This window comes from Rhizobium lentis (genome assembly GCF_014200175.1).
GTDB classification, from domain to species: Bacteria; Pseudomonadota; Alphaproteobacteria; order Rhizobiales; family Rhizobiaceae; genus Rhizobium; species Rhizobium mulingense.
In genome coordinates this window covers 1-56559 of the sequence record NZ_JACHBD010000017.1, presented here as the reverse complement: position 1 = coordinate 56559, position 56559 = coordinate 1, and the positions used below count along the sequence as shown (strand labels likewise).

52 protein-coding genes and 1 pseudogene (1 of these 53 only partly in view) are annotated in these 56559 nt (G+C 61.8%); 25 read left to right on the top strand and 28 right to left on the bottom strand.

Translation table 11 applies throughout. The features are described from left to right. The 5 genes from GGI60_RS28450 to gyrB all read left to right on the top strand — a co-directional run. A protein-coding gene (locus GGI60_RS28450; protein WP_183919541.1) for a Tim44/TimA family putative adaptor protein crosses the window boundary here: on the top strand, positions 1 to 644 show its 3' portion. 61 nt of this gene lie to the left of the window's left edge; the window shows 644 of its 705 coding nt (coding positions 62-705); its start codon lies beyond the left edge, outside the window; the stop codon is at positions 642 to 644. Then, positions 637 to 1779, top strand: a complete 1143-nt coding sequence (locus GGI60_RS28445) for a murein transglycosylase A (RefSeq protein WP_183919543.1) — start codon at positions 637 to 639, stop codon at positions 1777 to 1779. Before GGI60_RS28450 ends, GGI60_RS28445 begins: the two co-directional genes overlap by 8 nt. Then, a complete protein-coding gene (locus GGI60_RS28440) occupies positions 1779 to 2348 on the top strand; it encodes a Smr/MutS family protein (protein WP_183919545.1) in 570 nt (189 codons plus the stop codon). Before GGI60_RS28445 ends, GGI60_RS28440 begins: the two co-directional genes overlap by 1 nt. Further along, entirely contained in the window at positions 2345 to 2722 is a 378-nt protein-coding gene (locus GGI60_RS28435) for a helix-turn-helix domain-containing protein (RefSeq protein ID WP_010030279.1), read from the top strand. The genes GGI60_RS28440 and GGI60_RS28435 overlap by 4 nt, the downstream gene beginning before the upstream one ends. Positions 2723 to 2857: 135 nt before the next feature. Then, the gene (gyrB, locus tag GGI60_RS28430) at positions 2858 to 5293 is read left to right on the top strand and encodes a DNA topoisomerase (ATP-hydrolyzing) subunit B (protein ID WP_183919547.1); all 2436 of its coding nucleotides are present in this window, start codon (positions 2858 to 2860) and stop codon (positions 5291 to 5293) included. A gap of 68 nt (positions 5294 to 5361) precedes the next feature. Here gyrB and GGI60_RS28425 read toward each other — a convergent pair whose 3' ends face one another. Then, entirely contained in the window at positions 5362 to 5961 is a 600-nt protein-coding gene (locus GGI60_RS28425) for a nitroreductase family protein (RefSeq protein ID WP_183919550.1), read from the bottom strand. A gap of 33 nt (positions 5962 to 5994) precedes the next feature. Further along, positions 5995 to 6279 carry a DUF2218 domain-containing protein gene (locus tag GGI60_RS28420; RefSeq protein ID WP_183919552.1) on the bottom strand — a complete coding sequence of 95 codons (285 nt, stop codon included), beginning with the start codon at positions 6277 to 6279 and terminating at the stop codon, positions 5995 to 5997. 124 nt (positions 6280 to 6403) lie between these two features. On the opposite strand from GGI60_RS28420, the pseudogene GGI60_RS28415 reads away from it, so the two are divergent. The 10 genes and pseudogenes from GGI60_RS28415 to GGI60_RS28370 form a co-directional block, all read left to right on the top strand. Further along, positions 6404 to 6623, top strand: a pseudogene (locus tag GGI60_RS28415) (glutathione S-transferase family protein); the annotation flags it as partial. Between the two features lie 132 nt (positions 6624 to 6755). Next, positions 6756 to 7598 carry a fumarylacetoacetate hydrolase family protein gene (locus GGI60_RS28410; protein WP_183919554.1) on the top strand — a complete coding sequence of 281 codons (843 nt, stop codon included), beginning with the start codon at positions 6756 to 6758 and terminating at the stop codon, positions 7596 to 7598. Positions 7599 to 7801: 203 nt separating this feature from the next. Next, complete coding sequence (locus tag GGI60_RS28405) at positions 7802 to 9082, top strand: polyhydroxyalkanoate depolymerase (protein WP_183919556.1); 1281 nt, start codon at positions 7802 to 7804, stop codon at positions 9080 to 9082. A gap of 143 nt (positions 9083 to 9225) precedes the next feature. Then, complete coding sequence (locus GGI60_RS28400) at positions 9226 to 9663, top strand: DUF2852 domain-containing protein (protein WP_183919631.1); 438 nt, start codon at positions 9226 to 9228, stop codon at positions 9661 to 9663. A gap of 109 nt (positions 9664 to 9772) precedes the next feature. Beyond that, complete coding sequence (locus GGI60_RS28395) at positions 9773 to 10534, top strand: M48 family metallopeptidase (RefSeq protein WP_183919558.1); 762 nt, start codon at positions 9773 to 9775, stop codon at positions 10532 to 10534. 75 nt (positions 10535 to 10609) lie between these two features. After that, positions 10610 to 11278 (top strand): phosphoribosylanthranilate isomerase, encoded by a 669-nt coding sequence (locus GGI60_RS28390; RefSeq protein WP_183919560.1) that lies wholly within the window; start codon positions 10610 to 10612, stop codon positions 11276 to 11278. A 2-nt stretch (positions 11279 to 11280) separates the two neighbouring features. Continuing rightward, a complete protein-coding gene (trpB, locus tag GGI60_RS28385; protein ID WP_183919562.1) occupies positions 11281 to 12501 on the top strand; it encodes a tryptophan synthase subunit beta in 1221 nt (406 codons plus the stop codon). Between the two features lie 3 nt (positions 12502 to 12504). Next, positions 12505 to 13344: a tryptophan synthase subunit alpha gene (trpA, locus tag GGI60_RS28380; RefSeq protein ID WP_183919564.1), complete on the top strand. Its 840-nt coding sequence runs from the start codon at positions 12505 to 12507 to the stop codon at positions 13342 to 13344. 39 nt (positions 13345 to 13383) lie between these two features. Beyond that, a complete protein-coding gene (accD, locus tag GGI60_RS28375) occupies positions 13384 to 14289 on the top strand; it encodes an acetyl-CoA carboxylase, carboxyltransferase subunit beta (RefSeq protein ID WP_183919566.1) in 906 nt (301 codons plus the stop codon). A gap of 26 nt (positions 14290 to 14315) precedes the next feature. Beyond that, positions 14316 to 15668, top strand: a complete 1353-nt coding sequence (locus GGI60_RS28370; RefSeq protein WP_183919568.1) for a folylpolyglutamate synthase/dihydrofolate synthase family protein — start codon at positions 14316 to 14318, stop codon at positions 15666 to 15668. Positions 15669 to 15736: 68 nt separating this feature from the next. On the opposite strand, the gene trxA is transcribed toward GGI60_RS28370, so the two are convergent. The 12 genes from trxA to GGI60_RS28310 form a co-directional block, all read right to left on the bottom strand. Then, positions 15737 to 16057, bottom strand: coding sequence for a thioredoxin (trxA, locus tag GGI60_RS28365; RefSeq protein WP_008528748.1), 321 nt, complete (start codon positions 16055 to 16057; stop codon positions 15737 to 15739). Positions 16058 to 16132: 75 nt separating this feature from the next. Beyond that, positions 16133 to 19684, bottom strand: a complete 3552-nt coding sequence (addA, locus tag GGI60_RS28360) for a double-strand break repair helicase AddA (protein WP_183919570.1) — start codon at positions 19682 to 19684, stop codon at positions 16133 to 16135. Continuing rightward, positions 19677 to 22871 carry a double-strand break repair protein AddB gene (gene addB, locus GGI60_RS28355; RefSeq protein ID WP_183919573.1) on the bottom strand — a complete coding sequence of 1065 codons (3195 nt, stop codon included), beginning with the start codon at positions 22869 to 22871 and terminating at the stop codon, positions 19677 to 19679. The genes addA and addB overlap by 8 nt, the downstream gene beginning before the upstream one ends. Positions 22872 to 22874: 3 nt before the next feature. After that, positions 22875 to 23606, bottom strand: coding sequence for a nucleotidyltransferase family protein (locus GGI60_RS28350; protein WP_183919575.1), 732 nt, complete (start codon positions 23604 to 23606; stop codon positions 22875 to 22877). Positions 23607 to 23619: 13 nt separating this feature from the next. Beyond that, a complete protein-coding gene (tsaE, locus tag GGI60_RS28345; RefSeq protein ID WP_183919583.1) occupies positions 23620 to 25131 on the bottom strand; it encodes a tRNA (adenosine(37)-N6)-threonylcarbamoyltransferase complex ATPase subunit type 1 TsaE in 1512 nt (503 codons plus the stop codon). Then, positions 25128 to 27704: a PAS domain-containing sensor histidine kinase gene (locus GGI60_RS28340; RefSeq protein ID WP_183919585.1), complete on the bottom strand. Its 2577-nt coding sequence runs from the start codon at positions 27702 to 27704 to the stop codon at positions 25128 to 25130. The genes tsaE and GGI60_RS28340 overlap by 4 nt, the downstream gene beginning before the upstream one ends. 203 nt (positions 27705 to 27907) lie before the next feature. Beyond that, positions 27908 to 29308 (bottom strand): adenosylhomocysteinase, encoded by a 1401-nt coding sequence (gene ahcY / locus GGI60_RS28335; RefSeq protein WP_012482107.1) that lies wholly within the window; start codon positions 29306 to 29308, stop codon positions 27908 to 27910. Positions 29309 to 29586: 278 nt separating this feature from the next. Continuing rightward, entirely contained in the window at positions 29587 to 29862 is a 276-nt protein-coding gene (locus GGI60_RS28330) for an HPr family phosphocarrier protein (RefSeq protein WP_003544133.1), read from the bottom strand. Between the two features lie 9 nt (positions 29863 to 29871). Then, entirely contained in the window at positions 29872 to 30273 is a 402-nt protein-coding gene (locus tag GGI60_RS28325) for a PTS sugar transporter subunit IIA (protein WP_004672623.1), read from the bottom strand. A 150-nt stretch (positions 30274 to 30423) separates the two neighbouring features. Beyond that, complete coding sequence (locus GGI60_RS28320) at positions 30424 to 30873, bottom strand: HPr kinase/phosphorylase (RefSeq protein WP_183919587.1); 450 nt, start codon at positions 30871 to 30873, stop codon at positions 30424 to 30426. Further along, positions 30870 to 32660, bottom strand: a complete 1791-nt coding sequence (locus GGI60_RS28315; RefSeq protein WP_183919589.1) for a sensor histidine kinase — start codon at positions 32658 to 32660, stop codon at positions 30870 to 30872. The genes GGI60_RS28320 and GGI60_RS28315 overlap by 4 nt, the downstream gene beginning before the upstream one ends. A gap of 78 nt (positions 32661 to 32738) precedes the next feature. Then, on the bottom strand, positions 32739 to 33476 hold the full coding sequence (locus tag GGI60_RS28310) for a response regulator transcription factor (RefSeq protein WP_190233656.1): 738 nt from the start codon (positions 33474 to 33476) through the stop codon (positions 32739 to 32741). A 338-nt stretch (positions 33477 to 33814) separates the two neighbouring features. Here GGI60_RS28310 and GGI60_RS28305 point away from each other — a divergent pair, with 338 nt between their 5' ends. The 3 genes from GGI60_RS28305 to GGI60_RS28295 all read left to right on the top strand — a co-directional run bounded on the left by GGI60_RS28305 (position 33815) and on the right by GGI60_RS28295 (position 36597). Beyond that, positions 33815 to 35425, top strand: a complete 1611-nt coding sequence (locus GGI60_RS28305; RefSeq protein ID WP_097605766.1) for a phosphoenolpyruvate carboxykinase — start codon at positions 33815 to 33817, stop codon at positions 35423 to 35425. A 121-nt stretch (positions 35426 to 35546) separates the two neighbouring features. Beyond that, positions 35547 to 35984 (top strand): alternative ribosome rescue aminoacyl-tRNA hydrolase ArfB, encoded by a 438-nt coding sequence (gene arfB / locus GGI60_RS28300; protein ID WP_037142462.1) that lies wholly within the window; start codon positions 35547 to 35549, stop codon positions 35982 to 35984. 1 nt (position 35985) lies between these two features. Next, entirely contained in the window at positions 35986 to 36597 is a 612-nt protein-coding gene (locus tag GGI60_RS28295; protein WP_183919592.1) for an alpha-ketoglutarate-dependent dioxygenase AlkB, read from the top strand. A 17-nt stretch (positions 36598 to 36614) separates the two neighbouring features. Here the strand turns inward: GGI60_RS28295 and coaA are convergent, their stop codons facing one another. Genes coaA through hisB form a run of 9 tightly spaced genes read right to left on the bottom strand, consistent with a single transcriptional unit; the run spans position 36615 to position 42044 of the window. Further along, positions 36615 to 37610, bottom strand: coding sequence for a type I pantothenate kinase (gene coaA / locus GGI60_RS28290; RefSeq protein WP_183919594.1), 996 nt, complete (start codon positions 37608 to 37610; stop codon positions 36615 to 36617). Beyond that, positions 37607 to 37930, bottom strand: coding sequence for a phosphoribosyl-ATP diphosphatase (locus GGI60_RS28285; RefSeq protein ID WP_064686306.1), 324 nt, complete (start codon positions 37928 to 37930; stop codon positions 37607 to 37609). The genes coaA and GGI60_RS28285 overlap by 4 nt, the downstream gene beginning before the upstream one ends. A 17-nt stretch (positions 37931 to 37947) precedes the next feature. Beyond that, a complete protein-coding gene (gene hisF, locus GGI60_RS28280; protein WP_183919596.1) occupies positions 37948 to 38736 on the bottom strand; it encodes an imidazole glycerol phosphate synthase subunit HisF in 789 nt (262 codons plus the stop codon). After that, positions 38737 to 39483, bottom strand: a complete 747-nt coding sequence (gene hisA, locus GGI60_RS28275) for a 1-(5-phosphoribosyl)-5-[(5-phosphoribosylamino)methylideneamino]imidazole-4-carboxamide isomerase (protein WP_183919597.1) — start codon at positions 39481 to 39483, stop codon at positions 38737 to 38739. Positions 39484 to 39489: 6 nt separating this feature from the next. Continuing rightward, positions 39490 to 40047, bottom strand: a complete 558-nt coding sequence (locus GGI60_RS28270; RefSeq protein WP_097584068.1) for a hypothetical protein — start codon at positions 40045 to 40047, stop codon at positions 39490 to 39492. Further along, on the bottom strand, positions 40044 to 40226 hold the full coding sequence (locus GGI60_RS28265) for a hypothetical protein (protein ID WP_183919599.1): 183 nt from the start codon (positions 40224 to 40226) through the stop codon (positions 40044 to 40046). The genes GGI60_RS28270 and GGI60_RS28265 overlap by 4 nt, the downstream gene beginning before the upstream one ends. A gap of 51 nt (positions 40227 to 40277) precedes the next feature. Next, complete coding sequence (gene hisH / locus GGI60_RS28260) at positions 40278 to 40928, bottom strand: imidazole glycerol phosphate synthase subunit HisH (protein WP_183919602.1); 651 nt, start codon at positions 40926 to 40928, stop codon at positions 40278 to 40280. Between the two features lie 2 nt (positions 40929 to 40930). Further along, complete coding sequence (locus tag GGI60_RS28255; RefSeq protein ID WP_183919604.1) at positions 40931 to 41413, bottom strand: DUF2628 domain-containing protein; 483 nt, start codon at positions 41411 to 41413, stop codon at positions 40931 to 40933. A gap of 22 nt (positions 41414 to 41435) precedes the next feature. After that, a complete protein-coding gene (hisB, locus tag GGI60_RS28250; RefSeq protein ID WP_183919606.1) occupies positions 41436 to 42044 on the bottom strand; it encodes an imidazoleglycerol-phosphate dehydratase HisB in 609 nt (202 codons plus the stop codon). Positions 42045 to 42219: 175 nt separating this feature from the next. On the opposite strand from hisB, the gene hslV reads away from it, so the two are divergent. The 6 genes from hslV (at position 42220) to GGI60_RS28220 (ending at position 49404) form a co-directional block, all read left to right on the top strand. Next, entirely contained in the window at positions 42220 to 42747 is a 528-nt protein-coding gene (hslV, locus tag GGI60_RS28245; RefSeq protein WP_097605760.1) for an ATP-dependent protease subunit HslV, read from the top strand. Further along, on the top strand, positions 42734 to 43246 hold the full coding sequence (locus GGI60_RS28240) for a GNAT family N-acetyltransferase (protein ID WP_183919608.1): 513 nt from the start codon (positions 42734 to 42736) through the stop codon (positions 43244 to 43246). Before hslV ends, GGI60_RS28240 begins: the two co-directional genes overlap by 14 nt. Continuing rightward, positions 43243 to 44550 carry an ATP-dependent protease ATPase subunit HslU gene (gene hslU, locus GGI60_RS28235; protein WP_183919610.1) on the top strand — a complete coding sequence of 436 codons (1308 nt, stop codon included), beginning with the start codon at positions 43243 to 43245 and terminating at the stop codon, positions 44548 to 44550. Before GGI60_RS28240 ends, hslU begins: the two co-directional genes overlap by 4 nt. Before the next feature lie 188 nt (positions 44551 to 44738). Further along, positions 44739 to 45686, top strand: coding sequence for a DUF1402 family protein (locus tag GGI60_RS28230; RefSeq protein WP_183919611.1), 948 nt, complete (start codon positions 44739 to 44741; stop codon positions 45684 to 45686). A gap of 48 nt (positions 45687 to 45734) precedes the next feature. After that, positions 45735 to 47147 (top strand): cytochrome P450, encoded by a 1413-nt coding sequence (locus GGI60_RS28225; RefSeq protein ID WP_183919613.1) that lies wholly within the window; start codon positions 45735 to 45737, stop codon positions 47145 to 47147. Between the two features lie 85 nt (positions 47148 to 47232). Continuing rightward, a complete protein-coding gene (locus tag GGI60_RS28220) occupies positions 47233 to 49404 on the top strand; it encodes a malate synthase G (RefSeq protein ID WP_183919615.1) in 2172 nt (723 codons plus the stop codon). Between the two features lie 76 nt (positions 49405 to 49480). Here GGI60_RS28220 and GGI60_RS28215 read toward each other — a convergent pair whose 3' ends face one another. Next, a complete protein-coding gene (locus GGI60_RS28215) occupies positions 49481 to 50164 on the bottom strand; it encodes a L,D-transpeptidase (RefSeq protein WP_183919617.1) in 684 nt (227 codons plus the stop codon). 179 nt (positions 50165 to 50343) lie between these two features. On the opposite strand from GGI60_RS28215, the gene GGI60_RS28210 reads away from it, so the two are divergent. Next, positions 50344 to 50838: an MmcB family DNA repair protein gene (locus GGI60_RS28210; RefSeq protein WP_183919619.1), complete on the top strand. Its 495-nt coding sequence runs from the start codon at positions 50344 to 50346 to the stop codon at positions 50836 to 50838. 11 nt (positions 50839 to 50849) lie between these two features. On the opposite strand, the gene GGI60_RS28205 is transcribed toward GGI60_RS28210, so the two are convergent. The 4 genes from GGI60_RS28205 to GGI60_RS28190 form a co-directional block, all read right to left on the bottom strand. Further along, complete coding sequence (locus GGI60_RS28205) at positions 50850 to 51428, bottom strand: ActR/PrrA/RegA family redox response regulator transcription factor (RefSeq protein WP_183919621.1); 579 nt, start codon at positions 51426 to 51428, stop codon at positions 50850 to 50852. 70 nt (positions 51429 to 51498) lie between these two features. Then, complete coding sequence (locus tag GGI60_RS28200; RefSeq protein WP_183919623.1) at positions 51499 to 52809, bottom strand: ActS/PrrB/RegB family redox-sensitive histidine kinase; 1311 nt, start codon at positions 52807 to 52809, stop codon at positions 51499 to 51501. Positions 52810 to 52833: 24 nt separating this feature from the next. Further along, complete coding sequence (hrpB, locus tag GGI60_RS28195) at positions 52834 to 55299, bottom strand: ATP-dependent helicase HrpB (protein ID WP_183919625.1); 2466 nt, start codon at positions 55297 to 55299, stop codon at positions 52834 to 52836. After that, complete coding sequence (locus GGI60_RS28190) at positions 55296 to 56243, bottom strand: ornithine cyclodeaminase family protein (RefSeq protein ID WP_183919627.1); 948 nt, start codon at positions 56241 to 56243, stop codon at positions 55296 to 55298. Before GGI60_RS28190 ends, hrpB begins: the two co-directional genes overlap by 4 nt. Positions 56244 to 56559 lie beyond the last annotated feature (316 nt).

The following is a 56559-nucleotide window of genomic DNA, read 5'->3' as shown; positions in this document are numbered from 1 at the left end:
AGCTCCGCTCCGTACTCGGCCGCCGCACGGGAAACGAGAAGCCGCCGCGCGATCTCTATACGCCGCGGGACGCGGCGCCTGCTGAAGCTGCCGATGCCGGCAAGGTCGTGACGCTGCCGCGGCGTGATGCGACGGCCGAGGATGAGGATCGCTTCTCCGCCATCGACGCCGTTGCCGCACCTGGAACGCCGCTCAACGAATCGCTGCGCGCCTTGAACAAGGCCGATCCCTCCTTCAGTCCAAAGGAGTTTCTGAACGGCGCCCGCATGGCCTATGAAATGATCGTCATGGCCTATGCCGACGGCGACCGGAAAACGCTGAAGAACCTGCTGTCCCGCGAAGTCTATGACGGCTTCGATGCGGCGATTGGCGAGCGCGAAGCCCGCGGTGAGAAAGTGAAGTCCACCTTCGTCGGCATCGACAAGGCCGAAATCACCCATGCCGAGACGAAGGGCAGCGAAGCGCAGATCACCGTGCGCATCGCCAGCCAGCTGATATCGGCCACTTACGACAAGGCGGATGCGCTGATAGAAGGCGATGCCGAGAACGTCGCCGAGGTCAATGACCTCTGGACCTTCGCCCGCGATACCCGCTCGCGCGATCCGAACTGGAAACTTGTGGCGACCGAATCGGAACATGAGTGACCACGCATCGGACTTCGTCCTGCAGGCCATAAGCTTCGACACTTTGGAAGGCTGGAAGGATGATGATCCCTCCGGCCCTTTTGAAGTCATGCGATGCTGTCGGCGCCAGATCACCGATGTCAAACCTTACCGCGCCGGCTCGCTCGGCCTGAGCTCGGAGGATTTGCTTCCGCTTCTGATCGCCGCCGAAGATTTCACACCGTCCTCTCCTGCATCGGCACGCGGCTTTTTCGAAACACACTGCCGGCCATTCCTGATCCGCCGCAAGGATGGCAATCCTGGCTTCGTCACTGCCTTCTATGAGCCCGAGATCGAGGTGTCAGAAAGGCCGGATGACGTTTTTCGTTTTCCCTTCTATCGCCGTCCGGACGATCTGATCGATCTCGACGACGGCAATCGCCCGGCCGAACTGGACGACGCCTATGCCTTCGGCCGCCGCCATGATGACGGCCGCATCGGCGCCTATCCGGATCGCCGCGCGATCGACCAGGGTTTCCTCGAAGGCCGCGGCCTTGAAATCGCCTGGGCGAAATCGAAGGTTGATGTCTTCTTCGTCCATGTGCAGGGCGCCGCCCGGCTGCGCTACAGAAATGGCCGGATCGGGCGCATCACCTACGCAGCAAAGGCCGGCCATCCCTTCTCGGCGATCGGCAAACTGCTGATCGAGTGCGGAGAAATCGACCGAGCCGAGATTTCGATGCAGTCGATCCGCGCCTGGCTAGCGCGCAATCCCGAGCGGGTGGATGAAGTGCTATGGCATAACCGCTCCTATATTTTCTTCCGGGAAGCGCCCTCGCGGGCTATCGGCTCGCGAACCGCCGATCCTGAGGTCGGTCCGATCGCCGCCGCCAAGGTGCCGCTCCTCGCCGGCCGCTCGCTGGCCGTCGACCGGCTGATCCATACCTTCGGCTTTCCCTTTTTCATCCGCGCCGAAAGCCTCACCCATCTCGATCAAGGCAGACCTTTCCGCCGGCTGATGTTGGCGCTCGATACCGGCTCGGCGATCGTCGGGCCGGTTCGCGGCGATATCTTCACCGGCTCGGGGTATATGGCGGGAGAAAGTGCGGGCACCGTCCGCAACGACGCCGATTTTGCCATCCTCATTCCCAATGCCGCCGCCGGACGATTCGACTGATGGTTAGGGATCGCAAGCTCAGCGCCGATGAAAGGATCCTCTGGGGCAAGGTTGCCCGCAGCACGCGGCCGATGCCCGGCAAGGCAGGTGAGCTGAGCGAACTCGATACCTTTCTTGCCGAGACGGAAGCGGCGGCGGAACGGGAGAAGGCCGAAAAGCAGCGGCCTGCCTCATTCACGCCGGAACAGCCGGTAACGCCGTCGGCGTCGAAACGGCCGGCTGGGGTGCATCATCCGCTGGAAAAGCCGGTCAAGCGCAAGATCGCCAAGGGCCGGCTGGCGCTGGAAGCGCGCATCGACCTGCACGGCTTGGTGCAAAGCGAGGCCCATGTAATCCTTCTCGATTTTCTGATCCGCGCCCATGAGCGCGGCATGCGCCACGTGCTTGTCATCACCGGCAAGGGCAGTTCGATGGGCAGCGCCGGTGCGCTGAAGCGAGTCGTGCCGCTCTGGTTCTCGAAGCCGGAATTCCGTTACCTGATTTCTTCCTATGAGCCGGCCGCACAGCATCATGGCGGCGAGGGCGCGCTCTATATTCGCCTGGCGCGGCGGCATGGGGAACGGCCATGACCCCCTTCGGCGAGGCGGTTCGCCGGCTGAGGGCGCGCAAGGGCGTCTCGCAGAAGGAGATGGCGGAAGCGCTGAACGTCTCGCCCGCCTACCTCTCGGCGCTCGAGCATGGCAAGCGCGGTTTGCCGACATTCGATCTGCTGCAGCGCATCGCCGGCTATTTCAACATCATCTGGGACGAGGCCGAGGAACTGTTCCTGCTCGCCCGTTCTTCCGACCCGCGGGTCGTCATCGACACCTCGGGCCTGCCGCCGGAATATACCGAATTTGCCAACCGGCTGGCCCGGCGGATCCGCGAGCTTGACAGCGCCGAGATCGCCCGGTTATCGGCTCTTCTCGAAAATGGCGGCAAAGGCGACGGAAAAGCGTCATAATCCCCTGTTTTATGGCTTGCTCAGGGGACTTGCCATTGGGAACCGGGCTCAAAAAACCTATATACGAGGGTGAAGAAAGCCGGTGATTCGCAAGGCGCGCCGCCGCTTTACGACAACAGGGAAAATCTCGACAGAATGAGCGATACATCCGCGACGGAAAACGGCGTAAGCACCGAATATGGCGCAGATTCCATCAAGGTCCTGAAGGGCCTTGATGCCGTGCGCAAACGCCCCGGCATGTATATCGGCGATACCGACGACGGATCCGGCCTGCATCACATGGTCTATGAAGTCGTTGACAACGCGATCGACGAAGCGCTGGCCGGCCATGCCGACATCGTCACCGTCAGCCTCAATCCGGATGGTTCGGTGACGGTGACCGATAACGGCCGCGGCATCCCGACCGACATCCACACCGGCGAAGGCGTGTCGGCCGCCGAAGTGATCATGACGCAGCTGCATGCCGGCGGTAAATTCGACCAGAATTCCTATAAGGTCTCCGGCGGTCTGCACGGCGTCGGCGTTTCCGTCGTCAATGCGCTTTCCGTCTGGCTGAAGCTGAAGATCCGCCGCCATGGCAAGATCCATGAAATGAGCTTCACCCATGGCGTCGCCGATGCGCCGCTGAAAGTCACGGGCGACGCCCCGGATGTGACCGGCACGGAAGTGAGCTTCATGCCGAGCAGCGAAACCTTCACCATGACGGAATTCGACTACGGCACGCTGGAGCATCGCCTGCGCGAACTCGCCTTCCTGAATTCCGGCGTGCGGATCCTGCTGAGCGACAAGCGTCATTCCGATATCAAGCAGGAAGAGATGCGCTATGATGGCGGCCTCGAGGCCTTCGTCGCCTATCTCGATCGCGCCAAGAAGCCGCTCGTCGACAAGCCGGTCGCCATCCGCGGCGAAAAGGACGGCATCACCGTCGAAGTGGCGATGTGGTGGAACGACAGCTATCACGAGAACGTGCTCTGCTTCACCAACAATATTCCCCAGCGCGACGGCGGCACGCACATGGCCGGCTTCCGTGCGGCCTTGACGCGCCAGGTGGTTTCCTATGCCGACAATTCCGGCATCACCAAAAAGGAAAAGGTGACGCTGCAGGGCGAAGATTGCCGCGAAGGTCTGACGGCGGTCCTGTCGGTCAAGGTGCCTGATCCGAAATTCTCCTCGCAGACGAAGGACAAGCTCGTTTCCTCGGAAGTCCGTCCGGTTGTCGAAAGTCTGGTCAACGAGGCGCTGAGCACCTGGTTCGAAGAGCATCCGAGTGAAGCCAAGATCCTCGTCGGCAAGGTCGTCGAGGCGGCAGCGGCACGCGAAGCGGCCCGCAAGGCCCGCGAGTTGACCCGCCGCAAGGGCGCCCTCGATATCGCCTCGCTGCCCGGCAAGCTTGCCGACTGCTCCGAGCGCGATCCGGCAAAATCCGAAGTTTTCCTGGTCGAGGGTGATTCCGCCGGCGGCTCGGCCAAGCAGGGCCGCTCGCGCGAAAACCAGGCGATCCTGCCGCTGCGCGGCAAGATCCTCAACGTCGAGCGCGCCCGTTTCGACAAGATGCTGTCGAGCCAGGAAATCGGCACGCTGATCACGGCACTCGGAACCGGCATCGGCAAGGACGAATTCAACGCCGAGAAACTGCGTTATCACAAGATCATCATCATGACGGACGCCGACGTCGACGGCGCCCATATCCGCACCCTGCTGCTCACCTTCTTCTTCCGCCAGATGCCGGAGCTGATCGAGCGCGGCCACCTCTACATCGCCCAGCCGCCGCTCTATAAGGTTGCGCGCGGCAAGTCGGTGCAGTATCTGAAGGATGAGAAGGCGCTCGAGGAATATCTGATCGCCCAGGGTCTGGAAGATGCGGCGCTGAGGCTCGGCAGCGGCGAGGTCCGCACCGGCCAGGATCTGCGCGAGGTCATCCTTGATGCGTTGCGGATGCGTACTCTGCTCGACAATCTTCATTCGCGCTACAATCGCGCCGTCGTCGAACAGGCGGCAATTGCCGGCGCCCTCAACGCTGAACTCGTCAGTGACCAGGCGAGAGCCCAGGCATTGGCGAGCGAAGTCGCAAGCCGGCTCGACATCATCGCCGAGGAAACCGAGCGCGGCTGGCAGGGCGATCTGACCAGCGATGGCGGCCTGCGCCTCGAGCGCATGGTCCGCGGTGTCAAGGAAATCGTCGTGCTCGACATGGCGCTGATCGGCTCCTCGGACGCCCGGCACATCGATCAGCTGACGTCACGTCTCAAGGAAATCTATCAGACGCCGCCGTCGTTGCATCGGCGCGAAGGCGACATCGAGATTTCGGGGCCGCGCGCCCTGCTTGACGCGATCTTCGCCAGCGGCCGCAAGGGCCTCACTATGCAGCGCTACAAGGGGCTTGGCGAAATGAACGCCGAACAGCTCTGGGAAACGACGCTTGATCCGAACGTCCGTTCGCTGCTGCAGGTCAAGGTCAACGACGCCACCGATGCCGACGGCCTCTTCGCCCGGCTGATGGGTGACGAAGTCGAACCGCGGCGCGAATTCATCCAGGACAACGCGCTGAGCGTCGCAAACCTGGATATCTGATCAATATTTTCTCAGCAAAAGGCCCCGCTGTCCTCGAACCGCGGGGCCTTTTGTTTGTGCGGTTTCGCTCAATTCGCGACGAAACGGCCGTTGAAGGCAACTTCGGAGAGCGGCTTGCGCTGGCTGGGGAATTCGCGCGCTTGGTTGCGTTCGGAGAGGACGCCTTTGTCGGCCAGGCGGCCGACGGCGACACCCGCCTCGACCCTGTACCCATCGGGAATGCCGAAGGTCTTCATGATGTCTTCGTGTTTGATGCCGCCCATGCCATGGGCGTAGAAACCGGAGAGGCGCGCTTGCAGCGCCAAGTGACCCCATGCCGCGCCGGCATCAAAGGAATGCGTGTAGCTCGGCTTTTCCTCGCCGGAACCGGCAACTCCGGTGAAGCTGCGCGACACGACGAAGATCAGCGCTGACGCATTCTTCGCCCATTCCTGATTGGTATCGACGAGCAAAGCGACGAATTTCTCCCAATGTTCCGAACCTTTCAGGGCATAGACGAAGCGCCAGGGCTGCTGGTTCGAAGAAGACGGCGCCCAATGGGCGGCGTCGAGCAGGCTGAGAAGCTGTGCCTCCTCGATGATTTCGCCGGTGAAGGCGCGCGGCGACCAGCGGTCGAGAAACATCGGATCGATCGGATATTGGGATTCGCGGCTATTGCTTTTCGTCATGCTTTTCCCTGGGGACATGAAATCGGGGTGAGGCTAGTCGGTCCAGACGATGTCGAGTTCCTCGCGGAAAGCGAAGCGTTTCAAATGATCGTTGATGACGCCCTGCATCCTTGCCTGCTGCGCGTGATCGGCAACGGAAAGCGTGAGAGTCAGGCCCGCGTCGTCGGCGGCAAAAGTCACCTCCGCCGTATCGCTGAACGGCACCCGGCCCTTGTGTGGATCGAAATCTACGCTGAACTTGTGGCTCCAGTGCTTGCAGAGCTGCTGCAGGTAGCGGCTTGCATGCTCGGTGCGCACCGTTGCCTTGGAGAGGTGCATGTCAAACTCCGTCTCATCTTGGACTGCAGCAAAGTCATATTTCCTGCCTCGCCAGCTTGGCAAGCGTGTCGTCGTCGCAGTCGGGTGGGACGGACTGCTTCATTACATAGATCCGAGGGCGCGCATGCTGGTAAATGGAAAATGGACGGAAGACTGGGGTCCCGTTCAGGCAAAAGACAAAAATGGTGGCTTCGTCAGACAGGTCGCCAGCATCCGAAACGGGGTGACACCGGACTGCAGCGCGGCACCGACGGGCGAGGGCGGCTTCGAAGCCGAGCCCGACCGTTACCATCTCTATGTCGCCTATATCGCCTTGGGCCTCGAAAGCATCGCTCCGACGAAGATCGTTCCACCCGGGCTCTGACCTGTCAGAAATTTTCTGAAGGCCGTACCACTTCCCGGCAAAGCCGTAATGACACCGATGAATAATTCGTTCATAGGTGATCGCAACTTCGTTTTTGATGAGGAGGAATTCCATGAAGCTGATGCGTGTTGGCGAAGCAGGTCGGGAAAAACCGGCACTTCTCGATGCCGATGGCAAAATCCGCGATCTCTCCGGTCATGTCGCCGATATCGGCGGCGAGGCAATCTCGCCGGCGGGCCTTGCAAAGATCGCCGCGATCGACCCCAACAGCCTTCCCGAACTCGGCGCCGGCCGCATCGGCGCCTGTGTTGCCGGCACCGGCAAATTCATCTGCATCGGCCTCAATTTCTCCGACCACGCCGCCGAAACCGGCGCCACGGTACCACCGGAACCGGTGATCTTCATGAAGGCGACGTCGGCCATAACAGGCCCGAACGACACCGTTCTTATCCCGCGCGGTTCGGAAAAGACCGATTGGGAAGTCGAGCTCGGCGTCGTCATCGGCAAGACCGCGAAATATGTCAGCGAAGCCGACGCGCTCGACTACGTCGCCGGTTACTGCGTATCGCACGACGTTTCCGAACGCGCCTTCCAGACGGAACGGGCGGGCCAGTGGACCAAGGGCAAATCGTGCGACACCTTCGGACCGATCGGCCCCTGGCTTGTTACCAAGGACGAGATTGCCGACCCGCAGAACCTCGGCATGTGGTTGAAAGTCAACGGCCAGACGATGCAGAACGGCTCCTCGAGGACGATGGTCTACGGCGTCGCCCACATTGTTTCCTATCTAAGCCAGTTCATGTCGTTGCATCCGGGCGACGTCATCTCGACAGGCACGCCGCCCGGTGTGGGCATGGGCATGAAGCCGCCGCGCTATCTCCGGGATGGCGATGTCGTCGAGCTCGGCATCGAAGGCCTCGGCAGCCAGAAGCAGAGCTTCGTCGCCGATCGTTAACGATGCTAACTGCGCTGAAGCTTAAGCTTTCAGTTTTATGGTGATGCCAGAGATCAACACTCTGGCATTTCCTGTGCAGGTTCGGCACGCCCATGTTGCTGCGCAACAAAAACCTGTTAGTCTGCGTTACGTGCCAGCGTGCGGAAAGACTCGATGTCTATCAATCGACGTCATCTTTTCGATAAAGAAAGGCGGCGCCTTGTATGTTTTATCAGCTTTATGAATTGAATCATGCTGCCATGGCACCGTTTCGCGCCGCGGCGGATATCATGCGTTTTGCCTATGCCAATCCGCTGAACCCATTTGCCCACACGCCGTTCGGCCGCACGATTGCGGCAAGCCTCGAAATGTTCGAGCGCACGACACGCCGCTACGGCAAGCCGGAATTTGGATTGAAGCAGACGACGGTCGGCGACCAGACGGTTTCCGTCCGTGAAGAGGTCGTCTGGTCGCGCTCCTTCTGCAATCTGCTGCATTTCGCGCGGAACGTTCCGCCCGGCCACGCCGGCGACCCCCGCATCCTGATCGTGGCGCCGATGTCCGGTCACTATGCGACGCTGCTGCGCGGCACAGTCGAGGCGCTGCTGCCGAGCGCCGATGTTTACATCACCGATTGGATCGACGCCCGTATGGTGCCGATGACGGAAGGCAGGTTCGATTTCGACGATTATGTCGACTACATCATCGAGATGCTGCATTTTCTCGGTCACGACACGCATGTGATCGCGGTCTGTCAGCCCTCCGTCCCGGTGCTGGTCGCAGCCGCGGTGATGGAGGAAGCCAACGATCCGCTATCGCCATCCTCGATGACGCTGATGGGCGGCCCGATCGATACTCGCATCAATCCGACCGCCGTCAACAAGCTCGCCCAGGAACGATCGCTGCAGTGGTTTTCCGATAATGTGATCATGAATGTGCCCTGGCCGCAGCCGGGCTTCATGCGGCCTGTCTATCCGGGATTCCTGCAGCTTTCGGGCTTCATGTCGATGAATCTCGACCGGCACCTCGTCGCCCACAAGGAATTCTTCATGCACCTCGTGAAGAACGACGGCGAACCGGAAAAACATCGCGATTTCTACGACGAATATCTGGCAGTGATGGATTTGACGGCCGAATTCTACCTGCAGACAGTCGAGCAGGTCTTCATGAAGCATTCCCTCCCGAAGGGCGAATTGATGCATCGCGGCAAACGCGTCGATGCCGCGGCGATCCGCAACGTCGCGCTTCTGACCGTTGAAGGCGAGAATGACGACATCTCGGGCGTCGGCCAGACCAAGGCGGCGCAGACCATCTGCGTGAACATTCCCGAAGATATGCGCATGCATTACCTCCAGCCGGACGTCGGCCATTACGGTGTTTTCAATGGCTCGCGTTTCCGCCGCGAGATCGCGCCGCGCATCGTCAATTTCGTCCGCCAGCATTCGCGTGCCGCGGTCAAGCGCCGCCCGGTGCCGCGCGTCATCAAGGGTGGCCGGACGGCGTAAATCAGGGCAAACTGAATTAGAAGAATGGATTCAACAGCATGTCCGATTTCGCGGGCAATCGTCTTGAAGCCTGCTATTACGGTAACCACATCGATTTCAGCGTTCGGCATCTTGCCGGGCGCAGAACGCGAGGATACCGCACGATGAACCAGTCAGCATTGCTTCGACCGGATTGGACTCCGGCTACCATTGCCCTGATGATTCTCGGCTTCATGGTTTTCTGGCCTCTGGGTCTAGCCATGCTTGCCTACATCATCTTCGGCGAGCGTCTGCGCGGCTTCAAGCGCGACGTAAACCAGGCGACCGACGGCTTCTTTGCCTCCTGCCGCCGTTCGCATGGCCATCACCGCCCGCATTTCTCGACCGGCAACGTCGCCTTCGACGACTGGCGTAAGGCCGAACTCGACCGGATCGAGGAAGAGCGCCGCAAGCTGGACGAAATGCGCAAGGAATTCGATGAGTATCTGCGTGAACTCCGCCGCGCCAAGGACCAGGAAGAGTTCGACCGTTTCATGCGTGACCGCAAGAATGCCAAGCGCGACGATAACGGCGGCCCGGTCGCGGAATTTCAGACGCCGTGAGCAGTTGAGTGATGAAGCGATGACCGGCATCTTGACCGATGCCGGTTTTTCCATGTCTGCCCGCCGGGCAATCGTTTAGATTCGCCGGCGAATCGTATAGAAAACACCCATGTTTCCGCTTCTGAAAACACGGCCAAAGGCGCGCAAGCCGGCTCCGCCCGAAATGCGGACGCTTGATGTCGCCGGCCGGCTGATGCCTCTCACCATCAAGCATCATGAACAGGCGACGCGCATTACGCTGCGCATCGAGCCGGGCGGCCGGGCCTTGAAGATGACGGTTCCGAAAGGGCTTGCACCGCGCGAGGTGAATGCCTTCCTTGATCGTCACCAGGGCTGGCTGCTCACTAAGCTTGCCAAATTCTCGACCGATGGCGGCCTGCGCGATGGCGGCAAGATCCTCTTGCGCGGGGTTCCCCATCGGATCGAGCATTCCGGCAGCCTGCGCGGATTGACGGAGGTAGTCTCCGCGGCGGGGGATGAGCCGGTCCTGCGCGTCAGCGGCATGCCGGAGCATCTGGGACGGCGTCTTGCGGCCTTTCTCAAGAAGGAGGCGCGCACCGATCTCGAGAAACTCGCGGCGATGCATGCCGCAACCATCCGGGCGCCGATCCGCTCGATCGCGCTGAAGGATACCCGCAGCCGCTGGGGTTCCTGCTCGTCGGAGGGAAATTTGAGTTTTTCCTGGCGGATCGTCATGGCGCCGCCTACGGTGATCGATTATCTTGCCGCTCATGAGGTTGCCCACCTCAAGGAAATGAACCACGGTCCGCACTTCTGGGCGCTTTGCCGCAAGCTTTGTCCCGGGATGGAGGAGGCGAAAGCCTGGCTGAAGCGGCATGGCAGCCAGCTGCACGCCATTGATTTTGATTAGCCGAAAGCCGCGCTAAATACAGCTTTGCATGCAAATTGGCTCGACTCTTGCCGCATTTCGTGTCACTTCGCTGCCATGAAACCGGATATCAAAATCTGTGGCTTGAAGACGCCGGAAGCTGTCGATCGCGCGCTGAAACGCGGTGCGACCCATATCGGTTTTATCTTCTTCGAAAAAAGCCCGCGCTACATCGAGCCGGACCTCGCGGCAAAACTTGCCGAGCCGGCGCGTGGCAAGGCGAAGATCGTCGCCGTCGTCGTCGATCCCACCAATGACGAGCTGGACGAGATCGTCTCGCTGCTGAAGCCAGATATCCTGCAGCTCCATGGCAGCGAAAGCCCCGAACATGTGCTGACTATAAAGGCGCTCTATGGCCTGCCAGTCATGAAGGTCTTTTCGGTGCGCACGGCCGACGATCTGAAGCGGGTCGAAGCCTATATCGGCATCGCCGACCGTTTCCTGTTCGATGCGAAAGCGCCGAAGGGTTCCGAACTGCCGGGTGGTAACGGTATTTCCTTCGACTGGAGCCTTCTCAGTTGGATCGACGAGAGCATCGACTACATGCTTTCCGGCGGCCTGAACAAGAACAATGTCGCGGATGCGCTGGCAAGCACCAAGGCGCGTGGTATCGACGTCTCCTCGGGTGTCGAAACCGAGCCCGGCGTGAAAAGCGTTGCATTGATCGATGAATTTTTCGACGCGGTCGAAAAGGCGGATGCGCCTGTCATGGCCCCAGGGAGTTGAGAGTGAACGAGACGCCTAAACCGAATTCCTTCCGTTCCGGCCCCGATGAAGATGGCCGCTTCGGCATTTTTGGCGGTCGTTTCGTTGCCGAAACATTGATGCCGTTGATCCTCGACCTGCAGGACGAGTGGAACAAGGCGAAGACCGATCCGGTCTTTCAGGCCGAATTGAAGCATCTCGGCGCGCACTACATCGGCCGCCCGAGCCCGCTTTATTTTGCCGAACGGCTGACGGCCGAACTCGGCGGCGCGAAGATTTACTTCAAGCGCGAGGAGCTGAACCACACCGGTTCGCACAAGATCAACAATTGCATCGGCCAGATCCTGCTCGCCAAGCGAATGGGCAAGACGCGGATCATCGCCGAGACCGGCGCCGGCCAGCACGGTGTCGCCTCCGCCACCGTTGCCGCCCGCTTCGGCCTTCCCTGCGTCGTCTATATGGGCGCCACCGACGTCGAACGTCAGGCGCCGAACGTTTTTCGCATGAAGCTGCTCGGCGCCGAAGTCAAACCGGTGACTGCCGGCAGCGGTACGCTGAAGGACGCCATGAACGAGGCGCTCAGAGATTGGGTGACCAATGTCGAGGACACCTATTATCTGATCGGCACGGCGGCCGGTCCGCACCCCTATCCGGAGATGGTCCGCGATTTCCAGTCGGTGATCGGCACGGAAGCAAAAGACCAGATGCTGGCAGCCGAAGGCCGCCTTCCCGATCTCGTCGTCGCGGCCGTCGGCGGCGGTTCGAACGCCATCGGCATCTTCCACCCCTTCCTCGACGATTCCTCCGTCAAGATCGTCGGCGTCGAAGCCGGCGGCAAGGGCCTGCAGGGGGACGAACATTGCGCGTCGATCACCGCCGGTTCGCCCGGCGTGCTGCACGGCAACCGCACCTATCTGCTGCAGGACGGCGACGGACAGATCAAGGAAGGCCATTCGATTTCGGCCGGTCTCGATTATCCCGGCATCGGTCCGGAACATTCCTGGCTCAGTGATATCGGCCGTGTCGACTATGTGCCGATTATGGATCACGAGGCGCTCGAAGCCTTCCAGACCTTGACCCGCCTTGAAGGCATCATCCCGGCGCTCGAGGCCGCGCATGCGATTGCCGAAGTGATCAAGCGCGCGCCGACGATGGGCAAAGACGAGATTATCCTGATGAATCTCTCCGGCCGCGGCGACAAGGATATCTTCACCGTCGGCAAGATTCTGGGAATGGGACTGTAAGACATGACCGCACGCATGGACAAACGCTTCGCCGAGCTGAAGGCCGAGGGCCGTCCGGCGCTCGTAACCTATTTCATGGGCGGCGATCCTGATTACGACACCTCTCTCGGCATCATGAAGGCACTGCCGGAGGCAGGGTCCGACATCATCGAACTCGGTATGCCCTTTTCCGATCCGATGGCCGACGGCCCGGCGATCCAGCTAGCCGGTCAGCGTGCGCTGAAAGGCGGCCAGACGCTGAAGAAGACGCTGCAGCTGGCGGCCGATTTCCGGAAGACCGACGATGCGACGCCGATCGTGATGATGGGCTATTACAATCCGATCTACATCTACGGCGTCGAAAAGTTCCTCGATGATGCGCTCGCCGCCGGCATCGACGGCTTGATCGTCGTCGACCTGCCGCCCGAGATGGATGACGAACTCTGCATTCCGGCGATCCGCAAGGGCATCAATTTCATCCGCCTGGCAACACCGACCACCGACGAGAAGCGCCTGCCTGCCGTGCTGAAAAACACCTCGGGCTTCGTCTACTATGTCTCGATGAACGGCATCACCGGCTCAGCGCTGCCCGATCCGTCGCTGGTTTCCGGCGCTGTCCAGCGCATCAAGCAGCATACCGCGCTGCCCGTTTGCGTCGGCTTCGGCGTCAAGACGGCGGAACATGCCAAAGTCATCGGCGGCTCGGCCGACGGCGTCGTCGTCGGCACCGCCATCGTCAATCAGGTCGCCACCAGCTTGACCAAGGACGGCAAGGCGACCGCCGATACCGTTCAGGCGGTCGCAACGCTGGTGCGCGGCCTCTCATCGGGAACCCGTTCGGCGCGCCTTGTTGCTGCCGAATAGTTTTCCCACATTGGCACTCGTCAATCAGGAGTATTCGAGTTGAACTGGATCACTAACTACGTTCGCCCGCGGATCAATTCCATGCTGGGCCGTCGCGAAGTGCCGGAGAACCTCTGGATCAAGTGCCCGGAAACGGGCGAGATGGTTTTTCACAAGGACCTGGAATCCAACAAATGGGTCATTCCGGCGTCCGGCTATCACATGAAGATGCCGGCCAAGGCCCGGCTAGCCGATCTCTTCGACAACGGCGAATACGAATCGCTGCCGCAGCCGAAGGTCGCCCAGGATCCGCTGAAGTTCCGCGATTCCAAGAAATATATCGATCGCCTGCGCGACAGCCGGTTGAAGACCGAACAGGAGGACACGATCCTCGCCGGTCTCGGCAAGGTGCGGGGGCTGAAGCTCGTCGCCGTCGTGCACGAGTTCAACTTTATCGGCGGCTCGCTCGGCATTGCCGCCGGCGAGGCGATCGTCAAGGCGTTCGAACGTGCGACCTCGGAAAAGTGCCCGCTGGTTATGTTCCCCGCCTCCGGCGGCGCGCGCATGCAGGAAGGCATTCTCTCCCTTATGCAGCTGCCGCGCACGACGGTTGCCGTCGACTTGCTAAAGGAATCCGGCCAGCCCTATGTCGTCGTGCTGACCAACCCGACGACCGGTGGCGTAACTGCCTCCTATGCCATGCTCGGTGATATTCATCTGGCCGAGCCCGGCGCCGAAATCGGCTTTGCCGGCAAGCGCGTCATTGAGCAGACGCTGCGCGAAAAGCTGCCGGAGGGCTTCCAGACCTCCGAATATCTGCTGGAACATGGTATGGTCGACATGGTCGTCAAGCGTCACGATATTCCGGAAACTCTGGCGCGCATGCTGAAGATCCTGACGAAAAAGCCCGTCTCGGCGGCCAATGACGTGAATGGCAGCGCCATCGCCCTGGCGGCGAGCGCCTGATAACCGACAAGCAGGCGGGTGCCGAATTGATACCCAGAGGCCAAACCGCGGTGAGTGAGGCAGCGCAAGAGATAGAGAAGCTCATGGGATTGCATCCCAAGGGGTTCGATCTGTCCCTCGATCGCATCACCCGTCTTCTCGATGTGCTCGGCAACCCGCACAGGAAACTGCCACCGGTGATCCACGTCGCCGGCACCAATGGCAAGGGTTCGGTCACTGCTTTCTGCCGTGCCCTGCTCGAGGCCGGCGGCTACAGCGCCCATGTTCACACCTCGCCGCATCTCGTCAATTGGCACGAGCGCTATCGCATCGGTGTGGCCGGCGGACGGGGGCAGCTCGTCGATGATGCCGTGTTTGCAGATGCCGTACGTCGTGTTGCCGAGGCCAATGCCGGCCAGCACATTACCGTCTTCGAAATCCTGACGGCGGTTACCTTCATTCTGTTTTCCGAACAGCCGGCCGACGCGGCGATCATCGAAGTCGGTCTCGGCGGCCGCTTCGATGCCACCAATGTCATTTCCGATCCGGCCGTCTCGGTGATCATGCCGATCTCACTCGATCACCAGCCCTATCTCGGCGACAGGGTCGAGCTGATCGCAGCCGAAAAGGCCGGCATCATGAAGCCGGGATTGCCTGTGGTCATCGGCCACCAGGAATATGATGCTGCGCTCGAGGTGCTGATGTCGACGGCCGAGCGGCTGCATTGCCCGAGCGCCGTTTTCGGGCAGGATTTCATGGCGCACGAGGAATATGGCCGGCTCGTCTATCAGGACGAATACGGCCTTGCCGACCTGCCGCTGCCGCGCCTTCCCGGCCGGCACCAATATGCCAATGCCGCTGCCGCCATTCGCGCCGTCAAGGCCGCGGGCTTCACCGTCACCGAGACGATGATGGAGAAGGCGATGAATACGGTCGAATGGCCGGGCCGGTTGCAGCGCCTCAGCGATGGCCGCCTGCTGCAGCATGCGCCGGCCGGCGCCGAAATCTGGGTCGATGGCGGGCACAATCCCGGTGCCGGCGAAGTGATCGCCGAAGCCATGGCCAATTTCGAGGAACGCCAGTCGCGGCCGCTGTTCCTGATCATCGGCATGATCAACACCAAGGACCCGGTCGGCTATTTCAAGGCCTTCGCCGGGCTGGTCGAGAAGGTTTTCTGCGTGCCGATCCGGGGCAGCGATGCGATGATCGATCCGGTGATCTTGTCGAATGCTGCCTATGATGCCGGTTTGGTTGCCGAACCGATGTCGACGGTCGGCGAGGCGCTCGAAGCCATAAAGGCCGTTACCGATCCGCAGGCGTTGCCGCCGCGCATCCTCGTCGGCGGTTCCCTCTACCTTGTCGGCGACGTACTTTCCGACAACGGCACGCCGCCGAAATGAGCGCTGCCCATTGAAAAAGCCCGGTCGAAGCTGGGCTTTTCATCAATCTGACAATCGGAATATATCAATCAAGCGGCGTTCGAAATCCAGTTCGAAAGCGCGGTCTTCGGCTTGGCGCCGACCGAGATATCAGCGACTTCGCCGCCTTTGAAGATTGCAAGCGTCGGAATGGAGCGCACGCCGAACTGCGCGGCAAGCTCAGGATTCTCGTCGATATTCAGCTTGGCCACCTTGACCTTGCCTTCCATCTCGACGGCGATTTCCTCGAGGCTCGGAGCAATCATTTTGCACGGTCCGCACCATTCAGCCCAGAAATCGACGACGACGGGTTCTGCGGATTCCAGAACTTCCGACTGGAAGTTATTGATATCGACTTTCACGGTAGCCATGGGCTGCTCCTTTGGAGGAATTGGGTGTTGAACCACATGTGATGGTGCGGTGCCGAATTTTCAATGTCCGGTATTTCACTTTGTCTTGAGTCCTGCAAGCGCCAAACCGAGCGCCTTTTCGCTCAGCGTGTAGAGCGAGGCATTCTCGGTATACACAAGCATGCAGTCGATGCGCTTGCCGGGATAGAGCGGCGCCAGGATCTCGCGATAGATGGCGAGCTGTGCCCGGTGCGCGAAGGGGATGGCCTCCTCGGCCGCCGGCGGCACCCGATTGGTTTTGTAATCGAGAATGACGACGCGATCGGCAAGCACGGCCAGCCGGTCGATGCGGCCGGAAACGGCATAGCGTCTGCCGTCGAGCATCAATGTCCCCATGATCGAGACCTCAGGCCGGGCCTGCTCCCCGAGGACGGGCTGCAAGTCCTTCTCGTCCAGTAGTTTCAGAACCGAATCGACCAGCTTGCGCCGTTCGGCCTCCCCCCAGAAACGGGCAGCCCGTTCGCCGTAACGCTGCGCCGCACCGGGCCGCTCCTCCGGCGGAATATCGGGAAGCGCTTGCAGCATGCGATGCAGCAGCCTGCCTTTCTCCAGCGAGCGATCGCTGCGTTGCTTCTCGGAAAAGAGCGGCGAAGCGACAACCAGGCCTCCTTCATCTTCGTCGATGATCGTCCCGGCGCCGGAAGGGCTGAGGGGCCGGGGCAGTTCCGTCTGTGGCGGCAATGGTCGCAACAGGCCCTCCGGCAGGCTGATTTCGTCGTCGCGCGCCTGGCTGCGGTTGATGCGCTCGAAGCTCCGCTCCACCCGCGGCACGCGCCATCGGATGCCGGGCCATTCCCCGTCGGGGTCGGAGAAGCTGGCCGCCTCCACATGCGGATGGCCTTCGCTGAGTGCGGTGGAAATCAACATGTGCCAGCTGTCGTTGTTGGCGCGCACCCCGCGATAACCGCAGACGACCAGCCGGTCGGCGGCCCGCGTCATGGCGACATAGAGCAGCCGGCGATACTCCTCTTCGGCCAGTATCTGGATTCGCGCAGCATCGTTCTGTGTCAGCGAATTGGCGAGGTCGGCGACGGGAACCCAGGCAGGCATCGGCGGTTCGTCCGGGTCGTTTTCGATCAGGCGGAGCTTCGGCAGATGCGTATGCGTGAAGGCTTTGGAGCCGCCGTCGACCAGGAAAACGATCGGTGCTTCGAGACCCTTTGAGGCATGCACGGTCATGATCCTGACCTCGTTGCGTCCCTTGTCCTGCTCGCGTTTCACTTCGGGTGCTTCGAGCTCGAGCGTCGAGACGAAGGATTGCAGCCCGGGAAGGCCGGAGCTCTCATGGTCGAGGGTAAAGGTCAGGAATTCGTCGAGGATATCGCTGACTTCGGTGCCGAGGCGGGCAAGAAACTGCCGCCGTCCACCGTGGCTGCCCAGCAGGCGTGCATAGAAATCATGCACCGGCAGGATTTTCGATTGTCGGAGGAACAGTTCCAGTTTCTCGACCGCCGCGCGGAAACGCTCGTTACCGTCGGCGGCAAATTTCTTGAGATGGCTCCAGACGCTCTCATTGTCGCCACGCAGCGCCGCGGCTGCAAAGATGTCCTCCTCGGAGAGATCGAAAAGCGGGCTCTTGAGCACGGCGGCGAGCGAAAGGTCGTCTTGCGGCAGAAGCAGGAAGCGGCCAAGTGCCAGCAAATCCTGCACGGCGATATGGCTGGTCAGCACCAGCCTGTCGGCGCCGGCGACGGGAATGTCACCGCGACGTTTCAAGGCGCGGGTCAACGCATTGACGAAGGCGTCGCGCTTGCGCACCAGCACCAGGATATCGCCGGCCTCGATCAGCCGCTCCTTGCCTTTGTCGATGATCGTCTCGCGGCCGACGAGTGCGCCGATCGAATGGGCGATCCGCCGCGCCAGGATAGCGGCCGGCGCGCTTTCCGGCGTCGCATCGAAGGGCGCCGTCCAATCCTCTTCCTTCACCACCGCTTCCGGCGCGACCATTTCCCAGAGATCGACGGCGCCGGGATGTCCGATGCGGCTGGAACGATGCACGACCGGCTCACCGACGGCGCTGAGGCCGCGCGCATTGTCGGATGTCCTGAAGATCTCGTCGACGGCTTCGAGCACGTCGGCGGTCGAGCGGAAGGAGAGCGGTAACCGCACGGAAGAGAAGCTCTGCCCGCTGTCGGAGACACGCCGCCGCGTCCTGTCGCTCTCTTCGGAAAAACGCTCCGGCCGCGCCCCCTGAAAGGAATAGATCGACTGTTTCTCGTCGCCGACGGCAAACAGCGTGCGCACGATCGGCCGAGCGCTCTCGCCGGAAAAGAAATCCTCGGCGAGAGACTGGATGACGCTCCATTGGATCGGACTGGTATCTTGCGCCTCGTCGACGAGGATATGATCGATACCCCGGTCGAGCTTGTAATGGATCCAGGGACCGACGCCGCTCTTCGTCAACAGGTCCGCGGTGCGGGTGATTAGGTCCTCGAAATCGAGTTGGCTGCGCTGTTTCTTCAGTTCCTCATAATCGCGGTTCAGCCGGTCGGCGAGCACGAGCGCGGCCCGCGTGGCGCCATGCATCCGCATCAGTTTCAGCCGGTCGCGGCTTGCCGCGACATGCGCGCGGGCGGCGGCGACGGCGTCCGTCAATTGCGGAGCTTCGGCAAGCATGGCCTTGACCAGGAACTGCGAGTCCGTTTTCGGCTCGCCCTTGGCCGTCAGGAAAATTTTCTCGAGCATCGCGGCACGTCTGGCTTCATCCGGCTCCCGGCTGGCGAGTCTAAGGCCATAGGCAACCTCCTGCGCCTTGGCGCCGCCCTTTTGGTCGGCCAGCGACAGATAAAGTTCCAGCGTGCCGCTCGAAAGTCCCGGCAGCGGCCAATATTGCGCCGCGATCCCTTTCTCGGTGTCATCGGCGGCAAGACCGAGCCTTTTTCGCAGGACCACGTCCACGCCGCCCTGCTGTTCGGCCGCGGCGGTGAAACGGCGGATGGCGTTGCGGTTGGCGACAATGTCGCCGAGCAGGTTCTCCAGGCCGGATTCGTCGCCGAGATTGAGCACGGCGGCGAAAGCCTCTGCAAGAGCGCTGCCTTCTTCCGGCGCGGTCGCCGTCAGCAGCGCCCGGCGCGCATCGGACAGCAGCGCCGCGGCGGCGCGATCGTCGAGAACGGAGAAATGCCCAGCGACATTGGCCTCCAGCGGGAACTGATGCAGCAGCGCCTCGCAAAAAGCGTGGATCGTCTGGATCTTTAAGCCCCCCGGCGTCTCCAGCGCCTTGGCGAACAGCCGCCGGGCCTCGGCCAGTTTTATCCGGTCGGGTACCGTACCTTCGATCTCAATGATCCGCCGGCTGAGATCGTCATCGTCAAGCACTACCCAGTCGGCCAGTCGTTCGAAGACGCGGTTCGACATTTCCGAAGCCGCGGCCTTGGTGTAGGTGAGGCAGAGAATGGCCGAAGGCCGGGCGCCGGCGAGCAGAAGCCGGATGACGCGCTGGGTCAGGACATGCGTCTTGCCGGAACCGGCATTGGCCGACACCCATGCCGAGCGCACCGGATCGGAGGCGATCGCCTGCTGGATGCTGGTCCAGCCGATCCAGGCCCCGGGATCGTCGCTATCAGGAAGGTCGCTCGCCTCACTCATCGCCGCCACCTTCCTCATTCTCGGCCGTCGACCATTCGGAGACGCGGGCGAGATGATCGTAGTCGCCGCCGAAATCAAATTGCTGTGCCGGAATGAGCCGCGAGGTAAAGCCCTTTTCGCCGGATTGCAGCAAGCTGACGAATTTGATCAGCTGGTCGACTGATTCCTCGGCAAGGTCGATCGCCGATTTCGCCTTGTCGCCGCGGGCGGCGTTTTCATTGTTGACCATATCGACCTGGAACCGGTTGCCGGGACGCAGGCGGACATAGAGCAGATCCTGCGGCGTGAGGCTGCCGGCATCGCGAAAGGCGCCGGCGCGCAAGGCGGCCGCTTCCAGCGCGAGCTGTGGATCGAGAAGCGCGCGTGCCTGTGCCGGCGAGGGGTTGTAACCGGTCTTGTAGTCGATGATATCGGCGGCGTTCGGCCCGGTAATGTCGATCCGGTCGGCGACGCCGTTGAGGCGGATATTGATCGCCTCCAGCTCCACGCCGCCGCGCACTTCCGTCAACGTTCGGCGAATGGCAGGCCGTCGTCCGGCCTCCCATTCCAGGAAGGCGCGCGCCACTTCGCGAAAGCGTGGCCGCCATACGGCATCGATATGAGGCGGCAGCTTTTCCATGTCGAACAGCTCGCTCAGAATCTGCTCCATCGCCGTTGCCGCCTCCGGCGTGCCGGCGACATGGGCCGCGCGGATGAACCGGTCGATAATCGTGTGATAAAGCGTACCGCGTTCGGCCGCTCCTGGGTCGCGATTGAACGCGTCCACCGGATCGAGCCGCAGGATGCGGCGGGCGTAGATGGCATAGGGATCGCGGCGCAGCCGCCCGACCTCGCTGAAGGAGTAGGATTTCGGCTGCAGCGTCAGCGGCGGTTTCGGCGAGGGCCGCTGCGCCGGCGCCTGGCTCTCTCCGCGATCGATGAGACCGGCCCATTGCAGGAACCGGGTGCCGCGCCCCTTGAGTTCCGCTTCGAACGCCTCCCCGCCGAGCGCCAGCAGCCGCTGCAGCCAGCGCGAGGCGACCGTCGGCGTCGAACCCTGGCGCAGCGCCCTGGAATAGATCAGGTGACGGGTGCCGTTCGCCATCTCGAAATCATGCGCCAGCTGGCCGATGCGCCGCTCCGGCGGTTCAAGCCCGATCTCCGTCTTCATCATCCGCGGAATGAAGGGATTGTTGGCGCTCTGCCCGGGCCATGAGCCCTCGTTCAGCCCGCCGAGGATCAGTGTATCGACGCTCTGCAGCCGGGCTTCCAGCGTGCCGAAGATGAACAGCCTGGGGTGGCTCAGCGCCCGAGGCTTCACCGCATGGCCGGCGGCGAGCGCGGCCATGATGTCGATCCATTGCGGCCCGTCCGCCTCCATCTGCCCGTCCGTGTCGATGACTTCGCCGAGAAGCGAGGCAAGCGCGTCCCCCGCCTCGTTCGACCAGAGATCGGCAAGATTGCCCTTCGGATCGGCCGCGACCGCTTCGAGAGCGCGACCGGTTCGCTCGGCCCATTCGGACAGCGTGAAGCTCGCCGTCTTGCCGCGCTCCTCCGGCCGGTGCCGGAAGAGCGCAGCGGCGAGAGGCTCGGTCGCCCGGGTAATCCGGCGGGCAAGCTCGTATGCGGCCTCGGCGGCGTCGGCGGGAAGCGCCTTTCGCCATTGCGGTGCGTGCCGGTCCAGGGCCTGTTCGGCAAGCTGATGGGTCAGCAGCACCTCGAGCGCGCTGATATCCACCTCCGTCACGCCGCCGCGCAGCGCCAGCAGCTCGAGCGCCTCGGTGGCGGAAATCAGGGTGTCGCGTTCAAGGCCGAAGCGGGCCAGGGGGTGTTTGAGCAGAGCGACGGTCGCGACCGGATCGCCCGGCCGCAGTGCCGCCTCCAGCAGCAATTGCAGAAGCGTGCCTTGCGGCGTGGCCGAAAGCGGCGTGCCGGCCGAATCGTCGGCGAGGATGCCGAAGCGGGAAAGCTCCGCCATCACCCGACGGGCGAGGTTGCGGTCCGGCGTGATCAGGGCTGCCCGGCTCTCGCCGTCCTGCCCCGGCCGTTCCAGCGCCAGTCTGAGCGCGACGGCAATCGCGGTTGCTTCCTCGCGCTCATTGGCGGCTTCGATCAGCGCAACGTTGTTGAAGGCCGAAGTCAGGGCCCCCGCGGGCAGCTCGCTCTTCCATGTGCCCCAGTCGCTGGTCGCCTCTGCCGGGGCCAGCGCCCGGGACAGGATTTCGGCGCGCCGGTCAAGATCGGCCTCCGGTCTGTCAAGGGTGCTGACATCGGCCCGTGTCAGCCTCAGCCTCTTCAGCAGCGACGACAGCCCGTATTGCGGATGGCTCCGGCTGGCGGGATTGGCATGCTGGCCCGGCGCCGGTTCCGGCGCGACCATCTGCCAATGTCCTTCGGGCATGGCGAGATCGAGGCCTGGAAGCACGATCACGCCTTCGGGCAGATCGGCGACGGCGGCAATCAGATCGGCGGTTGCCGGTACCGAACCCGTCGAGCCGGCGATGATGACCGGCCCGCCAGGCTTTGCCGCCGAAAGCCGGGCCGCTTCGGCCCTGAGAATAGCGTTTCTGTGCCGCGCCAGCGACGATTTGCCCAGTTCGGAAAGTCGCGCCGGCCAGAAGGCGCTGGCGATCTGCAGAAACTCCGCGGTCAGTTGCCACCAGGCGGCATAGTCGCCGGTATCGAGCTTCGACAGTTCCGACCAGTCGAGATCCTCGGTTTCGATGGAATCGACCAGCTCGGCGAGGTTGCGGGCAAGCCAGATCGCGTCTGCCGGGCTTGCCGGCGCAACCAGCGGCGAGTCCGAATGAATATGGCGGACAATCTCCGGCAGTTTGTTGCGCCAGGCAAGGATCAGGCGCGCCAGTTCGAGCAGCCGTGCAGTATTCGACAGCGGCTGGGCGAGGTCGATCGTCGCCGGCAGTGCCTCGTCGAAATAGCCGCTGTCGACGTCGGTTTCGCCGAGGGGGCGGATGACCGGCAGGATCGCCGACCGGCCGCCAAGGAGATCGACGAATTCCGAGCGCAGCACACGCACGGCACGCCGAGTCGGCAGGTAGATGGTTACTCTGGCGAGCGACAGCGGGTCGTCGGCGTCATGCCGGAAGAGCGGCGTCAACCGGCCGTCGCAGAGTGTCCTTGCGAGGGTTTTCAGGAAGGGAAGGCCCGCCGGGATCGTCAGGATTCGTGGCTGGTGCCGCTCCCTCATGGTTCACGCGAACGCCCGCAACCTGCGGATCGTTTCCTCCGCCTCGCCGATCGCCTCCGGCGTTCCGACAGTCAGCCAGTGCCCATCCAGCACCAGGCCGAAAAGCCGGTCTCGTGCGATCGCCTTGTCGAAATAGATATTCAAATTGAAGGCATCCTGTGGCGCATCGTCGAACAGCGACGGGTTCATGGCGATCGCGCCAGCATAGACAACGGGATTGGATGGATCGTCGCGGTAACGCCTCAGCCGGCCGTCGGCCGCGAGGCTGAAGTCGTTCTTGCCGTTGTGACCTGTGGTATCTTCGATGCCGATACAAAGCAGCGCCATGTCCATCTGATCGGCATCGAAGAATCCGGCTAAGCGCTGCAGGTTCGTCGGCCGTCCCGGCTGCTCGCCGATCCAGAAGAGGTCGGCATTCATCACGAAGATATCGTCTCGATCCAACAGCCTCAGTCCCTTCGCCAGCCCGCCGCCGGAATTCATCAGCCCGTCCCGCTCGTCGGATATGATGATCTCGAGGCCGCGATAATTGCCGAGATGATCGATCATCTGGTCGGCATGGTGGTGAACGTTGACGACGGCCCGTTCGACGCCGGCCGCCACCAGCGCGTCCAGCGCATAATCGATCATGGCCTTGCCGTCGATCTTCACCAGCGGCTTCGGGATCGTGTCGGTGATCGGGCGCATGCGGGTTCCGAGACCCGCTGCCAATACCATGGCTTGTCTGATGGTCATCTTGATCCGGAATTTATGATTCGCTTTGGCCTATTCCAGCCCTTGCGCACCAATCGCGCAAGGGGGCAAGCGTCTCATGCTCGAGCGCGACGTTGAGATAGGCGAGCGTCCGCGGCATATGCTTGAGATAGCCGGGCTTGCCGTCCCGCTGCAGCAGCCGCACCCAGAGACCGGCAAGCTTGCAGTTGCGTTGCGCCGACATGATCGCCCAGGCCTTCATGAATCCGGCTTCGTCGAAACGGCCCTGGGCATGGCGAAGGGTGAGATAATCGTTCATCAGCTGCCGGAACAGTTCCGGCTCGATCGTCACGCGTGCGTCCTGGACGATCGAGGCAAGATCATAGGCCGTGGGGCCGATCATGGCATCCTGGAAATCGATCAGGCCGATCCGTTTGACGCCGGACTCCCAGGGCCGCCAGATGATATTCGGCGAGTGGAAATCGCGCAGCAGCACGTTCTTTTCCGCCGCAGCGAGTTCATCGATCAGCGCGTCCCAGATCGCCAGATAGTCCTTGCGCTCTGCGTCCGAGGGTGCGGAGCCGCGCTTCCAGGCGATGTGCCAGTCGAACACAAGCTGCACTTCCATCTTCATCGCCGTGCGATCGAAGTCGGGAATGTGATGCGTGTGCGCGGCGGAAACGGGGATATCCTGCGGAAACTGCATGGAATGAAGATGGGCAAGGCAGGCGACGCTTTGCCGGTAACGCTCGGCGATCGGCCGGCCGGCGTCATCGAGCACGCCTTTGGTGCCGAGATCTTCGATCAGCAGGATGCCCTGCTCATAGTCGACCTTGTAGATCTCCGGCGCTGCAAACCCCCGTTCGCGCAGTGCATCGGCAATCGCAACGAAGGGATAGGCGTTCTGTGCCAGATGGGCGACCTTGGGATATGGCTTGCCGTCGTAGACCGGCGGCCCCTCGGGATGCGGGCGCCAGTCCATCAGGATTTTTCGCGGAGCGGCATCCGGATAGATCGCTTCATAGGCGCGCAGCGACGCATCGCCTGTCAGGAAGCGGCGTTTGGCGTCGGGATAGCCGGCCCCGTCGAGGAAATCGCGGATCGCGAAGACCCGGCGGATGCGCTGGGCCTGCTGGCCGGCGGCTTCGATCGTTGCCCGGCGGCCGCTGCCCTCATGCACCAGCGTCAGGGCGATGCGCTCTGCCGGCAATTCGCTGTCAGCCATCTCCGGCCATTCGACGAGGCAGATGCCGTTCTCCAGCGCCTCGTCGAAGCCGAGCTCCGTCAATTCGCTGGCGTCGCCGAGCCGATAGAGGTCGAAGTGCGAAACCGGGATTCGCAGGTCGTAGGATTGCACCAGCGTGAAGGTCGGGCTCGGGACCTCAAGCCCATCGTCATCGGCCATGGCACGCAGAATCGCCCGGGAGAGCGACGATTTGCCGGCACCGAGATCACCGGAAAGGACGAGGCAATCGCCGGCCTTCAAGGCGAGCGCCAAGTCTTCGCCGAGGCGAATGGTGGCCGCCTCGTCCTCCAGGAAAAGCGAGATCGTATCGGTCGTCGTCATTCGGCAGCGGCGGAATGGGGGATATCGACCGAGGGGATACGGCAGACGACCGTCGTGCCCTTGCCCGGCTCACTGGCGATCGTCACGTCGCCGTGATGCAGGCTGACGAAACTGTCAACGATCGAAAGACCGAGGCCGGCACCGCCGCGTTTTCCACTTTTAGCGCCCGTCGCGAACCGGTCGAACACGGTCGCGATCATGTCGGGCGAGATGCCGGGGCCGCGATCGCGGACGGAGAAGACGAAATCCGTGCCTTCGCGTTGGCATTCCAGCGAAATTGAGCTGCCCTCCGGCGAGAAATTCGCCGCGTTGGAGAGAAGCTTGAGCAGGATCTGCTTCAGCCGCTGCGGATCGGCGACGATCGAGCCGAGATAGGCAGGCGCGGTAATTTCGAGCGCCACGCCGCTTTCCTGCAGCCGATCGGCGATCTGCATCGAGACGTCGTCGAGCAGGTCGTTGAGATCGATTTCCGCATAGTTGAGGCGCATGATCCCAGCATCGACGGTCGCAAGGTCGAGAATATCGTTGACGAGCGTCAGCAGAACCGAGGACGAGGTGGAGATATGGTCGATATATTCGGCCTGCCGCTCGTTCAGCGGCCCCACACCCTGCGTGCGGAGCAGGTCGGTGAAGCCGATGATGTTGGTCAGCGGCGAGCGCAATTCATAGGAAACGTGCTGAACGAAGTCGTTCTTCAACTCGTCCGCCTTGCGCAGCGCCTCGTTCTTTTCGGTCAGCGCCCGCTCGGCCCGCACGCTGTCCGTCATATTGACGAAGGTCAGCATGGTCTGCGCGTTCGGCAGCGGGATGACGGCGTAGTCGAGCACGAGGCCGGAGAACAGTTCGAGCGTCCCCTGGCCCGAGCGGCGCTCGTCGTCGAAGCTGGTGATCAGTTCCGTGAAGGTCTTCCAGCCGTCCGGGCGGTCATAGGAGGGGGCGCAGGCCTCGCCGAGCGCCCGGATATGGGTGCCGGGCTTTGCCTCGGCTTCGGTGATCCCCCAGAGCGCTCGGAAGGCCGGGTTGGACAGGCGGATGCGTCCATCCGGGCCGAACACAGCCACACCTTCGGAAAGGTGGTCGATCGTTTCGCCCTGCACCTTGACCAGCGTGTTGTAGCGCATTTCGAGATCGACCTGTTCCGTCAGATTTTCGAAGACCCAGGTGGCGCCGCCCTGCGGATGGGCGGTGGCGAAGACGCGCAGCGTCTGACCGTTGGGCAGGTGCCAGAGGTCCGATTGCGTATTGAGCGCGCGATAGACCGAAAGTGCCGCTTCCTTCCAGCTTTTCCAGCTGAGCTGGTCCGGCAGCTTCTTGGCCGCCCGCAGGCGCTCGAGCAGTTCGCTATTGTCTGGCCGGCCTTCGAGAAAGGCGATATCGAGCTCCCAGAGCGCCACGAAGGCCTGGTTGTAGAATTGCAGCCGGCGCTCGCCGTCGAAGATGGCGACGGGCGTGGCGAGATGGTCGAGCGTCTCGGCATGGCTCTTCAGCGTCCGGTCCAACTCGGCGCGCACCGCCTCGATATCGGACACGTCGATTGCGATCCCGGCCGAGCCACCGGGAAGCGTTACGTCGACGACATCGAAGAATGTACGGTTGCCATGGACGACCGTCGAGATCGTGTCGTGGAACGGCGATTCCGGCGTCGTCGTCGCGCGGATGCGTTCGCGCGCTACGGTCGTCAGCATTTCGCGGCCTTCATTGATCGCCTGCTGCGGCGAGCGCGCCTCGACCGCGTCGCCATAGGCCTGGTTGACCCAGGTCAGGCGACCCGCCGGATCGCGTTGCCAGGCCGGCATGTCGATCGCGTCGAGCATGGTCTGGAAGGCCGAGATCGAGGTCATCAGCCGGTCGCGCTCGATCCTGAGTTCGGCAAGCTCGGCGCGCAGATTATTGAGCGCGACAAAGCGGACGAACGCGCGTCCGCCGGACACCCGGCCCTGGGCCTCGAGGACCTCGTCGCGGATGGTCTCGACCACCATGTCGAAGCTCTGCGCCTCGTCGCGCAGCCGGTCGATCGCCTTTTCCAGGTCAGAGGCTGAGCGTGATTTCAGCCAGAGGCCGAAGGCCAGGAATTCGCCATCCTGCGGCGCGCCGGTCTCCGGCGGAAGCTGGCCGAGCAATTCAGGACGGGCATTGCCGTCCCAGATGACGATCCGTCGGTTCTTATCGGCGATCAGGGCCTGATATTGTGAAATGCGTTGCTGGGCGTCTGAGAGCGCCGAGCGGATTTCCCGGCTCTCGTTTTCCAGATTGCCGCGCTGGCGCACCAGCCAGAGCGTCGAAAGCAGCGCCGCCGATATGACGCCAATGACGACGGAAACGCCGATGACCTGCGAGGAGGTGAAGAGGTGAGCCGAGGCTGCCGCCTGGTGCTCGCCCTGGGCCAGAACCGGCCGCGCCAACGCGGCAAGTGCCGTGCCGGCCGCGCAGGTTTTCAAGAAGCGCGCCAATGATCCATGCTCTTGCTTTGCGGCCTCGTGTGCCGTTGCAGATTTATAGTCTTGGCCCGCACGGCGATGGGCGCGAGCGCCGTCGTCCGCCTGACCGGGCAGGCTGTTTTTCAATTCCGACATCCGCGGTATGTCTCCGTCCTTCAATGTGCCGCATTACGACAAGACATCCCATTTTCGGAGCGGTCGGACGGGGTCCGGCGCCACGAATCAAGTCTTAAAACAATACTTCGGAAGGGAATCTGCGGGAAGGGAGCGGCCAAAAAATAAGCCGCGGCATTTGTCAATGCCGCGGCTTCTACATCTTGTGGATATCGATGATAAGATCAATATCTGTAGTGGTCGGACTTGAACGGGCCCTTCGGCGAGACGCCGATATAGGCAGCCTGCTCCTCGCTAAGCTGAGTAAGCTTCACACCGAGCTTGTCGAGATGCAGGCGCGCGACCTTTTCATCGAGGTGCTTCGGCAGAATGTAGACCTTGTTCTCGTACTGGCCGGGCTTGGTAAAGAGCTCGATCTGGGCCAGCGTTTGGTTGGTGAAGGAAGCCGACATGACGAAGGACGGATGGCCCGTCGCATTGCCGAGGTTGAGCAGGCGGCCTTCGGAGAGAAGGATGATGCGGTTGCCCTTTGGGAACTCGATCAGGTCGACCTGCGGCTTGACGTTGGTCCACTTGAGGTTCCGCAGCGCGGCGACTTCGATTTCGTTGTCGAAGTGGCCGATATTGCCGACGATCGCCATATCCTTCATCTCACGCATATGGTCGATGCGGATGACGTCCTTGTTGCCGGTCGTGGTGATGAAGATGTCGGCCGAGGAAACGACATCCTCGAGCAGGACGACTTCATAGCCGTCCATCGCCGCCTGCAGGGCGCAGATCGGATCGGCTTCGGTGACCTTGACGCGGGCGCCGGCGCCGGAGAGCGAAGCGGCAGAACCCTTGCCGACGTCACCATAACCGCAGACGACGGCGACCTTGCCGGCCATCATCACGTCGGTGCCGCGGCGAATGCCGTCGACGAGTGATTCCTTGCAGCCGTACTTGTTGTCGAATTTCGACTTGGTGACGGAATCGTTGACGTTGATCGCCGGGAAGGGCAGCAGGCCCTTCTGGCTAAGCTGGTACAGACGGTTGACGCCGGTCGTGGTTTCTTCGGTAACGCCCTTGATCGCATCGCGCTGCTTGGTGAACCAGCCCGGCGAAGCGGCAAGGCGCTTCTTGATCTGTGCGAAGAGGATTTCCTCTTCCTCAGAATGCGGATGGGACAATACGTCCTCGCCGGCTTCGGCGCGGGCGCCGAGCAGGATATACATGGTGGCATCGCCGCCGTCATCGAGGATCATGTTGGAAAGGCCGCCATCGGCCCACTGGAAGATCTTGTCGGTGTAAACCCAATAATCCTCGAGCGACTCGCCCTTGATGGCGAAAACGGGAACACCCGCAGCGGCGATCGCGGCAGCGGCATGGTCCTGCGTCGAGAAGATGTTGCACGAGGCCCAGCGGACTTCGGCGCCGAGGGCCACTAGCGTTTCGATGAGCACGGCCGTCTGGATGGTCATGTGCAGCGAACCGGTGATGCGCGCGCCCTTCAGCGGCTTTGCATCGCCGAATTCGGCGCGGCAGGACATCAACCCCGGCATTTCGGTTTCGGCGATCGTAATTTCCTTGCGGCCAAAATCCGCAAGCCCGATATCGGCGACGACATAATCTTTTTCAGTGCTCATAGAGGTCTCCAGGCTGAAAAACGTCTCAAAAATTGGCGCAGGCGCGAAGATGACCGCGCGACGGATAGGCCGCGTGCCGATGCATATCGCCCGGATATGTGCAGCAGTTCCGGGATCGCGAGATGCACAACACCAAAGAGCCAAACCGCATCGCATGAACCAGTGTTCGATGCGACACGCTTCAGCGCACGGCATGTCCGCCGTTTAGCAGGCTTCTGGTGGGAAGGCAATAAGCATATAAAGAAGTCTTTATATGTTTATATGAGCTCGGCCTATGCTCACATCTCTTCGCCGAACCGGTTTTGGATCAACTGGTCCAAGGCCTCCAGCGCTTCCTCGGCCTGGCTGCCGCTCGCCGAGACCACGACGCTGGAGCCCGGGCTTGCCGCAAGCATCATCAGGCCCATGATCGACGTGCCGCCGACCGTCATTCCGTCCTTGGAGACGGTGATGGCGGCATCGAAGGTCTCGACCATCTGAACGAACTTGGCCGAAGCGCGCGCGTGAAGGCCGCGCTTGTTGATGATGAGGAGTTCCCGGGAAAGCGATGTCATGAAGCGCCGTTATTTTCCGCTGAGCACACGGCTCGCGACATTGATGTATTTCCGCCCTGCTTCGGAAGCCTCGACCAGCGCCTTCTCCATGTTGTTCTCGCCGCGCACCCCGGCGAGCTTGATCAGCATCGGCAGGTTGACGCCGGCGATAACTTCGGTATGGCCGCTGCTCATGACCGATATGGCGAGGTTGGACGGCGTGCCGCCGAACATGTCGGTCAGGATGACGACGCCATGGCCATCATCGGCGCCGGAAACGGCTTGCAGAATGTCCTGTCGTCTCTGGTCCATGTCGTCTTCGGGGCCAATACAGACCGTCTCGATGAATTTCTGAGGACCGACGACGTGCTCGACAGCATGACGAAACTCTTCAGCCAGCTTGCCATGAGTGACAAGCACAAGTCCGATCATGATATTACTGCTCCCATATACGCAAACGATGGCTGAGATATCGCAATGCAGCAATTACGTCCACCGGTGGGGGCACATCTTGGCGATGAAAAGCCGAAGTGCAAGATAAAAATGCAAACATATAAGGCAGATTGATCAATCGGGAAGCCTTCAATCCCCGATATCAGGCGCTTTCGCTATTAGGACTGCCAGCGGTGACGGCACGCTTGTGAGCAACCGCAACGCGGGAAGCGAAAAACCGGCGGCAAGGCTGACGATTTCGCCCTCGGGGGGGACGCGGTTTTCGCCGGAAGCACTGCCCGGAAGCACGGCATAATGCATGGCCGCCTGAGGGATATGGTCCAGTCGGACGATGCCGGTGCCGCGCAGTTCGATCAGCCCGGCGATCGATGGCGGGCAAGTGGCGATCACCGTGCCTGCCTCTTCTGACAGAAGCACCTGATCGTCGGCAACCAGCGCCGTGAACAGACCGAGACGCCGAGCCTCGGTCATGCAGGTGAAAGCCAGCATCGATTTCCCCCAGCCGGAGGGCCCGCTGAACAGGAGTCCCGTCCTGCCCACGACGATCGCTGTCGCATGGATGTTGGGAGCCTCGCTCATGCTGCGGCATCGAGGGGCAGAGCGAGGATGAAGCGCGCGCCGAGTATGCGCCCGCTATCGCCCTCGGTGATGTTTTCCGCCCTCAGCGAACCGCCATGAGCTTCGGCGATCTGCCGGCTGATCGAAAGGCCAAGGCCGGAATTCTGGCCAAAACCTTCCGATTCCGGCCGGTCCGTATAGAAGCGCTCGAAGATGCGGTCAATATTCTCCGCCTGGATGCCGGGACCGTTGTCCTCGATGGTGGTGACGCAGCGCGACCGTGTGCGCACCAGTCGCACGGTGATCTTGCCGCCCTTCTCAGGCACGAAGGATCGGGCATTTTCGATCAGATTCGTTATGATCTGGCCGATGCGCAGGTCGTGGCCGTTGACGACGAAGCGCGTCTTGATGTTCGGCTTGCGCTCGATCGCATATTCGATCTCCACCTGCTTCTTGCTGCCCCTGATCTGGCGGGACACTTCGATCAGGTCGCGCAGCAGCACTTCCATATCGACGGAGCCGGCATCGACGCGTGCGAGTTCGGCATCGAGACGCGAGGCATCGGAAATATCGCTGATCAAGCGGTCGAGACGGCGCACGTCGTGCTGGATGACATCCAGCAGTCGTTTCTTAGAATCCTCGGATTTGGCGAGCGGCAGCGTTTCGACGGCGCTGCGCAGCGAGGTCAGCGGGTTCTTGAGTTCGTGGCTGACATCGGCCGCAAAGCTCTCGATCGCATCGATGCGGTCGTAAAGTGCCGTCGTCATCTCGCGCAAGGCGATGGAAAGATTGCCGATTTCATCCTGGCGGGCGGAGAAGTCGGGGATCTGCTCGCGTGTTTTGGCGCCGCGGCGCACCCGGATGGCCGCTGCCGAAAGACGGCGCAGCGGATTGGCGATGGTCGACGACAGCACCAGCGAAAGCAACACGTTGACAAGCGTCGCCACGCCGAAGACCCGCATGATGGCCAGCCGTTCGGCATGCACGATATTGTCGATGTCGCCGGCCTGCGTCGACAAGAGTAGCACGCCGAGCACGGCGCGGAAGCGCTGAATCGGCACGGCGACGGAAACGATGAGTTCGCCCTTCTCCGTGGTGCGCACGACCGCGCCGCGCACGCCGGTCAGCGCGTTCATCACCTCGGGATAGATCGACCCGTCTCCGCCCGGTGCTTCCTTATAGAGCGGCAGATTGCCGGGCTGCAGCGCCTTGTTGAACAGGGTCGCGAACCAATCGCTCCAGGTCTGCTTCTCTTCCTCGACCGGCGGCAGGTCGAAGCGCAGCACCTGGCCGCGCGAATATAGGTGACGCGAATCGAGCAGCAGATTGGCGTCGGCATCGAAGATGCGGGCGCGCGTGCGCGTTGGAGAGATCAGCCGGCGCAGGACGGGGGCGACCTTCTCGGGATCGATCGGAAACTCCAGGTCCTCGTCGTTCGGCACCGGGGTGATGCTCTGGCCCGCCTGCAGTTCGAGCAGCTTCTGCGGATCGATGGTGATCGAATTTGTATCGACAGATGCGGAGGCCGAAACGGCCCCCGCGATGATCTCACCCTGCGTCAACAGGCTTTCTGCGCGGGCGTCGATCAGGCCTTCGCGAAACTGGTTGAGGTAAAGGATGCCGCCGACGAGCACCAGCAGCGCGACGAGATTGAAGAAGACGATGCGCCGCGTCAGGCTCGAAAAGACGGCATTGCCGAAGATGCGGCGAATCAGCGTGAAGGGATGCGACCAACGGCGGCCTCGGACGCGACGGGTGCTCACGCCCTCCGCATCGTCCAGATCCCTTTCCTGCACCAATTGTGCCAATGACAGGCCCTTTCGAAGGGCGGGGCCGGATAACCGGCCCGCAACCCTCAACTATGTCTCGCGCTGCGCCGTCGAGGCTCAGGCTGCTTCGCGGAATCGGTATCCCACTCCGTAGAGCGTTTCAATCATATCAAAATCGGTATCGACCATCTTGAATTTCTTGCGCAGCCGCTTGATGTGGCTGTCAATCGTCCGGTCGTCGACATAAACCTGTTCATCATAGGCGGCATCCATCAGCGCGTCGCGGCTCTTGACGACGCCCGGACGCTGCGCCAGCGAATGCAGGATCAGGAACTCGGTCACCGTCAGCGTCACCGCTTCGCCCTTCCAGGTGCAGGTATGCCGCTCCTGGTCCATGACCAGCTGGCCACGCTCCAGCGAACGGGCCTGCTGCACGGCCCCGGCCTTCGGCGTGCCGCTCGGGCTCGTGCCGCCGGCGGCCGCGGCTTCGCGGCTCGAAGCGCGACGCAGGACGGCGCGCACGCGCTCCACCAGCAGGCGCTGCGAGAAAGGTTTGGTGATGAAATCGTCGGCGCCCATCTTCAGGCCGAACAGCTCGTCGATCTCCTCATCCTTGGAGGTGAGGAAGATGACCGGGATATCCGATTTCTGCCGCAGGCGGCGCAACAGCTCCATGCCGTCCATGCGCGGCATCTTGATATCGAAGATCGCCAGCTGCGGCGGTCGCGCCAGAAGGCCGTCGAGCGCCGAGGCACCGTCCGTATAGGTCTCGACCTTATATCCTTCGGCCTCCAGTGCGATCGACACCGAGGTGAGGATGTTGCGGTCGTCGTCAACGAGCGCGATTGTCGGCATGGTGTTGGTCTCCGTCATCAGTGCGCAATCTCCCGGATTTTCGTCGTCCCCAGGCGGTCTCAATGACCGGATGCGCTTATGGAGGATAAAGGTGGAACAAATTGTGGCAAAGATAAAGGGAGGATTGTCGTAAAAATTCCCCACAATCTCAAGTAGCGCGACAAACTGTTGCAACGCGACCTCTTCAAACGATTTAAAATACCATCGAGAAATTTAAATCGATTAATACTTTGATATTACTGAACTTTCTCAATTTTAGTCTCTTGTGTTTTAAAATTTCTACCCTTATTTTCGCAGTCAGTTTTAACGGCAACGCGCCTGAGCGAAGGGAAGTAGCCATGGAAAAGTTCGGAGTTCATAACCCGGCAACGGAGCTCGCAACGGTTGGATTGGGCGGCGCAGCCAGCGTTCGCTATAACTTTTCTGCCGCAGCGCTCTATGAAGAATCCATCCGCCGGGGTGAAGCCGAACTGACCGCTCAGGGCGCGCTCAGAGCTCTCACCGGTCAGCATACGGGCCGCTCGCCGCGCGACAAGTTCGTCGTTCGTGATGCCAATACCGATGGCCAGATCTGGTGGGACAACAACAAGCCGCTCTCGCCGGAGCATTTCGCGCTGCTGCGCGACGATATGCTGGCCCATGCCGCCGGCAAGGACCTTTTCGTCCAGGACCTCATCGGCGGCGCCGAGGAAGGTCATGCCCTGCCGACCCGCGTCGTCACCGAATTCGCCTGGCATTCGCTGTTCATCCGCAATCTTTTGATCCGCCCGGAGACGGCGGCGCTCGCCGCCTTCGTGCCGAAGCTGACGATCATCGACCTGCCAAGCTTCAAGGCCGATCCGGCCCGCCACGGCTGCCGCACGGAAACGGTGATCGCTTGCGATCTCACCAACGGCCTCGTCCTTATCGGCGGCACGTCCTATGCCGGCGAAATGAAGAAGTCGGTCTTCACCGTGCTCAACTATCTGCTGCCGGCCAAGGGCGTGATGCCGATGCACTGCTCGGCCAATGTCGGCCCCGATGGCGATGCGGCCGTCTTCTTCGGTCTTTCCGGCACGGGCAAGACGACGCTTTCGGCCGATCCGGCGCGCACGCTGATCGGCGACGACGAGCACGGCTGGAGTGAGAACGGCATCTTCAACTTCGAAGGTGGCTGCTACGCCAAGACCATCCGTCTGTCGGCCGAGGCCGAGCCGGAAATCTATGCGACGACCCAGCGCTTCGGCACCGTGCTCGAAAATGTCGTGCTGAACGACCGCCGCGAGCCCGATTTCGACGACGGGTCGCTGACCGAAAACACCCGCTGCGCCTATCCGATGCATTTCATCCCGAACGCCTCGGCAACGGGCCGGGCCGGGCATCCGAAGACGATCATCATGCTGACCGCCGATGCCTTCGGCGTCATGCCGCCGATCGCCCGGCTGACGCCGGATCAGGCGATGTACCACTTCCTCTCCGGTTACACCGCCAAGGTGGCCGGCACTGAAAAGGGCGTCGTCGAGCCGGAAGCGACCTTCTCGACCTGCTTCGGCGCGCCCTTCATGCCGCGGCATCCGGCCGAATACGGCAACCTGCTCAAGGATCTGATCGGCCGCCACGGCGTCGAATGCTGGCTTGTCAATACCGGCTGGACCGGCGGCGCCTACGGCACCGGCAAGCGCATGCCGATCAAGGCGACGCGCGCGCTGCTCGCCGCCGCCCTCAGCGGCAAACTCGGCCAGGTCGAATTCCGCACGGATGCGAATTTCGGCTTCGCCGTGCCGGTTTCCGTCGACGGTGTCGACGGCGGCATTCTCGATCCGCGCTCGACCTGGGCCGACAAGCCGGCCTATGACGCGCAGGCCGAAAAGCTGGTTTCGATGTTCATCGCCAACTTCGCCAAGTTCGAGAATCACGTCGACGGCGGCGTCCGCGATGCGGCACCCGGCGTCAAGGTCGCCGCCGAATAAGCTGAGCCCGTCCTAAAACAACGTCTCTGACTCACGTGAAACCCGGCATCGCAGGATTGCCGGGTTGTTCGATTGACGGCCGATATTTTCAACCGGCTGCCGATATGAGATAGAACGCCACATGGCCAGCGACGCGCTCTATATCGACGACAGGATCACCATCTCAGGATGGGAGCTGACGGAACAGTTCGTTCTGGCAGGCGGCCCCGGCGGTCAGAACGTCAACAAGGTTTCGACGGCGGTCCAGCTGTTTTTCAACGTCGCGAATTCGCCTTCGCTTAATGACCGCGTCAAGGCCAATGCGATCAGGCTTGCCGGCCGGCGCCTGTCGAAGGACGGCGTGCTGATGATCGAGGCAAGCCGCTTTCGCAGCCAGGATCGCAACCGTGAGGACGCGCGCGAACGGCTGAAGGAACTGATTCTGGAGGCAGCCAAGCCACCGCCGCCGCCGCGCAAGAAGACCAAGCCGACCAAAGGTTCGGTCGAACGCCGTCTGAAGGAAAAATCCGGCCGCTCGGAAGTCAAGAAAATGCGCGGCCGTCCCGGTGGCGGCGACTGACATGCCCGAACTGTCGAACGGCGTCCGCCATCTGCCTGAATATCTCGACCGGTCGCGTCAGGAAGCGCTGGTCGAGGTGATCCGTGCCGTGGTCGCCGAGGCGCCGCTTTTCGTGCCCGCCATGCCAGGCACCGGCAAGCCGATGTCGGTGCGCATGACCAATTGCGGGCCGCTCGGCTGGGTGACGGACAAGGAGCGCGGCTATCGCTACCAGCCGACGCATCCTGTCACCGGCAGGCCCTGGCCTGATATGCCGCAGTCGTTGCTCGAGATCTGGAATGACGTGTCGGGTTATGAAAAACCGCCGGAAGCCTGCCTCGTCAACTTCTATTCCGACGACGCGCGCATGGGCCTGCATCAGGATAAGGACGAGCGCAATCTGCAGGCGCCTGTCGTCTCGATCTCGCTCGGCAATAGCTGCCTCTTTCGCGTCGGCGGTCTCAGCCGCAACGATCGCACGCTATCTTTCAAACTGTCGAGCGGCGATCTGGTCGTATTGGGCGGCGAGGGAAGGCTGTGTTTCCACGGCGTCGACCGGATTCATCCCGCAACATCGACGCTGTTGAAGAATGGCGGCCGCATCAATCTAACGCTGCGCCGCGTCAATCCCTGAGGCTGATAGATCGACTGCTACAATTTTCGCAGCGCCACCTGTTCGATCAGGTGATCCTTGCCCTTTTTGAGGATGAGATCGGCGCGTGGCCGTGTCGGCAGGATGTTCTGGCGCAGGTTCTTTAGGTTGATATTCGTCCACAGATCTGCGGCGATATCGAGAGCTTCCGCATCGCTGATCGAGGCATAGCGATGGAAGTAAGAGTTCGGATCGCGGAAGGCGGTCTCCCGTAGCCGCATGAAGCGCGTGACGTACCAGTTATGAATTTGATCTTCCGCGGCATCAATATAGATCGAGAAGTCGAAGAAGTCAGACACCATCGGCACGATCTTGCCGTCGGCCGGCAGGTCGCGCGATTGCAGCACATTGATGCCTTCGAAGATCAGGATGTCGGGCCGGTCGACGATTTTGTACTCGTCCGGGAGCACGTCATAAACGAGATGCGAATAGCAGGGTGCCCGCACGTCCGGTCGGCCGGCCTTGATCGCCGAGAGGAAGCGCAGGATCGCGGCCGTGTCGTAGCTTTCCGGAAAACCCTTGCGCTGCATCAGCTTTTCCCGCTGCAGCACGGCGTTTGGATGCAGGAAGCCGTCGGTCGTGATGAGATCGACCTTCGGACTGGAGGGCCAGCGCCCCAGCAGTTCCTTGAGGATACGGGCGGTGGTCGATTTTCCCACCGCGACCGAGCCGGCGATGCCGATGACGAAGGGCGTTTTCGTCACGTCGGAGAGGCTCAGGAAGCGGTTGCGCTGTTCGAACAGCATTTGCGAGGATTCGACATGCGCTGACAGCAGCCGCGACAGCGACAGATAGATGCGCCTGACCTCGTCGAGATCGATCGGGTCGCCCATCGAACGCAGCCGCTTGACCTCGTCGCTGGTCAGCGTCAGTGGCGTGTCGGCGCGGAACTTCGCCCATTGTTCGGAAGAGAAGAAGTGGTACGGCGAATAGGATTCGGACTGGAAGTGATCCAATGTTTCCGGCACCCCAATGATCTCAGTCGCGATACTCATGAACTCTGCCGATTGGCCTTTTCCTTGAGACCGGACTGCGCGGTTCTGCGCTCGAGTTCGGCCATGACATTCTCTAACGGTATTTCAGCAATCTTCAATACGACCAATAGGTGATAGAGCACGTCGGCGGCTTCATAGGTCAGATTGTCACGGTCGCCGGTCGCCGCCGCCATCACGGCTTCGATCGCCTCCTCGCCAAGCTTCTTTGCCGCTTTCGGCTGGCCGCCGGCCACGAGTTTGGCCGTCCAGGACTGCTCCGGCGAGGCCTTCGATCGCTCTTCAACGATCCTTTCGAGATCGGAAAGGGAAAATCCGCTCATATATCCGCTTTCAAGCCTCAGTCGAGACGCATGTCGATGCCGCACTTCGACATATAGTGTTTCGCCTCGCTGACGGAATAGGTGCCGAAGTGGAAGATCGAGGCGGCGAGAACGGCATTGGCGTGTCCTTCCTTCACCCCGGCGACGAGGTCGTCGAGGTCGCCGACACCACCTGAGGCAATGACGGGCACGCGAACCGCGTCGGCGATCGCCCGGGTCAGTTCCAGGTCGTAGCCGACCTTGGTGCCGTCGCGGTCCATCGACGTGACCAGAAGCTCGCCGGCGCCGCGCGCCACCATCTTCTGGGCGAATTCGACGGCGTCGATGCCGGTCGCATTGCGGCCGCCATGTGTATAGATTTCCCAGGCACTGAGATTGTCCCCGCCGACCGCCTGCGTGAGCCTGCGCTTGGCGTCGATCGAGACGACGATGCACTGGTCGCCGAACTTGTCGGCCGCCTCGGCGACGAAGTCGGGATTGCTGACCGCAGCCGAGTTGATCGAAACCTTGTCGGCGCCGCACAGCAGCAGCCTGCGGATATCGGCGATGGTACGCACCCCGCCGCCGACCGTCAGCGGCATGAAGCACTGGTCGGCCGTGCGCGACACGACATCGAAGATCGTTTCGCGATTGTCCGATGAAGCGGTAATGTCGAGGAAGCAGAGTTCGTCGGCGCCGGCCTCATCATAGGCTTTCGCCGCTTCGACGGGATCGCCGGCATCGACGAGATTTAGGAAGTTGACGCCCTTGACGACGCGGCCGTCCTTCACGTCGAGGCAGGGGATGACACGGGCCTTGAGGGTCATTTAAGCGGTCTCCTTGGCTCTGCTGGCCTTGATCAGCGCCAGCGCTTGCCTGGGGTCGATACGGCCGTCATAAAGAGCCCGGCCCGAAATCGCGCCTTCGAGCTTGCCTGCATCGGGTTCCAGCATGCGTGTGACGTCGTCGAGCGAGGCAAGACCGCCGGAGGCGATGACGGGAATGGAGACGGCACCGGCAAGTTCCAGCGTCGAAGCCCAGTTGATGCCGGCAAGGATGCCGTCGCGGTCGATATCGGTGTAGATGATCGCGGCGACGCCCGCGCCTTCGAATTTTTGGGCGAGCTCGACGACGCCGAGTTCCGAAGCCTCAGCCCAGCCTTCTACGGCCACCTTGCCGCCCTTGGCGTCGATGCCGACGGCGACGTGACCGGGAAATTTCCGGCAGGCCTCAATGACCAGATCAGGATTTCTGACCGCCACCGTGCCGAGAATGACGCGCCGCAGCCCGCGCGCGAGCCAGGCCTCGATATGATCGAGCGTGCGGATGCCGCCGCCGAGCTGCACCGGATTCTTCGTAGCCTTTAGGATCGCTTCGACGGCGTCGCCATTCGCCGAATGTCCCGCAAAGGCGCCGTCGAGATCGACCACGTGCAGCCATTCGAAACCCTGGTCTTCGAAGGATTTCGCCTGGGCGGCTGGATCGGTGTTATAGACCGTCGCCTGCTGCATGTCGCCGAGCTTCAGGCGGACGCATTGGCCGCCCTTCAGATCGATCGCGGGAAAAAGGATCATGTCGTCTTACGTCCGTAAAGTGGTCGATACCATCAGCGCATTCCACGCATCTACGATATCCGAGCGGAAAAAGACAGCGGCAATGGTGGCCGCGCCGAAAAGCAGAAGCAGCAGCAGGGTGACGGTCAAGCCGGCGCGAACCTGGCGCCAGAAGCCGAGGCGCCGCTTCATCGATTTCTCGATGTCGCGCACCTCCCGGAGCGCCTGGCTGTTGACGGCGGCGAGCCGGATTTCCGGCTCCATCGCCTCCACATAGGTTTCGGCATAACTTGCAAGGATCTGCGAGGCGCGGTCGCGCAGCGTATTGCGCAGGTCGGTCGAGAGATAATTGCCCGAGACGGCGGCAAGCTCTGCCTCGTTGGGCGAACGGCCGGCATTGCGCTTGCGGTAGCTGAGCACGAAATCGCGCTTCTGCCGCTCATAAAGGGCATAGGCAAGCAGGCCGATCAGATCGTCCTCGCCTTCGATATAAAATTCCAGCACGGCTTCCGTGATGTCGCCGGCGTTGATGCCGTTGGCGCGCAGCTGCGAATTCTCGTTGCCGGCAAGGAATTCATGGATCATCGGTCCAGCCTTTCTGTCAACGACTTGGCCGCATTGGAAAGCGCTCTCCGGTGAATGGCCTCATCCACACGGCGGATGATCGTTCCATCGGTAAGCCGGATGTCCGAGAAGGGCGGCAGCCCCTCTCTGGAGGGTCTCAGCATATAGAACACCTTGCCTGATTTCCGCGAAGCCGGCATCGAGCGCACTCCTGTTCCCGTGTTTCATAAAGGGAAAATAAGGCGGCGGTATTACGGGTTCCAGCGCAGGAAATTGGCGATCAGGGCGAGGCCAAGCTTCTGGCTCTTTTCCGGGTGAAACTGAGCGCCCACCATGTTGTCGCGCCCGACGAGAGCCGTCATCGGCCCGCCATAATCGACCGTCGCAATGACGTCGTCGGCATTTTCGGCGGCAAGATGGTAGGAATGCACGAAATAGGCGTGCAAGCCCCCGGAGCCCGTTGGAATGCCGTCGAAGAGCGGATGTTCGCGCTTCAGGTCGAGCGTATTCCAGCCGATCTGTGGAATTTTCAGCGCGGGATCGTAAGGTGTCATCTCGATGACGTCACCGGGGATCCAGCCGAAACCGCGCGTCACTGTCTTCTCAAGTCCGCGCGAGGACATGAGCTGCATGCCGACGCAGATGCCGAGGAACGGCCTTGCCCTCTTTTCGACAGCCTCAACCAGCACCTCGGCCATGCCGGGCACGGCATCGAGGCCGCGCCGGCAATCGGCATAGGCGCCGACGCCCGGAAGGACGATGCGATCGGCGGCGGCAACGTTTTCCGCTTTGTCGGTGAGATCGATCTGCGTATCGATGCCCGCCTCGCGCGCGGCCCGCTCGAAAGCCTTGGTGGCCGAGCGCAGATTGCCGGAACCATAGTCGATAATTGCGACGCGCATCGTCAGCGTCCTCCATCAAATCCAAAGAGACCAAGCGATGTAGCCTGGCCATGCGGGCTGTTCGGTCGGGTCTTGTTCTCCCAGCCCGGCACGGTGGCGTCAGTATCGGCCTGGACCGCCTTGTCGGAAAAGTAGACGTCTTCGGCAATGCCCGTCGTATCGGCTGCAATGAGTGCGTCTTCGTTCCAGCCGTGGCCGGCGAGATTGCGAATACGGAGGTTCTGGCCCTCGAGGCCGACCAGCAGGTTCACGCCCAGCGTGATTGCCGCTCCCGCCGGCCAGAGACCCGGTTCGTCCATCAGCGCGCCGCCGATTGCCTGCAACAGAAAGGCCGCCGCCGCGTATAGCCACAGCCGATGGACCAGCAGCCAGACCCATGGAAACAGAAAACCGAGCCATGTGAAGCCGTCGCGGATCACCCGCGTCTCGTCAAGGTTGGTGCCTGCGCTGCCGGGCGGCGTCAGGAAAACATAGCTGGACGTCATTGTCGCCGCTCCCTTGAGAGGCTCAGACGAGCGTGCCCTTCGTTGAGGGAACACGGCCCGCCTGTCTCGGATCGATCTCTGTCGCCGTGCGCAATGCGCGGGCGACGGCCTTGAAGCATGTCTCGGCAATATGGTGGTTGTTGGCGCCATAATGGTTGAGAATATGCAAGGTGATGCCGGCATTCTGGGCGAGCGCCTGGAAGAATTCGCGGACGAGTTCGGTGTCGAAGGTGCCGATCTTCGGCGCACTGAAGGCGACGTTCCAGACGAGGAACGGCCGTCCGGAAAGATCGACCGCCGCTTTGGTCATCGTCTCGTCCATGGCAAGATCGATCGAGGCATAGCGGGTGATGCCGCGCCGGTCGCCGAGCGCTTTGGAGATCGCCTGACCGATCGCAATGCCGGTATCCTCGACCGTATGATGATCGTCGATATGCAGATCGCCCTTCGATTCGATCTCCATGTCGATGAGGGAATGCCGCGAAAGCTGGTCGAGCATATGGTCGAAGAAGCCGACGCCGGTCGAAATCTTCGATTTGCCGGTGCCGTCGAGATTGACCGAAACGGAAATCGAGGTCTCGTTGGTCCTGCGGGAAACGCTGCCCGTACGGCTTGCTGCGGTCTCGGCCATTTGGCCCTCCATCGGAATAAGGCCGTTCCTTATCAGGCGCATCGGCAAATATCCAGAAGCCGGGGAAGAGAAAAGTCGGCCCATTTGCAATCGGCTCCGGCCTGCTTACATAGGGCTCAACAAGGCCGATGTACGGTCGAGGTAAAAGCCCGCGTCATGGGCAGACAGGTGTTTTATGACAACGATCATTACTGTTCGAAAAGGCGGCAAGGTGGTGATGGCGGGTGACGGCCAGGTGAGCCTCGGCCAGACCGTGATGAAGGGCAATGCCCGCAAGGTGCGCCGCATCGGCAAGGGCGAAGTGATCGCCGGTTTTGCCGGCGCCACCGCCGATGCCTTCACCCTTCTCGAGCGGCTTGAAAAGAAGCTGGAGCAATATCCCGGCCAGCTGATGCGCGCCGCTGTCGAGCTCGCCAAGGACTGGCGCACTGACAAATACCTGCGTAATCTCGAAGCCATGATGCTCGTCGCCGACAAGTCGATTACGCTCGCGATCACCGGCAACGGCGACGTGCTGGAGCCGGAACACGGCACGACGGCGATCGGTTCGGGCGGCAATTTTGCCCTCGCGGCTGCCTTGGCACTCATGGATACCGACAAATCGGCCGAAGAGATCGCCCGCCGCGCTCTCGATATCGCGGCCGACATCTGCGTCTACACGAACCATAATGTCGTAATGGAAGTGCTGGATGCCGAAGGCTGAACCCTATGCCTTCCGGCCGCTTGCCGTGGCTGATCTGCCGCTCCTTGCCAAATGGCTGGAAAGCCAACATGTCAGGCGCTGGTGGCGCGATCCGGCCGAGGCGCTGGCTTCAATGGAAGAGCATATCGATACGGCCTCCGTCTCTTGCTTCATGGTCACGCTGAATGGAAAGGAATTCGCCTTTATCCAGGCCGCCAATCTCGACGACGAGGACGATGAAGCGCTCGCCGGCCAGCCGAAGGGCACCTACGGCATCGACCAGTTCATCGGCATAGAGGAACTCGTTGGCAAAGGTCACGGACCGGCCTTTATGATAGGGTTCTGCGATATGCTCTTCGCAAAGGGCGCGCAGCGGATCCTCGTCGATCCGCATCCTGACAATGTTTTCGCAATCAGAGCCTATACCAAGGCGGGCTTTCAAGGACTTGGCGAAACAACGACTAATTACGGCCGGGCACTGTTGATGGCCCTGGACCGCCAGGAGAATGATACGCAATGACCACCTTTTCCCCCCGCGAGATCGTTTCCGAACTCGATCGCTACATCATCGGCCAGCATGACGCCAAACGTGCCGTTGCGATTGCGCTGCGCAATCGCTGGCGCCGCCAGCAGCTCGACCCGAGCCTGCGCGACGAAGTCATGCCGAAGAACATCCTGATGATCGGCCCGACCGGTGTCGGCAAGACGGAGATCTCCCGCCGCCTGGCAAAACTCGCCGGCGCGCCCTTCATCAAGGTGGAGGCGACAAAGTTCACCGAGGTCGGCTATGTCGGCCGCGATGTCGAGCAGATTATCCGCGACCTGGTCGAGGTCGGCATCGGCCTGGTGCGCGAAAAGAAGCGGGCCGAGGTTCAGGCCAAGGCGCATGTGAGCGCAGAGGAGCGTGTCCTCGATGCGCTGGTCGGCACGACGGCTTCGCCCGCCACCCGCGAAAACTTCCGCAAGAAGCTGAGGGACGGCGAACTCGACGACAAGGAAATCGACATCGAAGTGGCCGATACCGGTTCCGGCATGGGCGGCTTCGAGATCCCCGGCATGCCGGGCGCCAATATCGGCGTGCTCAATCTGTCGGAAATGTTCGGCAAGGCGATGGGCGGGCGCACCAAGAAGGTCCGCACGACGGTCAAGGCCTCCTATACCGACCTGATCCGCGACGAGTCCGACAAACTGATCGACAATGAGGTGATCCAGCGCGAGGCCGTTCGTTCGACCGAGAATGACGGTATCGTCTTCCTCGACGAAATCGACAAGATCGCAGCCCGCGACGGCGGCATGGGCGCCGGCGTTTCGCGCGAAGGCGTGCAGCGCGATCTGCTGCCGCTCGTCGAAGGCACGACCGTCTCGACCAAATACGGGCCTGTGAAGACCGATCATATCCTGTTCATCGCCTCCGGCGCCTTCCATGTCTCCAAGCCTTCGGATCTGCTGCCGGAACTGCAGGGCCGTCTGCCGATTCGCGTCGAGTTGCGTCCGCTGAACAAGGAGGATTTCCGCCGGATCCTGACCGAGACGGAGGCGAGCCTCATCCGCCAGTATCGCGCGCTGATGGAAACCGAAAGCCTGAGCCTGGATTTCAGCGACGACGCGATCGACGCGCTGGCCGATGTCGCGGTGCATTTGAACTCCTCCGTCGAGAATATCGGCGCGCGCCGCCTGCAGACGGTGATGGAGCGGGTGCTGGACGATATTTCCTACAACGCCCCGGATCGCGGCGGCACGGCCATCACCATCGACGCCGCCTATGTGCGCGAACATGTCGGCGATCTCGCGCAGAATACCGATCTCTCGCGCTTCATCCTGTGATCTCGGCGCACCGCTTCGTCTCTTTGCCGGCGTGAATGCCGCATTGTGACGAACTCCACTCTCGACAGCGGGCCTTTTACTTTCTAGTGAAGGCCCGTTTTGTTTTCCGCTCCGGCTTTATTCGGCCAAGATTCTGGTCCAGTCAGCCGCATCGCAAGCAGGACGATGAATGGACGGGATAGCGGATCGTGCGACGCCTTTTGACAAGCCTTTTGATTGCCGCTGCCCTGGTGAATTCGGCGCCGGCCTTCGCAATGCAGACGGTTCCGGCGGGCAACCGTCACGTCGAGCAGCCCGATATTCCGGGTGCTTCCGTTCGCCGCACCAAGGGCACGAAGAGCAGCTTCGATCTGAAATACGAAAAGGTCCATGAGCTTCTGGCGACCGATCGGGAGCTGATAGCGAAAATCCGCAAGGTCTCCAGCGCTTACGGCATCAATCCCATCCATGTCGTCGGCGCCATCGTCGGCGAGCACACCTATAATGTCGATGCCTATGACCGGCTGCAGGCCTATTACGTCAAGGCCGCCTCCTATGCCGGAGAAAGCTTCCGCTTCGCCTATGACGGCGAAAACGTTGATGATTTCGTGGCGCGGCCGCAATTTGCTCAGTGCAAGGGCAAGAGCGATTCCTACACGCTCTGGTCCTGCCGGGAAGATGTCTGGGAAAGCGATTTCCGCGGCAAGACGGTCGGCGGCCAGAGCTTCCCCAATAACCGCTTCAGCGCGGTCTTCTTCCAACCCTTTTATGCCGGCCAGACTTTCGGCCTTGGCCAGGTCAATCCGCTGACGGCGCTGATGCTCTCGGATCTCGTCAGTCGCGTGTCGGGTTATCCGAAGCTGAACGAGAAGAATGCCGGCGCCGTCTACCGGGCGATCATGGACCCCGATATCTCGCTCGCCTTCGTCGCCGCTTCCATCCGCAGGTCGATCGACGACTATAAAGAGATTGCCGGCATGGATATCTCGGGCAATCCCGGCCTGACGGCGACTCTTTATAATGTCGGCAATTCGCGCCAGCGCGCCGCGGCACTCGCTGCGAAAAACCGGTCTTCCGTTGCGACCGTTTGGCCCGAAGAGAATTATTACGGCTGGCTGATCAACGACAAGCTGGACGAACTCAAGGGCCTGCTCTAGCTTCAAGCCTGACGGGAAGCGTTGATCTTCCCCGAAAGGCTTTTTCCGATGGACATGCGCCCTGATCCCTTCGTTCCGCCGGCGCCGCTGCCGCGCACCGTGCCGCCGAGCCGGCTTGAGATCATCCGCATCATCCTGCGCAATCCGCTCGAACTGTGGGGCGAGCCGTCCTACACGCTGCCCTGGATCAAGACGAGTTTCTTCGGTCAGCACACCCTGATAGTCAACGATCCCGGGCTGATCAAGCATGTGCTGGTCGACAATGCAACGAACTATCGCATGTCTGACATTCGCCAGCTGGTGCTGCGGCCGATCCTGCGGGATGGCCTGTTGACGGCCGAAGGCCAGGTCTGGAAACGGTCGCGAAAGGCGGTCGCGCCCGTCTTCACACCGCGCCATGCCAAAGGTTTCGCCGGCCAGATGCTGCGGCAATCCGAAGAATACGTCCGCAAATACGAGGGCGCCGTTCCGGCTGGCCAGATCTTCGACATCGCCGCCGACATGACCGATCTCACCTTTGCGATTCTTGCCGAAACGCTTTTCTCCGGCGAAATCGTCTCCTCCAGCGGCCATTTTGCTGACGACGTCAACGAACTTCTCCACCGCATGGGCCGCGTCGATCCGATGGATCTGTTGCGCGCGCCCTCCTGGGTGCCGCGGCTCACCCGCATCGGCGGCCAGAAGGTACTGGAGAAATTCAGGGCGATCGTGCGCGATACCATGGACATGCGGCTTGCGAAGATGAGGGCTGACCGCGCCACAGCACCGGACGATTTTCTGACGCTGCTTCTCGAGCAGACCGGTCCCGACGGCCTGACCAAGGAGGAGATCGAGGACAATATCCTGACCTTCATCGGCGCCGGCCACGAGACGACTGCGCGGGCGCTCGCCTGGACGCTTTATTGCGTCGCTAACAGCCCGCATATTCGTGAAGCCATGGAGGCGGAGATCGATAGTATTCTGGCTACCGACGCCGAGCCGGTCGAATGGCTGGATCTCATGCCGGTGACGCGGGCAGCGTTCGAGGAGGCGCTCAGGCTTTATCCGCCCGCACCCTCGATCAATCGCGCCGCGATCGCCGATGACGTCTGGACCAATGCGAAGGGCGAAAAGGTCGAGATCCCGGCCGACATCACCGTGCTCATCATGCCCTGGACGCTGCATCGTCACGAACTCTATTGGGACAGGCCACGCGCCTATATGCCGGAACGCTTCTTTCCTGAAAATCGCGGCAGCATCGGCCGTTTCCAGTTCCTGCCGTTCGGCGCCGGCCCGCGCGTCTGCATCGGTGCGACTTTCGCGTTGCAGGAGGCGGTGATCGCGCTTGCCGTCATGATGCACCGCTTTCGCTTCGACCAGACGGAAGCGACCAACCCCTGGCCGGTGCAGAAGCTGACGACGCAGCCGCAGAACGGACTGCCGATGGGCGTGACGCCGCGCATAATTTCCCGTGCGGCATAAATCTTTCGAATTATTGCGGAATTGACTGTGAATGAAAGCCGGGCAAAGTGGCAGCATTCAAAGTCGTTGCCAGGGAGAATGTCGCATGAGCCGCGTTGATAAGAACGGTCTTGCCGTCGAATCCGTCCTTCATGATTTCCTCGTCCAGGAAGTTCTGCCCGGTCTGGCGATCGATGCGGACAAGTTCTTTGCCGATTTTTCGGCGATCGTCCATGATCTCGCCCCCAGGAACCGGGCGCTGTTGAACAAGCGCGACGAGCTGCAGCTCAAGATCGACGACTGGTATCGCCAACATGGCGCTCCGACCGATATGGATGAGTACCAGTCCTTCCTGCGCGCAATCGGTTATCTCCTACCCGAGGGGTCGGACTTCCAGGTTTCGACCCAGAATGTCGATCCCGAGATCGCCACGATCGCCGGTCCGCAGCTCGTCGTTCCCGTCATGAACGCGCGTTATGCTCTCAACGCCGCCAATGCCCGCTGGGGTTCGCTCTATGATGCGCTCTACGGCACGGACGCCATCCCCGAGAGCGACGGCGCCGAAAAGGGCAGGGGATACAACCCGAAGCGCGGCGAGAAGGTCATCGCCTGGGTGCGCGATTTCCTCGATACATCAGTGCCGCTGCAGGACAGCCACTGGAAGGATGTCGCAAGCTTCGCCGTCAGGGATGGAGCGCTCATCATCCGATCGACCGATGGCGAGCAGGCAGTGCTGAGGGACGGTGGGCATTTTGCCGGCTATCGCGGCGATGCCGCCGCTCCGACGCATCTTCTCCTGAAGAACAACGGCATCCACATCGAGATCGTCATCGATGCGGCAACGGCGATTGGCAAGACCGATCCGGCCCATATTTCCGATGTCTGGCTGGAATCGGCGATCACCACGATCATGGACTGCGAGGATTCGATTGCCGCCGTTGACGCCGAGGACAAGGTCGTCGTTTACCGCAACTGGCTCGGCCTGATGAAGGGCGATCTGCAGGAAGAGGTCGCAAAAAGCGGCGCGAGCTTCATCCGCAAGCTCAACCCGGATCTGGACTATATAGGTCCGGATGGGACCGCCTTCGAGCTGCATCGCCGCTCGCTGATGCTGGTGCGCAATGTCGGCCACCTGATGACCAATCCTGCCATTCTCGACCGCGATGGCAACGAAGTGCCTGAGGGCATCATGGATGCCGTCATCACCGCCCTGATCGCGCTTTACGATATCGGCTCGGCCGGCCGGAAGAAGAATTCCCGCACCGGCTCCATGTATGTGGTCAAGCCGAAAATGCATGGACCGGAAGAAGTCGCCTTCGCCGCCGAGATCTTCTCGCGGGTCGAAGATGCGCTTGGGCTGGTGCGCAACACCATCAAGATGGGCATCATGGACGAGGAGCGCCGCACCACGGTCAATCTCAAGGAATGCATCCGCGCCGCCCGCGAGCGTGTCGTGTTCATCAATACCGGCTTCCTGGATCGCACCGGTGACGAGATTCACACCTCGATGGAAGCCGGCCCGATGATTCGCAAGGGCGACATGCGTCAGGCCGCCTGGATATCGGCCTATGAGAACTGGAATGTCGACATCGGCCTCGAATGCGGCCTTTCCGGCCATGCGCAGATCGGCAAGGGCATGTGGGCGATGCCGGATCTGATGGCGGCGATGCTGGAGCAGAAGATCGCCCATCCCAAGGCCGGCGCCAACACCGCCTGGGTCCCGTCGCCGACGGCCGCGACCCTGCATGCCACCCACTATCACCGTGTCAATGTCGCCAAGATTCAGCAGGGACTGAAGGACCGCGCCCGCGCCAAACTATCCGACATTCTCTCGGTGCCGGTCGCGGTGCGGCCGAACTGGTCTCAGGAGGAAATCCAGCGCGAACTCGACAACAATGCCCAGGGCATCCTCGGCTATGTCGTGCGCTGGGTCGATCAGGGCGTCGGTTGCTCGAAGGTGCCCGATATCAACAATGTCGGCCTGATGGAGGATCGCGCCACTTTGCGCATTTCGGCCCAGCACATGGCGAACTGGCTGCATCACCAGGTGGTCAGCGAAGCTCAGATCGTCGAAACGATGAAGCGCATGGCCGCCGTCGTCGACCGGCAGAACGAGCAGGACCCGGCCTATCAGCCTATGGCCGGTAATTTCGACGGGTCGATCGCTTTCCAGGCAGCCCTCGACCTCGTGTTGAAGGGCCGGGAGCAGCCGAACGGCTATACCGAGCCGGTGCTTCACCGCCGCCGCCTCGAGCTGAAGGCAAAGCGGGCCGGTTGAGAGGACAGTTGAGAAATGAAAAGGCCGCCGGAACGACAGTTCGGCAGCCTTTTTTATACCGAATTCAGTCTCTAGCTTACTGAATGACGATGACCTTGGAGGTGCCCTTGCCGGGACGGACGCGGCTGTAGAGGTCGATGACGTCCTGGTTCATCAGGCGAATACAGCCCGAGGAAGCGGCAGTGCCGATCGAAGACCATTCCGGCGTGCCGTGCAGGCGGAACAGCGTGTCCTTGCCATCCTCGTTGAAGAGATACATGGCGCGCGCGCCGAGTGGATTGGTGAGGCCGGGGCCCATGCCGTCTTCAACATATTTGGCGACATCAGGACGGCGTTCAGCCATTTCCTTCGGCGGGTGCCAGGTCGGCCATTCCTGTTTCCAGGCGACGTAGGCGGTGCCGGCCCATGCAAAGCCCTGCTTGCCGACGCCGATGCCATAACGCATCGCCTTGCCGTTGGGGAGGATGTAATAGAGGAAGCGCTCGCGCGTGTTGACGATGATCGTTCCCGGACGCTCGGTGGTCTGGTAGCTGACGACCTGGCGGCGGAACTGCGGCTTGACCCGATCGATCGGGATCGCCGGCAGGGAGTATCCGGCATCCTTCGTCACGCCATAGGCGTCATTGAAGATTTGGGCTGTCTGGACCGTGGGGCCAGCGCCCTTGTCGTCGACGGAGGCGCTGTCGGAGCTCGTGGAGCAACCGGCCAGCGCGAGCGTCGTCAGCAGGCCAAATACAGGGAATGCATTGCGGAAGCGCATAGATGACTCTTGAAGTTTTGCGGCAGGGAGAACGGTCTTTCGACCATCGTTGATTATGGTTTATTTTCGATTAACTTGCGCTTTGCAAGGCTGCTGCGGCGCGGCGAATTCGTCCGCCGCGCAAATTAAAAGCGCATGGTTTTTTTGCAACAACCTGCACAGCCCCACGATGGTTATCCATGACGATTTTGAGCGTTTACAATAACAATCCGTTAATCGATGGCCGGCAATCGGACAGGGCCATGATGGTGCGGAGGGGCACGCAGATATTGCTGCATGAAATGCGCCACGCGGTGCTGCCCGAACTGCCGCTAGCGAGCGGGCGCCGCGCCGATCTGATCACGCTTTCGGAAAAGGGCGAGGTCTGGATCATCGAGATCAAGACCTCGATCGAAGATTTCCGGGTCGATCGCAAATGGCCGGAATACAGGCTGCATTGCGACCGCCTGTTCTTTGCCACGCATCAAGATGTGCCGCTCGACATCTTTCCTGAGGAATGCGGGCTTTTCCTCTCGGATGGCTATGGTGCCCATATGATTCGCGAGGCGCCGGAACATCGTATGGCGCCCGCCACCCGCAAATCCCTCACACTCAATTTCTCGCGTGCCGCCGCGCAAAGGCTGATGATGGCCGAATGGGCGAACGGAAAACCGCTCACCGTCGACGACGTCTGAGGGATGCCATCCTATTTCGGCGCGCGTTTGGCGAGAATGCGCTGCAGCGTCCGCCGGTGCATGTTGAGCCGGCGCGCCGTTTCCGAGACATTGCGCTCGCACATTTCATAAACCCGCTGAATGTGTTCCCAGCGCACGCGATCGGCCGACATCGGATTTTCAGGGAGTTCGGCCTTTTCGCCCGGCCTCTGCGTCAGCGCCGAAAAGACGTCGTCGGCATCTGCGGGTTTTGCCAGATAATCGACGGCTCCGAGCTTCACGGCCGTCACCGCCGTCGCGATATTGCCGTAGCCGGTGAGCACGATGATTCGCGTGTCGTCGCGCCGCTGGCGGATCGCTTCGATGACATCGAGCCCGTTGCCGTCGCCGAGCCGGAGATCGACCACTGCATATTTCGGCGGCCTGCCTTTCGATTTCGCAACGCCTTCCGCCACGGACTCAGCCGTTTCCACCTGAAAGCCGCGCGTCTCCATCGCCCGCGCGAGACGGCGCAGAAACGGCCCGTCGTCGTCGACGATCAGCAGGCTGGCGTCGGGCCCGATATGGTCTTCATCCGATGCGGCCAAATTTTCATGATTCTGTTCTGTCATCGTCTCAGGTCCCGGCGCTTGAACGCCCGATCTTGTTCAACCGTTTCTCGTTCTACTTATGCCGATAAACTCATTTTGTCGAATTTGCGTCGAGCAGCATTCGCGGCCATTCGATGCGGATGCGCGCGCCGGCTCTCTCCGGCTCGCGGTTCTCGAAAATCAGCGATGCGCCGGAGCGCTCCAGCAGCGTCTTGGCGATGAATAGTCCAAGCCCGAGGCCCCCGGCCGTATCTTCCTTCTGCCGTCTGGTCACATAGGGCTCGCCGATTCGGGTCAGGATGTCGGGCGAATAACCGTTGCCGTCGTCCTCGATGACGATCAGCACCTTGTCGTGATCGTGCTCGACGGTGATTGTCACTTTCTCCCTGGCATAGTCGACGGCATTCTCAATGAGGTTGCCGAGTCCGTACATGATCCCGGCATTGCGATCGGTGACCGGCTCGCTCTTGCGCGGGCTTTTTTCGATCAGCTCGAGCGCGATGCCGAATTCCCGGTGCGGCGCAACGATCTCCTCGATCATCGAGGAAAGCGGCAGCCGGCGCATATGCGCCTCGTTTTCGGAAGACAGCGTCGTCAGCCGCCGCAGGATGTCACGGCAGCGTTCGCTCTGGCTGCGCAGCAGCATGACGTCCTCGCGGAACCGATCGTCATCCTTCAGTTCCCGCTCCATTTCCTTGGCAACGACGCTGATCGTCGCAAGCGGCGTGCCGAGTTCGTGGGCGGCCGCCGCCGCCAGCCCGTCGAGCTGTGAAAGGTGTTTTTCCCGCTGCAGCACCAGTTCGGTCGCGGCCAGCGCATCGGCAAGCTGGCTCGCCTCCATCGAAACGCGGTAGGCGTAGAAAGCGGCAAATGCCATTGTCGAGGCGATCGAGCACCAGACGCCGAACTGCATGACATTGTGCACGTTGATCTCGACCCCGTCGAACCAGGGCAGCGGAAAAGGCGAAAAGGCAAGTACCGTGATGCAGACCATCGCGATGCCGATCAGTGCGGTGCTGTAGCGGATTGGCTGCGAGGCAAAGGAGATGATGACAGGCACGCAGACGAGGGCAGCGAAGGGATTAGCAAGACCGCCGGTGATGAAGAGCAGCGCGCAGAGCTGCAAAAGATCGAAGTCGAGCAGCGCAAAGGCGGCCGGCGGTTCCAGCCGATGCGTCGGCGGGTAGCGGATCGTCAAATAGAAATTCACCCAGGCAAGAGCGGCAATCAGTGAAGAGCTGGCGATCAGCGGCAAGGGAAATTTCAGCCAAAAGGCGACGATGAAAACCGTCAGCGCTTGCCCGCCGACGGCAAGCCAGCGCAGCCGCACCAGCGTCTGCAGGCGCAGTCTCCGGCTGCTGTGTCGATCCTCCATCGTATGGCTTACTGGCTTGTCGATCATTCCGCAGGGTTCCTTGGGTCGCCCTCATGTACCACGCGGCTTTGCCCGTGTCGTCGGTAATGCCTCTTCCGGACGCTCCGGCCAGGGATGGCGTGGGTAGCGCCCCCGCATCTCGGCGCGCACGTCCTTCCATGAGCCGGCCCAGAAGCCCGGCAAGTCGCGTGTCGTCTGGATCGGCCGGTGCGCCGGCGACGTCAGTTCCAGCAGCAGCGGCAAACGGCCTCCGGCAATCGCCGGGTGCTGCTTGAGCCCGAACAGCTCCTGCACACGGATCGTCAGCACCGGCTCTTCGCCTTCATATTGAATCGGATGCCGTTGGCCGGTCGGTGCCTCGAAATGCGTCGGGGCAAGCCGGCTGAGATCACGCTGCAAGTCGTGCGGAACCAGTGACATCAGCCCCGTGGAGAGCCCGCCCGGCGATATGTCCGAGAGGCCGCGGGCGTCGCTCTGAAACGGCGCGAACCATTCGTCCATTCGGGAAAGTAGCGCGGCGTCGCCGACATCCGGCCAGGGGTCGCCGATCGTCCTGTGAAGGAACCCGATCCGCTCGCGAAGCTGAATGGCTTCCTTCGAGAAAGCAAGCTGATCGAGCCCGAGTTCGCGTACGCCTTCCATCAGCGCCTCGGTCACGGCTGTCCCGGAAGGGCGCGGGAGGGGCGTCTCGTCGAAGATGATCGCGCCGAGCCGGGTCGCGCGCCGCGCCCGTGTCTGCCGGCTCTGCCGGTCGAAGAATACCTGGTCGTCGGTTCTGATTTCGCCGGGCAGCTCGGCTTCGATATCGCCGCGCGTCACCTCGGCGGCCGCCAGAACCCGCGCCTGCGCCGCCCGGCCGGTGAGATCGGCGATGACAAGCATCCGGCTGCCGGCGAGCCTCTCGGTTTCCGGCACTTCCGCGCCCCGTCCGTTAGCCATCACGAATCGTCCGCGTCCGCCGCGCTGAAGCGCTATTCTGTCCGGGAAGGCGTGCAGCAGCAGCTGCCCCGCCAGCGCCGGCGCCGCTGCCTCAACTCTGTCGAGGCCGTTCGCCAGCCGCCCTGCCAGCCGCCGCGAGGCCTCCGCCCTTTCGCCGCGCTCGGCCTTGAAGCGCCGCAGCCGCTCCTCTATATCGAGGCTCGTTCCGCCTATCCCCTGTTCGGTCAGCAGCACCGCGATTAATGCCGCGTCCCGGGCATGCCCCGATTCGCCCGCCGACACGACCATCGCGGCAAGCCGTGGCGGCAGGGCGAGATCGCGCATAACCTTGCCGCGCGCGGTCAGCATTCCGTCCTTGTCGAGCGCGCCGAGCTGAGCAAGCAGCGTCCGTGCTTCCTTCAGCGTGGTTTCCGGCGGCTCATCGACAAAGGCGAGCGATGCCGGGTCCTGAACGCCCCAGTGCGCGAGATCGAGCACCAGCCCGGAAAGATCGCTCGAAAGGATCTGCGGCGGCGCGAAGGCCGGTAGCGCCGCCGTCTGTCCCTGGTGCCACAGCCTAACGGCGATGCCCGGTTCCGTTCGCCCGGCGCGGCCGGCTCGCTGATCGGCCGAAGCCCGCGACACGCGCACCGTCTCGAGACGGGTGATTCCGGTCGATGCCTCGAACACCGGCAGACGCTGCAACCCGCCGTCGATGACGATCCTCACGCCGTCGATGGTGATCGAGGTTTCGGCAATCGATGTCGCAAGCACGATCTTGCGCTGACCGGCGGCGGCGGGCCGGATCGCGGCGTCCTGTTCCTTCTGGCCAAGGTTGCCGTAAAGCGGCGCAATCAGCGTTTCGGGGCCGAATCGTCCCTGCAGCCGCTCTGCGGTCCGCGTGATTTCCGCCTGGCCCGGCAGGAAAGCAAGGATCGAACCGGTTTCGCTGGCATGCGCGTCGACAATCGCCCGCGTCACGGCATCTTCGATGCGTTCGCCGCCCGGCCGATCCTGATAACGGATATCGATGGGAAAGCTGCGTCCCAAGCTTTCGATGACAGGCGGATCTTCCAGCAGGGCGGCCACACGTTCGATGTCGAGCGTCGCCGACATCACCAGGATGCGCAAATCCTCGCGCAGGGCCGATTGAACGTCGAGCGCCAGCGCCAGCCCGAAATCGGCATCGAGCGAACGCTCGTGGAATTCGTCGAAGATCACGGTCGAGACGCCGGAGAGTTCGGGATCCTCGAGGACCATCCGGGCAAAAACCCCTTCCGTCACGACCTCGATCCGTGTAGCCGCCGATATCCTGTTGTCGAGGCGCATGCGGTAGCCGACCGTGCCGCCGACCTGTTGACCGATCAACGACGCCATCCGGCTTGCAGCCGCCCGCGCCGCCAGCCGCCGCGGTTCCAGCAGGATGATCCTGCCGTCGCCGCGCCAGGCTTGCTTGAGCAGGTAAAGCGGCACCAAGGTCGTTTTGCCGGCGCCGGGCGGTGCCGAAAGAACCGCGCGCTTCTGCTCGGCTAGCGCCGCGCCGATAGCCGGCAGGACATGTGAAACCGGAAGTTCCGGCAATGAAGGACTGATCGTCACTTTCGGCCCGTCACCGTTTCATACGCAAGAATCGCGCCGGCGAGATCTTCCAGCGCCGCGCCGACGGATTTGAACAGCGTGATTTCGGTCTCATCGCTTCGCCCGCCATGGGCGCCACTGACAAGTTCCGCAAGCTCCGCTCTTATGTCGCTTTCCCTCAGCACGCCGCTTTTCAGCGGCTGGACGATATCGCCCGCCTCGCTGATGGCGCCGGCGCGGGTATCGACATACACGCTGGCGCGGCGGATCGCCGCGTCATCGCTTTCGCGCATGCTCGGCTTGAAGGCGCCGACAAGATCGAGATGAGCGCCGGGTTTCAGCCATTCGCCTGAGATCAGCGGCTCATTGGAAAGCGTGGCGCAGGAGATGATATCGGCCTTTCGCGCTGCGGCTTCCGCATTCGCCACCGCCTCGGCATTCAGCCCGAGCGCTCGTGCCTCGGCGGCGATCCTTTCCGCAGCCTGTCCGTTGCGACCCCAGACCTGGTATTTCTTGATCGGCCGGATCGTGCCATGCGCGAGCATCAGATTGAGCGACAGCCGGCCGGTGCCGCAGACAAGCATCTCCTCGGCGTCGGCGCGGGCGAGATAGCGGGCTGCCAGCGCCGATGCCGCCGCCGTTCGTCGTGCGGTCAGCTCACCGCCGTCGATTGCAGCCAGCATCTCGCCGGTGGCGCCAGACGAAAGAAGATAGGTTCCGAAGATCGCCGGCAGACCGCGCCGCATATTGCCGGGAAAGACGGAGACCGTCTTCACCCCAGCATAACGCCCGGGAACCCAGGCCGGCATCAGAAGCAACGTGGCGCTCTCCTCGTTCGGCACTTCCATCTCATGATGATGGCGCACCGGCATGACGCAGTTGCTGTCGAACATGTCGGCGATCGCCGCGATCAGTTCCGGCCAGGGCAAGGCCGCGCGCGTTTGTTCTTCATCGAGGACAAGCATTCTTCGCTCCGCTGGATCATCATCGCTGCCAAATTAGCGAGCGTGCCGCGCCATAGGCAAGTGCCCTGGAATTTCGCCTCCGGCTTCCCATATAGGATCTTGTCTCCCTTGCCGAATGTCCTTGCCTCAGGATTCGGCAAAAACGAATCTCAAAACCGCCCCATCGGACGGCGGATTTGCTCGTTTTCGGAAACAACAGACAAAAGCCCTTCGTTTTCAACCTGTTACAAAAATGTCAAAAAACTTTTGGTATGGCTGTTGACTTGGAAAAGGGGTTGGTTCTATAAGCCCACTCACTGAACGAGGGCGGCGGCGC

What these genes read in the sequence shown, in the direction of transcription:
- hisH (WP_183919602.1), bottom strand. Translation starts at nt 40,928, where the DNA reads ATGCGCGTCGCAATTATCGACTATGGTTCCGGCAATCTGCGCTCGGCC.
- arfB (WP_037142462.1), top strand. Translation starts at nt 35,547, where the DNA reads ATGGCCAGCGACGCGCTCTATATCGACGACAGGATCACCATCTCAGGA.
- GGI60_RS28210 (WP_183919619.1), top strand. Translation starts at nt 50,344, where the DNA reads ATGACGATTTTGAGCGTTTACAATAACAATCCGTTAATCGATGGCCGG.
- GGI60_RS28330 (WP_003544133.1), bottom strand. Translation starts at nt 29,862, where the DNA reads ATGACATCGCTTTCCCGGGAACTCCTCATCATCAACAAGCGCGGCCTT.
- GGI60_RS28350 (WP_183919575.1), bottom strand. Translation starts at nt 23,606, where the DNA reads ATGACCATCAGACAAGCCATGGTATTGGCAGCGGGTCTCGGAACCCGC.
- GGI60_RS28425 (WP_183919550.1), bottom strand. Translation starts at nt 5,961, where the DNA reads ATGACGAAAAGCAATAGCCGCGAATCCCAATATCCGATCGATCCGATG.
- GGI60_RS28405 (WP_183919556.1), top strand. Translation starts at nt 7,802, where the DNA reads ATGTTTTATCAGCTTTATGAATTGAATCATGCTGCCATGGCACCGTTT.
- GGI60_RS28295 (WP_183919592.1), top strand. Translation starts at nt 35,986, where the DNA reads ATGCCCGAACTGTCGAACGGCGTCCGCCATCTGCCTGAATATCTCGAC.
- hslV (WP_097605760.1), top strand. Translation starts at nt 42,220, where the DNA reads ATGACAACGATCATTACTGTTCGAAAAGGCGGCAAGGTGGTGATGGCG.
- ahcY (WP_012482107.1), bottom strand. Translation starts at nt 29,308, where the DNA reads ATGAGCACTGAAAAAGATTATGTCGTCGCCGATATCGGGCTTGCGGAT.
- GGI60_RS28340 (WP_183919585.1), bottom strand. Translation starts at nt 27,704, where the DNA reads ATGTCGGAATTGAAAAACAGCCTGCCCGGTCAGGCGGACGACGGCGCT.
- trpA (WP_183919564.1), top strand. Translation starts at nt 12,505, where the DNA reads ATGACCGCACGCATGGACAAACGCTTCGCCGAGCTGAAGGCCGAGGGC.
- GGI60_RS28305 (WP_097605766.1), top strand. Translation starts at nt 33,815, where the DNA reads ATGGAAAAGTTCGGAGTTCATAACCCGGCAACGGAGCTCGCAACGGTT.
- GGI60_RS28285 (WP_064686306.1), bottom strand. Translation starts at nt 37,930, where the DNA reads ATGAGCGGATTTTCCCTTTCCGATCTCGAAAGGATCGTTGAAGAGCGA.
- tsaE (WP_183919583.1), bottom strand. Translation starts at nt 25,131, where the DNA reads ATGACGACGACCGATACGATCTCGCTTTTCCTGGAGGACGAGGCGGCC.
- GGI60_RS28400 (WP_183919631.1), top strand. Translation starts at nt 9,226, where the DNA reads ATGAACCAGTCAGCATTGCTTCGACCGGATTGGACTCCGGCTACCATT.
- GGI60_RS28225 (WP_183919613.1), top strand. Translation starts at nt 45,735, where the DNA reads ATGGACATGCGCCCTGATCCCTTCGTTCCGCCGGCGCCGCTGCCGCGC.
- GGI60_RS28310 (WP_190233656.1), bottom strand. Translation starts at nt 33,476, where the DNA reads ATGCCGACAATCGCGCTCGTTGACGACGACCGCAACATCCTCACCTCG.
- hisF (WP_183919596.1), bottom strand. Translation starts at nt 38,736, where the DNA reads ATGACCCTCAAGGCCCGTGTCATCCCCTGCCTCGACGTGAAGGACGGC.
- GGI60_RS28190 (WP_183919627.1), bottom strand. Translation starts at nt 56,243, where the DNA reads ATGCTTGTCCTCGATGAAGAACAAACGCGCGCGGCCTTGCCCTGGCCG.
- coaA (WP_183919594.1), bottom strand. Translation starts at nt 37,610, where the DNA reads ATGAGTATCGCGACTGAGATCATTGGGGTGCCGGAAACATTGGATCAC.
- GGI60_RS28205 (WP_183919621.1), bottom strand. Translation starts at nt 51,428, where the DNA reads ATGACAGAACAGAATCATGAAAATTTGGCCGCATCGGATGAAGACCAT.
- GGI60_RS28435 (WP_010030279.1), top strand. Translation starts at nt 2,345, where the DNA reads ATGACCCCCTTCGGCGAGGCGGTTCGCCGGCTGAGGGCGCGCAAGGGC.
- hisA (WP_183919597.1), bottom strand. Translation starts at nt 39,483, where the DNA reads ATGATCCTTTTTCCCGCGATCGATCTGAAGGGCGGCCAATGCGTCCGC.
- GGI60_RS28325 (WP_004672623.1), bottom strand. Translation starts at nt 30,273, where the DNA reads ATGATCGGACTTGTGCTTGTCACTCATGGCAAGCTGGCTGAAGAGTTT.
- GGI60_RS28395 (WP_183919558.1), top strand. Translation starts at nt 9,773, where the DNA reads ATGTTTCCGCTTCTGAAAACACGGCCAAAGGCGCGCAAGCCGGCTCCG.
- addA (WP_183919570.1), bottom strand. Translation starts at nt 19,684, where the DNA reads ATGAGTGAGGCGAGCGACCTTCCTGATAGCGACGATCCCGGGGCCTGG.
- GGI60_RS28240 (WP_183919608.1), top strand. Translation starts at nt 42,734, where the DNA reads ATGCCGAAGGCTGAACCCTATGCCTTCCGGCCGCTTGCCGTGGCTGAT.
- GGI60_RS28320 (WP_183919587.1), bottom strand. Translation starts at nt 30,873, where the DNA reads ATGAGCGAGGCTCCCAACATCCATGCGACAGCGATCGTCGTGGGCAGG.
- GGI60_RS28270 (WP_097584068.1), bottom strand. Translation starts at nt 40,047, where the DNA reads ATGATCCATGAATTCCTTGCCGGCAACGAGAATTCGCAGCTGCGCGCC.
- hslU (WP_183919610.1), top strand. Translation starts at nt 43,243, where the DNA reads ATGACCACCTTTTCCCCCCGCGAGATCGTTTCCGAACTCGATCGCTAC.
- GGI60_RS28445 (WP_183919543.1), top strand. Translation starts at nt 637, where the DNA reads ATGAGTGACCACGCATCGGACTTCGTCCTGCAGGCCATAAGCTTCGAC.
- GGI60_RS28390 (WP_183919560.1), top strand. Translation starts at nt 10,610, where the DNA reads ATGAAACCGGATATCAAAATCTGTGGCTTGAAGACGCCGGAAGCTGTC.
- GGI60_RS28410 (WP_183919554.1), top strand. Translation starts at nt 6,756, where the DNA reads ATGAAGCTGATGCGTGTTGGCGAAGCAGGTCGGGAAAAACCGGCACTT.
- GGI60_RS28255 (WP_183919604.1), bottom strand. Translation starts at nt 41,413, where the DNA reads ATGACGTCCAGCTATGTTTTCCTGACGCCGCCCGGCAGCGCAGGCACC.
- GGI60_RS28215 (WP_183919617.1), bottom strand. Translation starts at nt 50,164, where the DNA reads ATGCGCTTCCGCAATGCATTCCCTGTATTTGGCCTGCTGACGACGCTC.
- hisB (WP_183919606.1), bottom strand. Translation starts at nt 42,044, where the DNA reads ATGGCCGAGACCGCAGCAAGCCGTACGGGCAGCGTTTCCCGCAGGACC.
- gyrB (WP_183919547.1), top strand. Translation starts at nt 2,858, where the DNA reads ATGAGCGATACATCCGCGACGGAAAACGGCGTAAGCACCGAATATGGC.
- addB (WP_183919573.1), bottom strand. Translation starts at nt 22,871, where the DNA reads ATGAGGGAGCGGCACCAGCCACGAATCCTGACGATCCCGGCGGGCCTT.
- GGI60_RS28420 (WP_183919552.1), bottom strand. Translation starts at nt 6,279, where the DNA reads ATGCACCTCTCCAAGGCAACGGTGCGCACCGAGCATGCAAGCCGCTAC.
- GGI60_RS28440 (WP_183919545.1), top strand. Translation starts at nt 1,779, where the DNA reads ATGGTTAGGGATCGCAAGCTCAGCGCCGATGAAAGGATCCTCTGGGGC.
- trxA (WP_008528748.1), bottom strand. Translation starts at nt 16,057, where the DNA reads ATGGCTACCGTGAAAGTCGATATCAATAACTTCCAGTCGGAAGTTCTG.
- GGI60_RS28265 (WP_183919599.1), bottom strand. Translation starts at nt 40,226, where the DNA reads ATGCCGGCTTCGCGGAAATCAGGCAAGGTGTTCTATATGCTGAGACCC.
- GGI60_RS28200 (WP_183919623.1), bottom strand. Translation starts at nt 52,809, where the DNA reads ATGATCGACAAGCCAGTAAGCCATACGATGGAGGATCGACACAGCAGC.
- GGI60_RS28220 (WP_183919615.1), top strand. Translation starts at nt 47,233, where the DNA reads ATGAGCCGCGTTGATAAGAACGGTCTTGCCGTCGAATCCGTCCTTCAT.